Source organism: Streptomyces sp. NPDC014727, from assembly GCF_043083485.1.
Classification (GTDB): domain Bacteria; phylum Actinomycetota; class Actinomycetes; order Streptomycetales; family Streptomycetaceae; genus Streptomyces.
This window is the reverse complement of the sequence record NZ_JBIBYR010000044.1, coordinates 1-44,714: the sequence shown is the minus strand read 5'-3', so window position 1 is coordinate 44,714 and position 44,714 is coordinate 1. Positions and strand designations below refer to the sequence as shown.

General features: G+C 69.9%; 41 protein-coding genes and 1 pseudogene. 25 read left to right on the top strand and 17 right to left on the bottom strand.

Features of this window, described 5'->3' with window-relative positions:
* Window positions 1–963: 963 nt before the first annotated feature.
* Together ACF1B9_RS35980 and ACF1B9_RS35975 are read right to left on the bottom strand one after the other, a co-directional pair.
* A complete protein-coding gene (locus ACF1B9_RS35980) occupies window positions 964–1,311 on the bottom strand; it encodes a hypothetical protein (RefSeq protein ID WP_391746677.1) in 348 nt (115 codons plus the stop codon).
* Between the two features lie 437 nt (window positions 1,312–1,748).
* Complete coding sequence (locus ACF1B9_RS35975; RefSeq protein WP_391746679.1) at window positions 1,749–2,471, bottom strand: dienelactone hydrolase family protein; 723 nt, start codon at window positions 2,469–2,471, stop codon at window positions 1,749–1,751.
* Between the two features lie 235 nt (window positions 2,472–2,706).
* Here ACF1B9_RS35975 and ACF1B9_RS35970 point away from each other — a divergent pair.
* The 6 genes and pseudogenes from ACF1B9_RS35970 to ACF1B9_RS35945 form a co-directional block, all read left to right on the top strand.
* Window positions 2,707–2,864: pseudogene (locus ACF1B9_RS35970) on the top strand (transposase); the annotation flags it as partial.
* 810 nt (window positions 2,865–3,674) lie between these two features.
* Entirely contained in the window at window positions 3,675–3,899 is a 225-nt protein-coding gene (locus tag ACF1B9_RS35965; protein ID WP_391746680.1) for a DUF6233 domain-containing protein, read from the top strand.
* Between the two features lie 215 nt (window positions 3,900–4,114).
* Complete coding sequence (locus tag ACF1B9_RS35960; RefSeq protein ID WP_391746681.1) at window positions 4,115–5,023, top strand: aminoglycoside phosphotransferase family protein; 909 nt, start codon at window positions 4,115–4,117, stop codon at window positions 5,021–5,023.
* A 721-nt stretch (window positions 5,024–5,744) separates the two neighbouring features.
* On the top strand, window positions 5,745–5,957 hold the full coding sequence (locus tag ACF1B9_RS35955) for a ferredoxin (RefSeq protein WP_391746682.1): 213 nt from the start codon (window positions 5,745–5,747) through the stop codon (window positions 5,955–5,957).
* Entirely contained in the window at window positions 5,944–7,314 is a 1,371-nt protein-coding gene (locus ACF1B9_RS35950; RefSeq protein WP_391746683.1) for an NAD(P)/FAD-dependent oxidoreductase, read from the top strand. The genes ACF1B9_RS35955 and ACF1B9_RS35950 overlap by 14 nt, the downstream gene beginning before the upstream one ends.
* 31 nt (window positions 7,315–7,345) lie before the next feature.
* Window positions 7,346–8,530 (top strand): cytochrome P450, encoded by a 1,185-nt coding sequence (locus ACF1B9_RS35945; protein ID WP_391746684.1) that lies wholly within the window; start codon window positions 7,346–7,348, stop codon window positions 8,528–8,530.
* Window positions 8,531–8,635: 105 nt separating this feature from the next.
* On the opposite strand, the gene ACF1B9_RS35940 is transcribed toward ACF1B9_RS35945, so the two are convergent.
* Both ACF1B9_RS35940 and ctaD read right to left on the bottom strand, forming a co-directional pair.
* The gene (locus ACF1B9_RS35940) at window positions 8,636–8,998 is read right to left on the bottom strand and encodes a hypothetical protein (RefSeq protein ID WP_391746685.1); all 363 of its coding nucleotides are present in this window, start codon (window positions 8,996–8,998) and stop codon (window positions 8,636–8,638) included.
* A 48-nt stretch (window positions 8,999–9,046) separates the two neighbouring features.
* Window positions 9,047–10,831 (bottom strand): cytochrome c oxidase subunit I, encoded by a 1,785-nt coding sequence (ctaD, locus tag ACF1B9_RS35935; protein ID WP_391746714.1) that lies wholly within the window; start codon window positions 10,829–10,831, stop codon window positions 9,047–9,049.
* 519 nt (window positions 10,832–11,350) lie between these two features.
* Here ctaD and ACF1B9_RS35930 point away from each other — a divergent pair.
* Complete coding sequence (locus tag ACF1B9_RS35930; RefSeq protein ID WP_391746715.1) at window positions 11,351–13,045, top strand: GAF domain-containing protein; 1,695 nt, start codon at window positions 11,351–11,353, stop codon at window positions 13,043–13,045.
* 35 nt (window positions 13,046–13,080) lie between these two features.
* Here ACF1B9_RS35930 and ACF1B9_RS35925 read toward each other — a convergent pair whose 3' ends face one another.
* Window positions 13,081–13,806: a response regulator gene (locus tag ACF1B9_RS35925; RefSeq protein ID WP_391746686.1), complete on the bottom strand. Its 726-nt coding sequence runs from the start codon at window positions 13,804–13,806 to the stop codon at window positions 13,081–13,083.
* Between the two features lie 241 nt (window positions 13,807–14,047).
* Between ACF1B9_RS35925 and ACF1B9_RS35920 the strand changes: the two genes are divergently transcribed.
* Entirely contained in the window at window positions 14,048–15,385 is a 1,338-nt protein-coding gene (locus tag ACF1B9_RS35920; protein ID WP_391746687.1) for a globin domain-containing protein, read from the top strand.
* On the opposite strand, the gene ACF1B9_RS35915 is transcribed toward ACF1B9_RS35920, so the two are convergent.
* Window positions 15,336–15,986 (bottom strand): vitamin K epoxide reductase family protein, encoded by a 651-nt coding sequence (locus ACF1B9_RS35915; protein WP_391746688.1) that lies wholly within the window; start codon window positions 15,984–15,986, stop codon window positions 15,336–15,338. The two genes, ACF1B9_RS35920 and ACF1B9_RS35915, sit on opposite strands and share 50 nt — an antisense overlap.
* A 26-nt stretch (window positions 15,987–16,012) precedes the next feature.
* Window positions 16,013–16,492: a hypothetical protein gene (locus tag ACF1B9_RS35910; protein ID WP_391746716.1), complete on the bottom strand. Its 480-nt coding sequence runs from the start codon at window positions 16,490–16,492 to the stop codon at window positions 16,013–16,015.
* Between the two features lie 301 nt (window positions 16,493–16,793).
* Between ACF1B9_RS35910 and ACF1B9_RS35905 the strand changes: the two genes are divergently transcribed.
* Window positions 16,794–17,252, top strand: a complete 459-nt coding sequence (locus tag ACF1B9_RS35905) for a pyridoxamine 5'-phosphate oxidase family protein (RefSeq protein WP_391746689.1) — start codon at window positions 16,794–16,796, stop codon at window positions 17,250–17,252.
* A gap of 214 nt (window positions 17,253–17,466) precedes the next feature.
* Here the strand turns inward: ACF1B9_RS35905 and ACF1B9_RS35900 are convergent, their stop codons facing one another.
* The gene (locus tag ACF1B9_RS35900) at window positions 17,467–18,660 is read right to left on the bottom strand and encodes an MFS transporter (RefSeq protein WP_391746690.1); all 1,194 of its coding nucleotides are present in this window, start codon (window positions 18,658–18,660) and stop codon (window positions 17,467–17,469) included.
* 252 nt (window positions 18,661–18,912) lie between these two features.
* On the opposite strand from ACF1B9_RS35900, the gene ACF1B9_RS35895 reads away from it, so the two are divergent.
* Window positions 18,913–19,341 (top strand): DUF2690 domain-containing protein, encoded by a 429-nt coding sequence (locus tag ACF1B9_RS35895; RefSeq protein WP_391746691.1) that lies wholly within the window; start codon window positions 18,913–18,915, stop codon window positions 19,339–19,341.
* Between the two features lie 157 nt (window positions 19,342–19,498).
* On the opposite strand, the gene ACF1B9_RS35890 is transcribed toward ACF1B9_RS35895, so the two are convergent.
* Window positions 19,499–20,119 carry a TetR/AcrR family transcriptional regulator gene (locus ACF1B9_RS35890; RefSeq protein ID WP_391746692.1) on the bottom strand — a complete coding sequence of 207 codons (621 nt, stop codon included), beginning with the start codon at window positions 20,117–20,119 and terminating at the stop codon, window positions 19,499–19,501.
* Window positions 20,120–20,287: 168 nt separating this feature from the next.
* Between ACF1B9_RS35890 and ACF1B9_RS35885 the strand changes: the two genes are divergently transcribed.
* On the top strand, window positions 20,288–21,130 hold the full coding sequence (locus ACF1B9_RS35885) for a class I SAM-dependent methyltransferase (protein ID WP_391746693.1): 843 nt from the start codon (window positions 20,288–20,290) through the stop codon (window positions 21,128–21,130).
* A 76-nt stretch (window positions 21,131–21,206) separates the two neighbouring features.
* On the opposite strand, the gene ACF1B9_RS35880 is transcribed toward ACF1B9_RS35885, so the two are convergent.
* A complete protein-coding gene (locus ACF1B9_RS35880; RefSeq protein WP_391746694.1) occupies window positions 21,207–21,878 on the bottom strand; it encodes a GntR family transcriptional regulator in 672 nt (223 codons plus the stop codon).
* A 225-nt stretch (window positions 21,879–22,103) separates the two neighbouring features.
* Here ACF1B9_RS35880 and ACF1B9_RS35875 point away from each other — a divergent pair, with 225 nt between their 5' ends.
* The 4 genes from ACF1B9_RS35875 to ACF1B9_RS35860 all read left to right on the top strand — a co-directional run bounded on the left by ACF1B9_RS35875 (window position 22,104) and on the right by ACF1B9_RS35860 (window position 27,121).
* Window positions 22,104–23,453, top strand: coding sequence for an MFS transporter (locus ACF1B9_RS35875; RefSeq protein ID WP_391746695.1), 1,350 nt, complete (start codon window positions 22,104–22,106; stop codon window positions 23,451–23,453).
* A complete protein-coding gene (locus tag ACF1B9_RS35870; RefSeq protein ID WP_391746696.1) occupies window positions 23,450–24,667 on the top strand; it encodes a GAF domain-containing protein in 1,218 nt (405 codons plus the stop codon). The genes ACF1B9_RS35875 and ACF1B9_RS35870 overlap by 4 nt, the downstream gene beginning before the upstream one ends.
* Window positions 24,668–24,684: 17 nt before the next feature.
* Complete coding sequence (locus ACF1B9_RS35865) at window positions 24,685–25,590, top strand: polysaccharide deacetylase (protein WP_391746697.1); 906 nt, start codon at window positions 24,685–24,687, stop codon at window positions 25,588–25,590.
* Between the two features lie 340 nt (window positions 25,591–25,930).
* Window positions 25,931–27,121, top strand: a complete 1,191-nt coding sequence (locus ACF1B9_RS35860; protein WP_391746698.1) for a PP2C family protein-serine/threonine phosphatase — start codon at window positions 25,931–25,933, stop codon at window positions 27,119–27,121.
* Window positions 27,122–27,427: 306 nt separating this feature from the next.
* Here the strand turns inward: ACF1B9_RS35860 and ACF1B9_RS35855 are convergent, their stop codons facing one another.
* Window positions 27,428–27,955, bottom strand: coding sequence for a DoxX family protein (locus ACF1B9_RS35855; RefSeq protein ID WP_361444445.1), 528 nt, complete (start codon window positions 27,953–27,955; stop codon window positions 27,428–27,430).
* Window positions 27,956–28,193: 238 nt separating this feature from the next.
* On the opposite strand from ACF1B9_RS35855, the gene ACF1B9_RS35850 reads away from it, so the two are divergent.
* Together ACF1B9_RS35850 and ACF1B9_RS35845 are read left to right on the top strand one after the other, a co-directional pair.
* Window positions 28,194–30,209: an FAD-dependent oxidoreductase gene (locus ACF1B9_RS35850; protein WP_391746699.1), complete on the top strand. Its 2,016-nt coding sequence runs from the start codon at window positions 28,194–28,196 to the stop codon at window positions 30,207–30,209.
* Between the two features lie 91 nt (window positions 30,210–30,300).
* On the top strand, window positions 30,301–30,894 hold the full coding sequence (locus ACF1B9_RS35845) for a PadR family transcriptional regulator (RefSeq protein WP_391746700.1): 594 nt from the start codon (window positions 30,301–30,303) through the stop codon (window positions 30,892–30,894).
* 113 nt (window positions 30,895–31,007) lie between these two features.
* On the opposite strand, the gene ACF1B9_RS35840 is transcribed toward ACF1B9_RS35845, so the two are convergent.
* Both ACF1B9_RS35840 and ACF1B9_RS35835 read right to left on the bottom strand, forming a co-directional pair.
* The gene (locus ACF1B9_RS35840; protein WP_391746701.1) at window positions 31,008–31,985 is read right to left on the bottom strand and encodes a DMT family transporter; all 978 of its coding nucleotides are present in this window, start codon (window positions 31,983–31,985) and stop codon (window positions 31,008–31,010) included.
* Window positions 31,982–32,878, bottom strand: a complete 897-nt coding sequence (locus tag ACF1B9_RS35835) for a phosphatase PAP2 family protein (RefSeq protein WP_391746702.1) — start codon at window positions 32,876–32,878, stop codon at window positions 31,982–31,984. Before ACF1B9_RS35835 ends, ACF1B9_RS35840 begins: the two co-directional genes overlap by 4 nt.
* Window positions 32,879–33,040: 162 nt before the next feature.
* Here ACF1B9_RS35835 and ACF1B9_RS35830 point away from each other — a divergent pair, with 162 nt between their 5' ends.
* The 4 genes from ACF1B9_RS35830 to ACF1B9_RS35815 all read left to right on the top strand — a co-directional run bounded on the left by ACF1B9_RS35830 (window position 33,041) and on the right by ACF1B9_RS35815 (window position 36,584).
* Entirely contained in the window at window positions 33,041–33,667 is a 627-nt protein-coding gene (locus ACF1B9_RS35830; protein WP_391746703.1) for a TetR/AcrR family transcriptional regulator, read from the top strand.
* A gap of 333 nt (window positions 33,668–34,000) precedes the next feature.
* Window positions 34,001–35,014, top strand: a complete 1,014-nt coding sequence (locus tag ACF1B9_RS35825; RefSeq protein ID WP_391746704.1) for an SPFH domain-containing protein — start codon at window positions 34,001–34,003, stop codon at window positions 35,012–35,014.
* Window positions 35,011–35,910 carry a hypothetical protein gene (locus ACF1B9_RS35820; protein WP_391746705.1) on the top strand — a complete coding sequence of 300 codons (900 nt, stop codon included), beginning with the start codon at window positions 35,011–35,013 and terminating at the stop codon, window positions 35,908–35,910. Before ACF1B9_RS35825 ends, ACF1B9_RS35820 begins: the two co-directional genes overlap by 4 nt.
* Window positions 35,911–36,083: 173 nt before the next feature.
* A complete protein-coding gene (locus tag ACF1B9_RS35815) occupies window positions 36,084–36,584 on the top strand; it encodes an NUDIX hydrolase (protein ID WP_391746706.1) in 501 nt (166 codons plus the stop codon).
* 4 nt (window positions 36,585–36,588) lie between these two features.
* On the opposite strand, the gene ACF1B9_RS35810 is transcribed toward ACF1B9_RS35815, so the two are convergent.
* On the bottom strand, window positions 36,589–37,695 hold the full coding sequence (locus ACF1B9_RS35810) for a PP2C family protein-serine/threonine phosphatase (protein ID WP_391746707.1): 1,107 nt from the start codon (window positions 37,693–37,695) through the stop codon (window positions 36,589–36,591).
* A 182-nt stretch (window positions 37,696–37,877) separates the two neighbouring features.
* On the opposite strand from ACF1B9_RS35810, the gene ACF1B9_RS35805 reads away from it, so the two are divergent.
* Window positions 37,878–38,639 (top strand): metallophosphoesterase family protein, encoded by a 762-nt coding sequence (locus ACF1B9_RS35805; protein ID WP_391746708.1) that lies wholly within the window; start codon window positions 37,878–37,880, stop codon window positions 38,637–38,639.
* A 211-nt stretch (window positions 38,640–38,850) separates the two neighbouring features.
* Window positions 38,851–39,543, top strand: a complete 693-nt coding sequence (locus ACF1B9_RS35800) for a formylglycine-generating enzyme family protein (RefSeq protein WP_391746709.1) — start codon at window positions 38,851–38,853, stop codon at window positions 39,541–39,543.
* 55 nt (window positions 39,544–39,598) lie between these two features.
* Here the strand turns inward: ACF1B9_RS35800 and ACF1B9_RS35795 are convergent, their stop codons facing one another.
* Window positions 39,599–40,825 (bottom strand): cytochrome P450, encoded by a 1,227-nt coding sequence (locus ACF1B9_RS35795; protein ID WP_391746710.1) that lies wholly within the window; start codon window positions 40,823–40,825, stop codon window positions 39,599–39,601.
* A 569-nt stretch (window positions 40,826–41,394) separates the two neighbouring features.
* Between ACF1B9_RS35795 and ACF1B9_RS35790 the strand changes: the two genes are divergently transcribed.
* Both ACF1B9_RS35790 and ACF1B9_RS35785 read left to right on the top strand, forming a co-directional pair.
* The gene (locus ACF1B9_RS35790) at window positions 41,395–41,832 is read left to right on the top strand and encodes a cupin domain-containing protein (RefSeq protein ID WP_391746711.1); all 438 of its coding nucleotides are present in this window, start codon (window positions 41,395–41,397) and stop codon (window positions 41,830–41,832) included.
* A 241-nt stretch (window positions 41,833–42,073) separates the two neighbouring features.
* Window positions 42,074–42,712 carry a nitroreductase gene (locus ACF1B9_RS35785; RefSeq protein ID WP_391746717.1) on the top strand — a complete coding sequence of 213 codons (639 nt, stop codon included), beginning with the start codon at window positions 42,074–42,076 and terminating at the stop codon, window positions 42,710–42,712.
* Window positions 42,713–42,883: 171 nt separating this feature from the next.
* Here ACF1B9_RS35785 and ACF1B9_RS35780 read toward each other — a convergent pair whose 3' ends face one another.
* Both ACF1B9_RS35780 and ACF1B9_RS35775 read right to left on the bottom strand, forming a co-directional pair.
* Window positions 42,884–43,021, bottom strand: a complete 138-nt coding sequence (locus tag ACF1B9_RS35780) for a hypothetical protein (protein ID WP_391746712.1) — start codon at window positions 43,019–43,021, stop codon at window positions 42,884–42,886.
* A 614-nt stretch (window positions 43,022–43,635) separates the two neighbouring features.
* Window positions 43,636–44,604 (bottom strand): NaeI family type II restriction endonuclease, encoded by a 969-nt coding sequence (locus ACF1B9_RS35775; RefSeq protein WP_391746713.1) that lies wholly within the window; start codon window positions 44,602–44,604, stop codon window positions 43,636–43,638.
* Window positions 44,605–44,714: the final 110 nt, after the last annotated feature.

Sequence of the window (44,714 nt, the reverse complement as noted above, 5' to 3'; positions counted from 1 at the left end):
CTCCTCTCACCGCCCCGTGACCCGGCCCGACACGCCGGATCACCTCTGCAGATCAACCCGTACGCACCTCTGCATCAGAGCCCGTACGCCGACATCTGGCTCACCTGTCCACAACCTCCCGGGGCAGAACAACTAGCGCGTGTATCGAAAGTAGATCTTGACCGCGCGATGATCTCGTCAAGTGCCGCCGATGTCCCTGAGCCGTCAGCCGCCGGGTCCTCCACTGCCAAAAGCCCCACCGCTGTCATCCTTGCGTGCGTCCCTTGGCGAAGAGGGCCGGTTGAGCTCATATGGGCTGAGACCTTCCCCGAAATCATCTGCATCCCTCAGAGTCCGCCGACTTCGGGAGGCACGCTCGGCCCTTGGCCCCTGCTGTCGTGCCCGAGACCGACGGCGCGTGTCCCACCAGACGAGGCCAATCAGAACAGCGACTACGACCACTACTATGCCGACGGGGAAAATCCAGCGCACAGCCGAGGCGGCCACTGTGATGTCACTGATGGGCACCTGGCTCACAGGGTGGCTCATCTGGCCCACGTCCTTCCGGAGGGGAATCCACCGCTCACGAAGCGAGGCAGAGGCTTCCGCTCATTGGAGAGAGCCCTCGATGGCCGGAACCGTGGGAAGCGCCAATCCCGCTGCCCTTGGCGGGATCAACCTCGCGGCGCCCGCCTGAACTGGACATCTGGCAAGGCTCAAGCTCCCTGACAAGTCTACGGCGGGGAGCGCACGGAGGCCGCTGCCCGCCCGGACGGAGCCTCACGGTGACACACGCCCCTCCCCAAAATGCTCTGACCGGCGGCACAGGACAACATCAGTCGATCCATCTCACCGTCTGACCTGCACAGATGCGACGTAAATCGAACACGTGATGCAGTACCTGTCATGCGACTGGCCTGCTTTCCCCGAGCACCCATCGCCACGCAGTGTGCCTGGGTCCATACCTATCGGACCCTCGCCGATTCAGCTCGACGCGGGCGGACGTCGGCGCTGCGCCGGCACCTGCTGGATCCGTCGGTGCAGGTGTGGTGGCACCCGTGCCTGCGCGAGGCTGGGTCCGGTCACCGAGTGGCTCTGCGCATGCGAGCGCACGAGCTGGAGTCCGGGGCCCGACATGATGACCTCGACCTGGGCGAGGGTGATCATGGTCGCGCTCCACCGGGAGCCGTCCTTGAGGTCCACGAAGACGTCGACGTTGTCCACGGACTCCAGGTCCTCGTCGGCGTTCGGCAGGAATGCAGCTTCGAAGTGCGCCGTGTGGACGCGGTACCAGGACCCGTCCCAGCTGCCCGGCGGTGTGCTGTGACTCATCGGGCGAGTGTGCCGAGCTGAACGGATCACCTCAACTGCGTTCTTCTGTGCCCTCCGCTCAGCCCTGCGTAGCAATCACTACGGCCTGTGACCAGCGTTCGGTGTGGAATTTGGCGTGGTGCTCCATGTTGCGCTTGGTTCGCAGACGGCCAGCTGCTGGCCGCCAACCCCGGCCCGGGCGCTGGTGGGCGAGTCGGTCGCCTGCCCGGCGATCCGCAAGGCACGGGCCGGGTGCCTCACGGCGTGGGCCCAGCCGATGGAGGCGCTGGTGGCCGAGCGCCGCCCCGACCGGACGGTACCGTCGATGGCCGGTACCGCCGCGATCGGGGCGGTTGCATCTGCCGGCCGCCGCCATCGAGGAGGGCCGGGGCCTGTCCTCGATGGCGGCGTCCTGGCCGACACCGCCTAGCGTCTGCTGTCGGCCTGGCGGCCCGGCCTCACTTCAGGTGCCGGGCGAAGAACCGGTTCCCGTCCTCCACCTCGAACCACGGGGTGCCGGTGTGTCCGCCCAGATTGGCGTGCAGCGTCTTCTCCTTGGTGCCGAAGGCGTCGAACAGGTCCAGGGCCCGCTGTCGGGGGTTCCCTTCGTCGTCCCACTGCAGCAGGAGCAGCAGCGGAATGGTGACCTGCCGGGCCTCCTCGCGCTGGGCGCGGGGCACGTAACCCCCGGCGAAGAAACCGGCGGCCGCGATACGCGGCTCGACCACCGCCAGCCGAATGCCGACTGCGGTCCACCCCGAGTACCCGACCGGGCCGCCGATCTCAGGCAGCGAAAGAACGGCGTCCAGGGTGGTCCGCCATTCCGGGACCGCCTTTTCGACCAGCGGGCCGATGAAGGACTCAAAGATCTCATCGACCGGCTCGCCGGCCTGCATCGCCCGGCGGATGTCGGCGCGGGCCTGCTCGTCGGCGGCGGAACGGGGCCGGTCACCGCACCCGGGGGCGTCGATGGCGGCCACCGCGTAGCCGTACGCCCCGGATTGCCGAGCCCGGGCCACCAGCCGGGATTCCCCCTTGGGCAGGCCGTTGTTGTGGGCCATCAGGATCAGCGGCGCCGGTGTGGCGGATTCAGGCGTCCACAGGGTGCCGGGGATCTCACCGAGGGTGAATTCGCGTTCGAGGACGCCGTCGTCGAGGCGCTGTTCGGAAGTGAATTGCATGGTCGTGCCTTTCGGGAGTGCTCGTGAACGGCGCTCCCGGACGACCTATCGTCCGACCGTGACCCCGGAGGTGAGCACCCATGTCGATACTGCGTTCACGGGTACCACCTCCTCGTTCTCTCGCACGGCCTCCGGAAAAGTAGCAGTGGTCGCCGTGGTCCGCCAACTGGTTTTTGCGGAGGCTCCGTGGCCGGATGCCACGGAGCCTCTCGCCTCAAGGCCAAGGCCAATCCGCCTGGGCAAAACCCGTTGGGTGGTAGAGCGGAGTTTCGCCTGGCTCCCCGGTTCAAACGTTTGCGCGTCCGCTACGAGATACGCGCCGAACTCCACCAGAGCCTCCTCGAACTCGCCTGCTCCATCATCAGCTTGAGGCGACTACACACCGCATTCTGAAACGATCAGTGGGTCGCCGCAGCACGACCCGCCATCAGGTCAGGGCCGAAACCCTCCGGGCCCTGCGCGAGTCACGGCGCGCCACATACGCCGGCTACGCAAAGACGATCGACCGCTAACTGGACAAGCTCTCCACCACGTTGCCCCCTCTGTGTCGGGTTGAACGCTTCCCGGACCAGCGCGAGGTGTGGATCGAGAACGCCCACAAGCGGTGGAACGAGGCGCTCGCGTACCGGCAGAACGAGGTCGACACTCAGCGGGTCCTTCTCCGGCTGGACGCCGCCCGCCCGGGGGCCGAGGTCGCGCACGCCGCAGGTGGCCAAGTGGTGCGTCCTCTTCAGCCAGGCAACCGCCCCCGCGATCGCGGCTCTGACAGGGCAGTACCTGGACACCGGCCCCTTCTCGCCGCCATCGACCGGATACGTCCAGACTCTGACGACGGAAGGGTTCGCCCCGCAGGGGCCCGACCTCGATCTCCTGCAGTCACCGGCGCGCGAGGCGTACGACGCCTTCCTGAGCGTGGCGACCGCCGACCTGAGAAGACGGGGTTCTGGCCTGACGTCCGAGTCCGACAGTCTCCCGGGAGACCGACAGGCGTCAGGACGTGCGCGGATACCGCAGGCAACTGACCTGTTATCCGTAGAACCGGCTCTCCGCGTTCCGTGTATCGGCCGCCAAACGACGGGGTCTGCCACGTCGCGCGCGGGGGAGGTACCCGGTGTGTGAGGGGGAACCGGACCCGATCTGCTGGCCGGGCAGGCCAGGGGCGGACGACCGCCTACCCGCGCTGCCCTCAAGGTCGCCCGCGGCTTGCACCGGGCGGCGGTCCGCCGGACGGTCCAGGCGCGGGCCGAGCAGTCGTGGAAGATCCAGCCCCCAGACGGCGGGCCGGCCCGCGATGCTGCACGGCGGGGGCTGCGCCCTGTTCAAGAGCGATCTCGGCTCAACCGCGAAGAGGCGATCACCGCTTTGACGGAGCCGGACATCGAGCCGTGTCAGATCTGCGCCCCGCAGACGGGGCTGGAGCAGGCGTAGGCCGTACCGGACCGCCCGACGCGCTGTGGGGGGCTCGGGGCTTGCTGGGTCGGTCTGTGGAGTTCCTGATCAATGTGGTGCCGGCCCGCGCGGTCCCGACACTGCCCGACGGGCCTGTCTGGTGGTACGAACCCAGATTCGACGGTTTTCCAGACATTCAGATCTCGCGTCGTTAATCACTTGCCAGGTACGACCTCACCGGTGAGGATCAGCGGGTGCTTACAGCTGTGCCGGACGGGCGCGCGGGAATCAACGCCGCCCTGGTGAAGCGGTTGATCACCGACCAGTTCCCTCAGTGGAGCCGTCTGCCCGTGGTCCCGGTGGCGGTGGACGGCTGGGACAACCGCACCTACCGCCTCGGTGAAGACATGACGGTCCGCCTGCCCACCGCAGCCGGCTACGCCCCTGCGGTCGACAAGGAATGCGACTGGTTGCCTCGCCTGGCCCCCGCGCTGCCGGTGGCTGTCCCCACCGTCCTGGCCAAGGGAGCCCCCGGCGCGGGGTACCCCTACCCCTGGTCCGTGCGCGGCTGGCTGCCCGGCGAGACGGCTTCTCCTGAACGCATCGACGACATGACCCAGTTCGCCACCACTGTCGCCGGGTTCATCCTCGCCCTTCAGCGCTGTGACTCCGAGGGCGGTCCTCTCGCCGGGGCGCACAGCGGGCATCGCGGCGCGTCACCCGCCCACTACGACGACGAGACGCGTCGCTGCATCACTGCCCTGAGCAGCCGGATCGACACCGTGAGGGCCACCGAGACCTGGCAAGCGGCACTCGAGGCCCAATGGCGCGGCACGCCGGTGTGGTTCCACGGCGACATCTGTGGCAACAACCTGCTTGTCACCGACGGCAAGCTGTCGGCCGTCATCGACTTCGGCACCTCTGGCATCGGCGACCCCGCCTGCGATCTCGTGATCGCCTGGACCATGCTCCGCGGGGAGAGCCGCGAGGCATTCCGGCACGCGGTCGGCCAGGATGACGGCACCTGGGCCAGGGCCAGGGGCTGGGCGCTGTGGAAGTCCCTGCTGACGTTGGCCCAGTGCTCCGATCCCGGGGACGGGCGAGTCGCCATCCATCTCGATGTGATCGACGCGGTGCTGGCCGACCACGAACGCTTCGCGTAACCCGGACCGACGTCGGCGCACTCCCCCACCGCCCAACGCCACCAGTCAGGTCACTTCGGTCTCATGAGACTCGTCGAAGTCTGGAGAACGACAGTCACAGGACTGTGCGGCGCCGTACGCGACACCGTGTACTTGCACGCCCGGTCCGGTCGGATCCTCACCCAGTGCTGGATGCACCCAACTATGGACGGAATGGAGCTCCGGCCCGGCACCGTGCTGGACGAGGAGGCCGTCCGCTCGGCGCGACTGCGGCTCACCCCGCCTGGATGCCGGGCAATATCGCGCACAAGACCCCGACGCCCGTCCTGGTGGGTTCGTTCACGTTCGACGGCAGCGATTGTCGATGAGGTGAGGAAGCGGTCGCTGAACAACAGGCATTGATGATGTTCACGAAGAATGACGTCGCCATCTGCTCCTTCCGGTTGCGTCCAGGCCCTCACCCGCAGCCGACGCCAGGACGATGCCTGCCCGGCCTTCGAGAAGATGCTCACCTGCGTCGGCCATCTCGGCCTGTACGCCGAGGAGACCAGCCACATCGCAGGACAACTGGGCCTTTTCCCAGGGTCTTCACGCGCGTGAGTCCCACCGCCGGATGCAGCCTCGATCGCGCACGGGCCGGCTGCTGCCCCGGCAGCGCCCCGCGAGCGGTCGCCGTGCGAGCCTGCGGTGCTCGGCCCATGCTGGAGAAGAGGGGGGTGCGGCGACAGAGGAAGTGGTGGGGATGCGAACCGTTGTGGACCTCACGCGCTGCCAGGGCTATGCACAGTGCGTGTTCCTCGCACCCAGGATGTTCGAGCTGCACGGCGCGGAAGGACTGCTGTACGCCACGGCCGTCCCGGACGACCAGGCCGAGCGCGTGCGCCAGGCTGCGGCGGCTTGTCCAGTCCAGGCCATCCTCGTCGGTGAGGAAGTGAATCCCGATGGCCGCCGATGATCTCCGGGACGGCCGGATCGTGATCGTCGGTGCGTCGCTGGCCGGGCTGAGGGCTGCGGAGACACTGCGCGAGAAGGGCTTCACAGGCTCCCTCACGGTGGTCGGGGACGAGCCCCATCCGCCCTACGACCGGCCGCCGCTGTCCAAGCAGGTACTGCTCGGCCAGGCATCGGCGGACACCACCGAACTGCCGATGCGCCGGGACCCGGGCGCCGACTGGCGGCTGGGAGTGGCCGCCACCGGTCTGGACCCGCTGGAGAAGCGGCTGCTGCTGGCCGACGGGGAGTCGCTGCCGTATGACCGCCTGCTGATCGCCACCGGGACCCGGGCCCGGCCCTGGCCCAACCCGACGGAGGGTGCCCTGGACGGGGTGTTCACGCTGCGCACGCGTGAGGACGCTGCGGGGCTGGCCGAGCGACTGGACGCCGGGCCGAAGCGGGTGCTGGTGATCGGCGCCGGCTTCACCGGCTCGGAGATCGCCTCGGCCTGCCGCGAACGCGGCCTCGACGTCACGGTCGCCGAACGCGGCCCCGCACCCCTGGTGGGAGCGCTCGGCGGCACCCTGTCGAAACTCGCGGCCGTCATGCACCGCAACCACGGCGTGGACCTGCGCACCGGGGTCACCGTCACCGCCCTGCGCGGCAACGGCGGCTTCGCCGGCGCGGACCTGTCCGACGGCACACGTGTCGAAGCGGACGTGTGCGTCGTGGCGCTGGGGGCGGTCCGCAACGTCGAGTGGCTGGCCGACTCCGGACTGGCGGCGGGCCCGCGCGGGATCGCCTGCGACGCCGGCTGCCGCGCCTTCAACATGTATGGCATCGTCACCGACGACGTCTTCGTGGCCGGCGACGTCTCCCGGTTCCCCCACCCTCTCTTCGGCTATCAGATGCTCTCCCTGGAGCACTGGGGCAACGCGGTCGAACAGGCCGAGGTGGCAGCCCACAACATGATCAGCCCGGGACCCATGAAGCGCCCGCACCTGGCCATCCCGACGTTCTGGTCGACCCAGTTCGGGCTCAACATCAAGTCCGTTGGCGTACCTACCTACTCCGACCACGTGGTCATCGCCCAGGGCTCCCTGGAGGCCCGCCGTCTGGCAATGGTCTACGGCTACCAGGGGCGGATCACCGCCGCAGTCACCGTCGACATGGCCAAGTCGCTCGACTACTACCGGCACCTGATCGAGACCGCGGCCCCCTTCCCGCCCCCGCCCGGCGCGCAGGACCGTGCGCTCGCGGCCGACGTCCCGGTGCCGTCCGACGTGCCGGATCCGAAGGGGCTGTCCCACGGCCCCACCGTGGCGCTCACCGGATACCTGCCCGACCGTCGACTGAGCGTGGTGCAGCCCACGCACTGACCCACGCCCCGTCCCACGACGAGGAGCCACCATGGACTCCGAGACCCTGCTGGCCCGGATCACCGACTACGCCAGTCGCCCCAACCCCTACCCGCTGTACGCGGAACTCCGCGCGGCCGGTCCCGTGGTCCGGCAGGCGGACGGCAGCTACCTGATCGGCACGTACCACGAGATCGCCGCACTGCTTCACGACCCACGGATGAGTGTCGACCCGCGTACCCGTGGCGAAGTGACCCGCAAGCCGCCTTTCCTGCGGCTCGACGACCCGGAGCACGACAGGCTGCGCACGCTGGCCATGCGGCCGTTCGGGCCACCGCACAGCCCGGGGCGGGTCGATGCCATGCGCGGCGAGATCGACCGGATCGCCAAGGAACTGCTGACCTCCTTCGAGGCAGGCCGGCAGATCGACATCGTCGACGACTTCGCCTACCCGCTGCCCGTCACGGTGATCTGCCGCCTGCTCGGCGTCCCCCACGAGGACGAGCCGATGTTCCGGGCCTGGTCCGACGCTCTGGTCACGGCCGCCGACGTCCGGCCCGGCAAGGCCACCACCGGGACGGACCAGGCCGGCGACCGGGCACGGATCGAGATGGGCGGATACCTGGTCGGCCTCGCCGAACAGCGCCGTGGCCATCCGAACGACGACATGCTCTCCGCCTTCGTCAACGAGCCGGACCCGGCCCTGCGGCTCACTCAGGAAGAACTCGCGGAAACCGCCGTACTGCTGCTCATCGCAGGACACGAGACCACCGTCAACCTGATCACCAACGGGGTGCTCACCCTGCTGCGCCAGCCCGAGCACCTGGACCACCTGCGCCGTGACCCCGACCTGCTGCCGCGAGCGGTGGAGGAACTGCTGCGCTACGAACCCCCCGTCCACCTGCGTGAACGCATCCCCCACGCGGACATCGACGTCTCCGGCACCACGATCCCCGCAGGCGCATCCGTGAACCTTGCGCTGGCCTCGGGCAGCCGCGACCCCATGAGGTTCCACGAGCCCGACCGGTTCGACCCCACCCGCCCGGACAACCAGCACCTCGGCTTCGGCAGCGGTATTCACCTGTGCTATGGCGGTCCCCTGGCCCGTGTGGAGGCCCAGGCCGCGCTCGGCGCGCTGATCCCCTGGCTGAGCACGGCGCGCCTGGTCCAGGACCCGCCTCCCTACCGGCAGAGCGCCATGCTGCGCGGCCCCCGCCACCTGCCCGTTCAGCTCTGAGGTGATCCTGAGAACCCTCGGGCGGCCTCGGCCACGGCAATGCCTCACCTCGGATGCCGCCCAACTCGCCGAAGCCGGTGGGGCGTTCCGTGCACGAGGAGCGGATCACCGCTCGTCCTCGGCGGTTCCCACCGGGCCGGCGGTCCGTACCGGAAAGAGCGCGGACCAGCGAGCTTCCTCCTCACGCTGCTCCCGGCCCCGTCGCCGCCACGCCTGGACGGTCAGGGACACCACGGCGGTGGTGCCCGCGACCGCAAGCAGCGCGACCACGCCCGGATCGACCGGCATGAGCAGCAGAAACATCGCGAGGCCCGCCGATCCCCAGCCGGTCAGCACAGCGGCAGCGGCCAGCCGCCGGGAGCGCGGCCGGTCCTGGCCCGCCCGCAGATCGATATAGGCAGGCAGGTACCAGACGTTGCCGGATGCGAGGAGCATGACGACACCGACCGCCAGAACACCGTGGGACATCGGGCTGCACTCTCCTGAGGGCGGGGCTTACGGAGGGAGACGGAAGGGTCAGTTCGATACAGCGGGTTCGAGTTCAAGCGCGGCGATCTCCGGATGGTGCAGATCGAACGCCGGGGACTCGCTGCGGATGCGGGGCAGGGCGGTGAAGTTGTGCCGGGGCGGAGGACAGGACGTGGCCCATTCCAGGGAGCGGCCATAGCCCCAGGGGTCGTCGACGGTGACCTTCCGGCCGTACTGGCTGGTCTTCCAGACGTTGTAGAAGAAGGGCAGGAACGACAGCCCGAGGAGGAACGAGCCGATGGTGGAAAGGGTGTTGAGAGCGGTGAATCCGTCGGCGGCGAGATAGTCCGCGTACCGGCGCGGCATTCCCTCGGCTCCGAGCCAGTGCTGCACGAGGAACGTGAGGTGGAAGCCGGCCGTCAGTACCCAGAACGTGATCTTGCCCAGGCGTTCGTCGAGCATCTTGCCGGTGAACTTCGGCCACCAGAAGTGGAATCCGGCGAACATCGCGTACACGACCGTGCCGAAGAGCGTGTAGTGGAAGTGGGCGACAACGAAGTACGAGTCGGAGACATGGAAGTCCAGTGGCGGTGCGGCCAGGATGACTCCGGTCAGTCCGCCGAAGACGAAGGTGATCAGAAATCCGGTGGTCCACAGCATCGGTGTCTCGAAGGACAGCGATCCCTTCCACATCGTTCCGATCCAGTTGAAGAACTTCACTCCGGTCGGTACGGCGATCAGGAAGGTCATGAAGGCGAAGAAGGGCAGCAGTACGCCACCGGTCACATACATGTGGTGGGCCCAGACGGTGACGGACAGTCCGGCGATGGCGATCGTCGCGGCGACGAGACCGATGTAGCCGAACATCGGCTTCCGGGAGAAGACCGGAATGATCTCGGACACGATGCCGAAGAACGGCAGAGCCAGTACATAGACCTCCGGGTGGCCGAAGAACCAGAAGAGGTGCTGCCACAGAAGCGCGCCTCCGTTGGCGGGATCGAAGATGTGTGAACCGAATTTCCGGTCCATCTCCAGCGCGAAGAGGGCCGCGGCCAGGACCGGGAAGACCAGGAGGATGAGTACGGCGGTCAGCAGTACGTTCCAGGTGAAGATGGACATCCGGAACATGGTCATTCCCGGGGCACGCATGCAGATGATGGTGGTGATGAAGTTCACCGCTCCGAGAATGGAACCGAAGCCGGAGAGCGCCACGCCCATGATCCACATGTCGGCACCGATGCCCGGTGAATGCGTGGCGTCGGACAACGGGGCATAGGCGAACCAACCGAAGTCGGCGGCGCCCTGGGGAGTGAGGAACCCCGCGGCGGCGATCAGTGAACCGAAGAGGAACAACCAGTACGCCAGCATGTTCAACCGCGGAAACGCTACATCGGGTGCGCCTATCTGAAGCGGCATGAGCCAATTGGCGAATCCCGTGAACAGCGGCATCGCGAACAGCAGCAGCATCACCGACCCATGCATGGTGAATGCCTGATTGAACTGCTCGTTGGAGATGATCTGCGTCCCGGGACGGGCGAGTTCGGCGCGCATCACGAGTGCCATCACGCCGCCGATCAGAAAGAAGACGAACGCGGTGACGAGATAGAGCGTGCCGATCTGCTTGTGGTCGGTCGTCGTGAGCCACGAGACGACGATCCGTCCGCGGGACGAACGGCCCGGCAGACCGGTGCCGGAGTGCACCGCCGGCTCGTTCGTGTCGGACCGGGTGGCCCCGCGGCCGTTCCTGGTGGAGTGCGCGTCGGCAATGGCGGCACCGGGGTCGGGGGGCATGGGCCCCTGTGCGGGGGCGGTCTGACTGCCCTGCGATTCCATTGCGTCCACCGGACCGTGTCCTCCAGCTGTTGCGGTTCTTCGAGCGCTCCCCCGGCCGGACGGGGCGGAGGGGAGCGGTCGGAAAGGTCCGGCGGATCACGAGGGGACGGACCGGACCTTCCCGGCCGCACCATCCTGGCCGTGCCCCTCGAAGCCCTCCAGGGACCGACAGGTACCTTGCACGGGGCCGACCGGCCCTACTGCGGATCCGTCAGGCAGCCGACCGGCCTCACCCGTGCCGGTCCCGAGGGCAGTGCACCGCCGGGCCTCCGGCCCCGTGGCTGTCGTAGGCTGACCGTCCGTGGACCGGTCCCAGCCCTGCGGTGATCCGGTGAGCGATTTCCCGGCATTCGGCACACGGAACCAGAGAGCGGCGCCCCGATGACAGAGACAGCACCTACCGCGCCCGACTCCCCCTCCGGAGTCCCTTCTCCCGGCTCCGACTCCCCCGCGCTCGACGCGACGGGAGCCTCCTGTCCCGGCCCGGCGACCTGGCCCAAGCCCAGTCGGCCGGACAGGATGCGCAGTCTGCTGGATGCCGTGATGAGTCTGGGGCGGGGCCTGGAACTGCCCGAGGTGCTCCGCGGGATCGTGGAAGCCGCCGTGACCCTGACCGACGCGCAGTACGGAGCGCTCGGCATCGTCGGGGACGGGCAGAAGCTGCTGGAGTTCCTTCCGGTCGGCATATCGGAGCAGCTCGCCGCCGTGATCGGCCAGACACCGTGCGGGCGCGGAATCCTCGGTGAACTGATCCATCACCCAGAGCCGCTGCGGCTCACCGATCTGAGCAGCCATCCGCGCAGCTTCGGATTTCCGCCCCATCATCCCCCGATGCGCACCTTCCTCGGAGTGCCGGTGCGCGTTCGCGACGAGGTGTTCGGCAACCTGTACCTCACCGAGAAGCAGGGCGGGGTGAGCTTCGACGCCGACGACGAGGCGGTGCTGACCACCTTGTCGATCGCGGCCGGGGTCGCCATCGACAACGCCCGCATGTACGAGGAGAGCCGTCGCCGCGAACGGCGTCTGGAGGCGCTGGGCGAGATCACCCGCACCCTGCTCTCGGGGACGGACGCCGACGAGGTGCTGCATCTGATCGCCGAGCGGGCGATGGAGGTGGCGGGGGCCGACCGGGCCGCGATTCTGCTGCCGACGCCCCCCGCGCCCCTCTCCGCGGCTTCGGAGGCCTCCGGGGCCGAGGCACGTCTCACCGTCGCCGTCGCCCACGGCATGGACTCCGAACGCGTGACGGGACTGTCCGTACCCGCGTGGGGATCACTGGCCGGACTCGCAGCCCGTACCGGGACACCGGTGCACTGTGCCGATGTCCGGACCGATCCCAGGGCACACCCCTTCGGCGACGGTGCCGAGGAGGGTCTGGGTCCGGTGGTGACGGTGCCTTTGCGGGTCGACACGGGGGCAAGGGGCGCGCTGCGCCTGGGGCGGCCCGTGGACCGTCCGCCGTTCGACGACACCGAGGTCGCGCTCGTCTCGGGCTTTGCCGACCAGGCGGCCATCGCTCTTGAACTGGCCCGTCGGCGGGCCGAGTCCGAGGAACTCGCCGTCATGCACGACCGGGACCGGATCGCCCGCGATCTGCACGATCTGGCGATCCAGCGTCTCTTCGCGACCGGGATGACTCTCCAGAGCACCACGCGTGCCATCGCGGACCGGCCGGACGCGGCCGAGCGGGTCAGCCGGGCGGTGGATGATCTGGACACCACGATCCGGATCATCCGGTCCACCATCTTCGATCTGCGGACGGCGGACGGTTCGGGCCGTGGCGGGCTGCGGCACCGGATGACGGAGACCGCTCGTACGGCGGCGCACGCCCTTGGCTTCCGGCCCTCGGTGCGGATCGACGGGCCGGTGGACACCACAGTGCCGGACGAACTGGCCGAACACGTGGTGGCGGTCGCCGCCGAGGCGGTGTCCAATGCCTCTCGCCATGCCCGCGCCACTCGTATCGGCATCGTGCTGTCCGCCGACGACGCGGTGACCCTGACCGTCACCGACAACGGCATCGGAATCCCGGACGGTGTCAGGACCGCGCCCGGGACAGGAGCAGCGGTCGGTGCCGGCGAACCGGCGACCGGGCGCCTCGGAGGGCTGGCCAACATGCGTACGCGGGCGCAGTTGTGCGGCGGCGCACTGACCATCGAACGGCCGGCGGACGGCGGCACCCGGATCATCTGGCGCGTGCCGCTCCACGACTGACGCCCGAGTGCCTGTCAGCTCCCCGGGGCCGGGGTTCAGCCCTGGCGGTCCTTGATCCGGCCGACGAGCATCGCGGCCTGGATCCGGCGGCCCACGCCCAGTTTGGCGAGGATCGAGGAGATGCGGTTCTTGACGGTCTTCTCGGCCAGGAAGAGACGTTCCGCGATCTCCCGGTTGGTGAGGCCCTCGCCGATGAGATCCAGGATCTGCCTTTCCCTGGGCGTGAGTCCGTCCAGCTCCGATGCCTGCGACGCCTCGGCAGGGGCTTGCTCGGTGCCCCGCAGCCGTGCCATCACGCGGGCGGTCGTCCGCGGATCGAGCATCGAGGTGCCCGACGCGACCGTGCGTACGGCGGCGATCAGATCGGCTCCGTTGATCTGCTTCAGCACGTACCCCGCGGCGCCCGCCATGATGGCGTCGAAGAGCGCCTCGTCATCGTCGAACGACGTCAGCATCAGGCAGGCGAGTTCGGGCATCAGGGCACGCAGTTCCCGGCACACCTCGATACCGGCGTGGTCACCGCCCTGGTCGTCGCCGAGGCGTACGTCCAGTACGGCGACCTGCGGTCTGCTGGCCGGTACGCGGGCCAGCGCCTCCCGGGCGTCGGACGCCTCGCCGACGACCTCGATGCCGTCCTCGGCTTCCAGCAGATCGCGTACACCGCGCCGTACGACCTCGTGGTCGTCGAGGATGAAGACGCGTACGGGGGCCGCGGACTGCGACGGGGTCGTGCTCAGGGGGGACTTCGCGGACTCGTTCACATCATGCTCGATCGGTTCGGGGAGAGGGCCGGAACCAGTATGTGCCCGTCCGGCGGCCTGCTCCCGCCGGGGTGCCACAGCATGGCAATCAGTGTCTGAACAGGGCCGAAAGGCCCTGTGGCCAGGGCCGGTCAGCGGGCTGGACGCGGTGCCATACTGACGCCGCCAAGATCGTCCGGGCACCACGGACATCTCCCGTTCCCGGCCACCCCACTGCGCTGCACCGAGGAGTCACCGGCCCATGAACACTTCGAGCGAGGACTATCACGCACTGCTCGCACGGCACGACGCGATGCGGCTGCGACGACGCATCCTGGCCCCGTCCGACACCCGCCCCGAACCGTGGAGGGCCAAGGCCCCGCAGGCGTACGACGGAACGGCCGACCAGCTGCTGATCAGTGACTCCCTGTCGCTGGTGAGCCCCTTGGAGGAGCTGGTCGCCGAACTGTACCGGCTGCTGTTCGAGCGGCATCCGTATCTACGGTCGTTGTTCCCCGAGTCGATGGCGTTCCAGCAGGTTCATCTCGTGGGGGTCTTCCGCTATCTGATCGGCAATCTGCACCGCGCGGACGAGGTGATCGGCGTCTTCGAGCAGTTGGGGCGCGACCATCGCAAGCTCGGCGTGCGCCCCGCCCATTTCGAGGCCTTCGAGGCGGCGCTGATCGAGGCACTGCGCGTGCGCGCGGGCGCCCGGTGGACCAGCGCGCTGGAGCATGCCTGGCTGCGGATGCTGCGGCTCGCCCTCACGGCGATGGTCAGGGGCGCGGACGAGGCGATCGCCGAACCGCCCAGCTGGGAGGCGACAGTGACCTCGCACGAACTCCGCACGCCCGGTCTCGCGGTGCTGCGGGTACGGCCCCATCAGCCCTACGCCTTCGAGGCCGGGCAGTACGCGTCCTTGGAGTCGCCGCTGCTCGAACAGGCCTGGCGTCCCTACTATCTGGCCCGCGCGCCGCATCCGGACGGTGAGCTGGAGTTCCATGTACGGGCCCGGGGCGCCGGCGGGGTGAGCGATGCGCTGGTGCACGGCACGCGGGAGGGCGGCGTCGTCCGTCTCAGCGCCCCGCGCGGCGCGCTGGCGCTGCCCGACCACACTCCGTCCGCGGACCTGCTGCTGATCGCTTCCGGAACGGGCTGGGCTCCGATGAAGGCGCTGCTCCAGCGGATCGACGCCGACCGGTCCCGTGCGCACCGGGTACGGCTGCTGCTGGGTCTCGCCGCGCCGGAGGAGGGAGTGTCGGCCGAAGGGATGTACGACGCGGCGTATCTGGAGGCGTTCCGGCGCGGACGCCCCTGGCTGACCGTCATCGCGGCCGATGCGACGGATGCCCGCTTCGCGGGTGCCGGGCTGCGGGCCCTGAACGGAATACTGACCCCGCGTCCCGGGGCCGCCGCCCGGCAGCACGCCTTTCTGGCCCTGGCCCCCGAGGCCTCCACGACGGAGCCGGCGCGGGCCGTCGCCGAGCGGCTCGTCGCCGCCGGAGTACCGGCCGCGCACATCCATCACGAGACCACCGGCATCGTCGCGGTCACAGAAACGTCTGCCAGTACGGCCAGAACCGGGTTGCTATCAGCATGACGATGGCCAGGCACCAGGTCACCGGCACGACGAGCGGGAACTCCAGCACCGCCGCGACCAGGGCGCGTGGGGCGGGCAGGACGCCATGGCGCAGATTGTGCACCGTGGTGTGCCAGAACATGAAGATGGTGGCCACCCACACGAGCACGCACCACAGGCAGAGGGCGCCGATGTCGTACAACGCCTGCGTCATCAGCCACATGCAGAAGCCGACGCCGAACAGCATGCCGAGATTCAGCCCCAACCAGTACCAGCGCCTGTAGCGTGCGCCCGCGAGCAGGCCCGCACCGGCCCCCATCACCACGCCGAAGGCGACCAGCCCGATGAGCGGGTTGGGAAAACCGAACACCGACGCCTGCTCGCTGCGCATCACATTCGTGCAGGACACCACGGGGCTCAGCGAGCAGGCGGGCACGAAGCCGGGGTCGGCGAGCAGTTCGAACTTGTCGATCGTGATGACGAACGAGCCGAGCAGCCCGAGCGCGGCGGTGATCACCAACAGCCACCCGAACCCCCGCCTCGCCCCGGCGCACTCCTGGTCGTCGCCCGTCCCGGACGCACCGGCGCACTCCCGGTCGTCTGTGTCGGGCCCTTCCGCCATCCTCCCGGTCCCACGTTCCGACAATTTCATGTCCGCCCCCGTACAGAACCGTCCGGCCAGACGACCTCCACCCGGATTCCTCGCGCACGCGCGAAGGCGACCAGATGGGCGGTGGCGTCCCGGCCGTCCGACGGCGATCCGTCCCACACGGCGAGCACGGTCCGGCATGTCTCCACCAGACGTTCATCGGCGCTGACACACGCGTTGCGGTCGGCCGGATCGAAAGCCAGCAGCCGTACGTGTTCGGCCAGGACCAGCAGTTCGCCTGCGGCCGACCGGTCCCGTTCGGGCAGCACGGCGGGAACAGCACCCTGGGCCGGCAGCAGCACCGTCAGCTTCCGCCCGGCCTCCCGGGCGGCCCGCCCGAACACCAGCGGCAGCCCCGCCCCGACCCGTACCAGGGCGGCCGCACCTTCTGCCAAACGGTCCAGCCGCGCTCTCAGTTCAGCTTCCACCAGTTCCAGGGTTCTGGTGCTGAGGTCTCTGTGCCCGACAACTGCGATCACCACGTTTCCTTCCTGCGCGCACAGCGCCGTCCGAACGATCCCGCACGCCGCGCCACGGCCCGGCCCAGCCCGGTCCGGCCCAGGAGCCGATGCCGGACCGGCCCGCGCAGCAAGCGATGCACCGCAGTGAACCCATCGGAAGTCCGACGCCGCTAGGGCCGTTCGGCCCTGGGGCCATTCGGCCCTGGCGTGGGGCGACGCCGCACGATGTACTCGTGCGGCAGGTGAGCAGACCAGGAGACGAGGCAGCCACGTGAGCCACTCATGCCATCAGGCGCCCCAGCCGTCCGCGCGCACGGCTGTGACCACACCATCGGAGACGGGGCCGTTCCCGGGTTCGGCGGCCACCGGGCCACGCCGCACGGTCGAGTTGACAGGTGCCCAGGCACTGGGCCTGCTCGGCAGGGCGTCGCTCGGGCGAATCGTCTTCACCCAGCGTGCGCTGCCCGCCATCCGGCCGGTGAACCATCTGCTGGACCACGGTCGGATCGTCATCCTGACCCATGAGGACTCGGATCTGTACGCCCAGGCCCGCGACCATGGCGATCGGGGAGTCGTGGTCGCCTACCAGGCCGACGACATCGATCCGCTGACCCATCTGGGCTGGAGTGTCGTCGTCACGGGGTACTGCCGCCCGGTCACGGAGCCGGACGCGCTGACGCGTTACCAGCGGCTGCTCCGCCCCTGGTCGGGCCCGGTGATGAACTGTGCGGTACGCATCCGTCCGCATCTGATCACCGGAATCCGGCTGACCGTCTGACACCGCACACAGAGTTTCTGACCAACCGTCAACTGAGCCGCCGACCCGGGGTATTGCTCCGGCACTGTACGACCGACGACCTCGTATCGGGATCCGAGTCGGCGGCCACGCAGGCCCTGACGCAGCATCCGTACAAGGCGGCCCGTGCGGCGGCGGCTTCGCCACCCGCTACGGCAAGGTCATCGCATACGAAGAAGCCACCCTCACACTCGCATCACCCCTCATGCGGGCACGACTGTTGGACGACACCTCCTGGCAGCACCCGCTCGCCCAGCAGCACCACGCAGGCCACGACGGTCAGCAGCCCGCCCGCAAGGAAGGCGCCGCGCACGTCGGCACGCGGCAGGACCAGTCCCCCGACGGCGGCGCCCGCCGCGATACCGGCGTTGTAGGCACCGGAGTTGGCCGCGAGTGCGATATCCGTGCGACCCGGTGCGCAGCGCAGCATGTCGTTCTGGGTGGCCATGAACACCGGCCCGAGCGCACCGCCCATCAGCACCAGGAACACCACCGCCGCCGGCGGATCGGTGCCGGTCGCGTACAGGCCGAGCATGCCCACCGCCTGCGCGGCGACGGCGGTGGTCAGCGTGGATTGCGGGAAGCGGTCCAGCAGCGCCCCGGTAAGGCTCACCCCGGCCAGACACGCGACGCCGAAAGCCACGAACAGGGCGCTGACCGCGTTCGGGGAGAACCCGCTCACGTCGCCCAGGAACTTCACGATGTAGGTGTACCCCGCGAACGCCCCGGCGGCGGACAAGGCCCCTGCCGCCAGCACCGTCCCGAACCGGCGGGCGTCGGGACGCGTTCCGTAGGCGGCGTGCCCTTCTTCCGGACGGGAGGTCGGCAGCAGGGTGGCAATCGTCACGAGGGAGACCAGCCCGAGACCGGCCGGCACCGCGAGTGGCACCGGCCAGTCGCTCTGCCGGCCCAGCCAGGTCCCGGCGGGAATGCCGAGTACGAGGGCGAGCGAACCGGCGACGGACAGCGCTCCGACGACACGTCCGCGGACCTCGGGCGGGAACAGACCCACCGCGACCGGCCCCATCACGGCCCAGAACAACGCCTGGGCGAGCGCGGTCAGCAGCCGTGCCGCGAGCAGCAGCCAGTAGGAGGTGGCCAGCGCCGCGACCAGACTGGACGTGATGAGCGCTGCCAGCAGTCCCGTGAGGACATGACGTCGGGGCATGGTCCGCGTGACGTGGGCCAGCGGCAGGGACGCCACGGCAACCGTCACACCGTAACCGGTGACCAGGTAACCGACCGCCGACAGGGACACCCTCAGGTCGTCGGAGATGAGTTCCAGGAGGCCGATCGGCAGGCTCTCCGCGGTGTTGAAGGTGAAGGCGGCCAGCATCAAGGCCACGAGCACCGCCGACCGGCGCCATGGAGCCGGTTGTGCCGTGACCATACGGCCTCTTCCTGTCCTCGCCCGTCACCCCGTGCCGTCCCCCGCCACCCAGCCGCGTTCAACCTACACACGATCGTGCCGGTACGGCCCGTCGGGCCGGTCGTCGGCAACCTCGGCACCGGCGCTGCCCGGACCGGCGCCGCTCCGGCCACTCTTTCCGGTGATCAACCCGGGGAACTGCCTTCCGGGGCCGACCGCCACGCTATCCAGAAAGCGACGGATCAACGGTCGAACCCTCCGGAAGGAAACTGTATGAAGCTCCGCTGTTCGCTGTCCTCCGCTGCTGCGGCCCTTGCTGCCGCCACGCTGTGCGTTGCGGCAGCCCACGCACCCGCGGACGCCGCGTCCCACTGCAAGGGAAATGCCTGCACCGGGAAGAACCCGCAGACGCAGGGGTGTGGTGCGGACGCGCACGACGTGCCCAAGAGCACCGTCAGGGCACCGGGCGGCGGCCCCTCCGTCCGGCTGCGGGTCTCGAACCGGTGCAGCGCGGCGTGGGCCAGGGCGGACAAGGCCGACCACGGCTGGCTCTTCAAGATCGAGATCAAGGGAGGGAAGTCGTACCACGGCAACCCCTCCCCGAGGGCGGAGACCTACACCGCGATGGTCGGGACGAGCCATGCCTACCGGGCCTGCATCCAGGACGTCGACAAGCAGTGGGAATGCAGCCGGTGGTTCTAGTGCTGGGACCGGCGGCGCCCCGCGGAACGCAGACGCGAGCTCCGCGGGGCGGCCGGTCCAGTCGGCACACCCACGACGACCGTCGCCGCAAACGTTCCGTCGAGCGCAGTCGCCGCGGCACACCGGGGCCCACTGCGGGAGGTCGTTCAAAAACAGGTCACGCCTGCCCGTCGAGGACCACGCCACCACCGGGGGCTTCACCGACGAGCAGGGCGACGAGTCGCTCCGCCTGTTCGCGGCGGTCCGGTGTGCCGTCCCAGCTCGTCATCAGGAGATGGTGGATGGTGCCGACCAGGGCGAGCGCGATCGAGGCGGCATCGGTGGAGGCCCCGAGTCTGCCGAGCCGGATCTCGGTGTCCAGGTAGTCGGTGATCGAATCCTGGATCGCCGCGAAGCCCGGTGCGCCCGCCGCCAGCGCCTCACGGATGCGCAGGGAGGTGGCGGGGCGCGTCATGGCCAGGCCGGCGACCGTGGGGTCCAGGGAATCGAGCAGTGCGAGTGCGACCGCGCCCAGGTTCTCGGCGATGGTGGCCAGGCCGACCCGTTCGTGGAGTTCGGCGGCCTGTCGTGCGCTGCGTGCGAACCGGTCCAGGACCAGCTCGGCGACAAATTCGTCCAGGCCGTCGAAGTGCTTGTGCAGCATGCCCTTGGCGCAGCCCGCCTCAGTGGTGATCGCTCTGCTGGTCAATGCGGCCGGGCCCTCACGGGCCAGAATCCGCACCGCGGCGTCGAAGAGCCGCTCGCGAACATCGGGAATCGCTACTCCGCGCGGTGACATGGGTCCTCTCCTGGTACGAGTCCACGGCGCACCCCGCAGCCGACAAGGGGATTGCCAGTATGGGCATCCGCCCATACTGTTTGGGCGAGCGCCCATTCTAGTTCGCCGGGCGGCGTGCCCAGCAGGGGCCGTACCCGACAGGAGCCATGTCCAACAGGGGGTAGTCACATGCGTGTCGTCAACACCGCACAGGCGCAGGCCTGGAACGGTCACGAAGGGGACCACTGGGCCCGGAACCAGGAGCGTTGGGATGCCGTGAACGGGGGCTTCGACCAACCGTTGATCGCCGCCGCCTCGATCGCGGAGCGGGACCGGGTCCTCGACATCGGCTGCGGCGCCGGCTCCACGACGCGGCTGGCCGGCCGCCACGCACGTCGCGGCAGGGCCTCGGGGTTCGACCTGTCGGCGCCGATGCTGGCGCGGGCCCGCGAGAGTGCCCGGCGCGAGGGTTCGGCCAACGTGAGCTTCGAGCAGGCCGACGTCCAGGTCCACGACTTCGCGTCGCACGCGTACGACGTCGTGATCAGCCGGTTCGGAGTGATGTTCTTCGCCGATCCCGTCGGCGCCTTCGCCAACATCGCTCGTGCACTGCGTCCCGGCGGCCGCCTGGCGTTCGTCTGTACCGCCGAGGCCGAGGCCAACGAATGGCTGCGGGCCCTCGCGGAGTTGCACGACATCCTGCCCATCGGGGGCTTCGGCTCACCCGGCAGCCCCGGCATGTTCTCCCTCGCCGCCCCGGCGAGCACCCGCGAGGTACTGGCGTCCGCCGGATTCGAGCACATCGACACGGAACGCGTGGAGGCGTACGGGACGTGGGGCCGCGACGGGGAGGACGCGGCCGACTTCCTGCTGGGCTCGGGCCCCGGACGTCATCTGACGAGCCAGGTCGACGAGGACGCCCGGATCCGCGCCCGCCGGAAGCTCACCGGCATCCTGCGCACGCATGAGAGGGACGGAGCGGTGCGCATGCGCAGCACCGCCTGGCTCGTCACCGCCGACCGCCCGAACTGACCGGCCTCGCGCGGCGGTCTCGATCGCGGCGGCCCCGGACACCTTCGGCAAAGGGCGGGCCGGGGGGATGCACCCCTCACGGGCCGGGCTCGTCGAAGAGCAGACCGAGTGCCACGGCGCGATAGTGGCGCACGTGCGCCAGCGCGAGCCGGGCCGCCGCCTCCGGGTCGGAGGCGGCGATGGCCTCGCACAGGGCGCGGTGCTCCTCCCACACCGAATGCGGGTCGTCGATCTGCTGGAAGAGCCAGCGCATCCGGCCCTCCAGGGGTTCGAGCGCGGAGGCGAGCAGGTCGTTGCCGGCGATCTCGATGATGTGATGGTGAAAGGCCGTGTTGGAGCGGGAGATCCGGTCGGCCCGGCCCGACCTGGTGGCTTTGCGGGCGCTCTCCAACAGCCGCTCCAGGCGCTGCACCTGCGCGGGCAGCGCGCGCTCGGCCGCCCGGCGGGCCGCCAGCACCTCAAGGGCCTCGCGCAGGTCGAAGAGGTCGAGCACGTCCTGATGCGACAGTTCGCGCACGACGATGCGGCGCGGTGAGAGCGCCTGCAGGAAACCCTCACTGAGCAGGACCCGGATCGCCTCGCGTACGGGAATGCGCGAGACGCCGAACTCCTCCGCGACCTCGCGCTCCACCAGCCTGTCGCCGGGTTTGAGCTGCCCCGCGATGATCCTGTCGCGGATTCCCTCGCACACCTGGTCACGCAGCCATGCGCCGCCACCGTTCGCCGGTGCCGCCTCGCGCTCTGTCACGTGTCGCCCCCGTGTCCCGCCTGCAAAGAAGTCCTCACGGTATACCAAACCCTTGACGCGAGGCCGCCCCGTACTCATTCTTTGGTATGCCATAACGAGTAAGGGGCACGTCAGGAGCTCGCACATCTGTCGACACCTGCGTTCACGCGCCCCTGCCAACGCACGGTCCTCAGCTCGACGTCAGCCCCTGCATCCGTCATCGCCAGCCGAATCGAGGGTCCCGCCATGTCGTCGTCCCCGCCTCCGCCCGAAACCGCCCGCTCGACGAGAACCGGTCCGCCGCCCAGCAGGACGGGCCCCGGTCCACGTCCCACACGTACACGTTGGAAGGTCTTCGTCCTTCTTCTCGGCATCGTCGCGCTGAACTACATCGACCGCGGTTCCGTCTCCGTGGCGCTGCCGCTGATCACCAAGGACCTGCACCTGTCCAAGGAGGTCACCGGGTTCGTGCTCAGCGCGTTCTTCTGGACCTATGCGTTGATGCAGATACCGGCGGGCAAGCTCATCGACCGGTTCGGGCCGCGCCGGATGGCGGGGGGTGCCTGCGTCGGCTGGGGGCTCGCCACCTCCCTCACCGCCGCCTCCACCGGGGTCGGCTCACTGCTCGGCTACCGGCTGCTGCTCGGTGTGGTCGAAGCACCGGTGATGCCGGCCGGCGGCAAGCTCAACGCGCAGTGGCTGCCCGCACGGGAACGCGGACGCGGCGCCGTTCTGATGGACGGCGGGGCGCCGCTGGGCTCGGCACTCGGCGGCATCGCGATCTCGGGACTGATCACCTGGACGGGCAGTTGGCGGGCCAGCTTCGTCGTCGCGGGAGCGGTGACGGTCGGCATCGGCCTGTTCGCCCTCCGGTACCTGCGCGACACCCCCCGCGCGCACCGCTCCGTCAATGCCGCCGAACTCGCCCACATCGAGCGCGCACACGCCGAGGAGGATGCGGCGAGCCCGGTCGCCGACGAGCCGGCCCGGCTCGTCGGCTACCTCAAGTACCGGTCGTTCTGGGGAATGTGCCTGGGCTGGATGGGGTTCAACGGCGTCTTCTACGGCGTGCTGACCTGGGGACCGCTGTATCTCTCCGAGACCAAGGGCTTCGACATCAAGACCATCGGCTGGTCGACGCTGGTCATCTTCGGTGCCGGTTTCGTCGGTGAGCTGTTCGGCGGCTGGCTCGCCGACCGCTGGCGGGCACGGGGCGTCCACGCCAACACGGTCATGCGCACCATGATGGGGATCGCCGGCGCGGCCGTCGTCGCGGGCCTGCTCGGGGTCGTCCTCGTACCCGATGCCCTGACGGCCGTACTCCTGCTGTCGGTCGTGCTGTTCTTCCTGCGCTGGGCCGGCCTGTACTGGATGCTCCCCTCCGTTCTGGGCGGGCGCTGCAACGCCGGCGTGGTGGGCGCCGCCATGAACCTCTCCGGCAACATCGCCGGCATCGTCACACCGATCGCGGTCGGCTTCATCGTCGGCGGCACCGGCTCCTACACCTGGGCGCTGCTGTACTTCGTCGGCGCCGGGGCCCTGTTCACGGCTTCGTCCCTTGTCATCGACTACTCCCGGAGGCTTGCCGTCCGATGATCGACCAGTCCCTGACCGAGCGCACACGTCCGATACGGCTCGGCATGCTCACCCCGTCGTCCAACACCTGTCTGGAACCGGTGACCTACGGCCTGCTCGGCACCGACGCCACCCGCTTCACAGCTCACTTCGCCCGTGTCCCCGTCACCCGGATCGCGCTCGACGCCGGAAGCGACGCGCAGTTCGACACCGGTCCGATGCTGGCGGCGGCCCGTCAGCTCGCCGACTCCAAGGTCGATGTCATCGCCTGGAACGGCACATCCGGCTCCTGGCTCGGGCCGGCCCGGGACCGCGCGCTGGCCGATGCGATCACCGCCGGGACCGGCGTTCCCGCCACCACTTCGACGCTTGCCCTGCTGGACGCCTGCGCCGCGTACGGGGTGACACGCCTCGGGCTCGCGCTGCCCTACACGCGGGACGTGTGCGAGCGGATCGTGGAGACGTATGCCAAGGAGGCCGGTCTGCAGTGCTTCCTCGCCGAGCCGTTCGGCGAGGACGACAACGAGGCCTTCGCGCGGATCCCGGCCGCCGATGTCGCCCGTCAGATCGAGGAAGCGGCGGTGACGGCGGAGGACGGCGCCGTGCACGCCGTCGCCGTCGTCTGCACCAATGTGCACGGCGCGTTCGAGGTCCCCCGTCTCGAACGGAGCCTGGGCATCCCGGTGTTCGACTCGGTGGTGGCCACCCTGTGGAAGGCCCTGGATCTCGCGGGCGCCACCACACTGCCAGGCCGTGGCACGCTGCTGCACACGGGAAGCCCGCGCGCCCGGATCCAGGAGACACTGGAGGCGTTGCTGACGGCGACCGGTGCGGACCGCACCACCTTCCGCGTCGACCTGCCCGCGCTCGGCCTGCACGTGGATCTCACCGCGGGCGAGGCCTGCGGCCCCGGCGTCCGCTCCATCCGCCGCGACGCCTCCCTCGACCAGAGGCGTCTCGACACCGTCCGGTGGCTGGCGGAGCACCGCCGCCCTCTCGTCCAGCCGCGGTTCACCACCGAGCCGCGTCCGCCGCGTGCGCTGATCGAGGTGTACGGCGTACAGGCCCAGGTGCTCGTTCCCGTACCGGCGCCGGGTGACGACGCCCTCACCGGCTGGATCTCCCTGCACAGCCTGAGCGAGCGCTCCTGGAGCGACGCGGACGTCGCGCTCGCCACCGCGGCGGCGAGCCGGCTCTCCGCCGTCGTCGGCCGGTTCACCGAAACATCCCGCTGAAGAGGAGAAACGCCACCATGCCCAAGGACATCCGGATAGCCCTCGGTGTCGATGTCGACGCGGTCGCCGGCTGGCTCGGCAGTTACGGCGGTGAGGACTCCCCCAACGACATTCAACGCGGTGTCTTCGCCGGTGAGATCGGCACACCACGTCTGCTCAAGCTCTTCGAGCGCCGCGGGATCCGCACAAGCTGGTTCGTCCCCGGCCACTCCATCGAGACGTTCCCCGAGCAGACCCGGATGATCGTCGAGGCGGGGCACGAGATCGGTGCGCACGGGTACTCGCACGAGAATCCCATCGCGATGTCCCCGCAGCAGGAGGAGGACGTCCTCGCCAAGTCGGTCGAGTTGATCGAGCAGTTCACCGGGCGCAGGCCCAAGGGGTACGTCGCACCGTGGTGGGAGATGTCGGAGTCGACGGCTGCACTGTTGCACAAGTACGGCTTCAGCTACGACCATTCGCAGAACTACCGCGACTTCACCCCCTTCTACGCCCGGGTCGGCGACTCCTGGACGAAGATCGACTACTCCGGCGAGGCGAAGGACTGGATGAAGCCCCTCATCCACGGTCGCGAGGTCGACCTGGTCGAGTTCTGCGGCAACTGGTACGTCGACGACCTGCCCCCGATGATGTTCAACAAGCACGCCCACAACAGCCACGGCTATGTCTCGCCGCGCGCCCTGGAGCAGGACTGGAAGGACCAGTTCGACTGGGTGCACCGGGAGCTGGACTACGCGGTGATCCCTGTGACGCTGCACCCGGACGTCTCCGGGCGCCCGCAGGTCCTGCTGATGCTGGAGCGGTTCATCGACTACGTCCGCGGACACGAGGGCGTGTCGTTCGTGACGCTGGAGGACGCGGCGGACGACTTCCGCCGCCGCTTCCCGTTCGAGGGAGAGGAGCGGCCGACCGACATGCGCTGAGCCACGGCGGCATCCGGCGCCCCTTCTCCGTCCGCCTCGAAGAGGGGGCCACGGCTGCTGTCGGCGCGCCCCGTCGCCCGGATGCCGACACCGCTGTGACGTTCGATGCCGCGCCCGTCACACACCGCGATGGACCCCGTCGGCGCGGCAGCGGGGCGGTGCCGATTACCGTGTCCGCACACTGCCGAAAGGGCCGGTGACGCGGTTCGACGCCGAAGTCCGGCGCCGTCGTGCCGGTCGCCGAACCACGGCCCCGGCGGCGCGGCCGGTCCCGGCGGGTGCCCGGCGGGGTCCTCCGGCCGAGTCGTGCGTGGTCCGGGGGCGGTGCACTGTGGAAGACGTGAGCCTCAGTGAACGGTTTACGGATCTGCGAGAACCATGGCGGCCGAGCCACGTGCTGCTGGCGATTCCCGTCGCGCTCATCGTCGTGATCGCCACTGTGGACATCCTCGCGCCGCAGGACATCCGTCTGGGACCGCTGCTGGTCATCGCGCCGGCGCTCACCGCTTCGTTCGCCGGCGCGCTCCCGACCGGGGGCATCGGCCTCCTGGCCGTGGCGGCCCAGGCGTACATCGGCCGGCACATCGGCGTGCTGTCCTCCCGGAGCATGGTGGTGCAGATCGTCGCTCTCGCTCTGCTCTCGGCGTTGACGGTGTTCTTCGCTCTGATACGCGAGCGGCGCGGACGGGAGCTGGCGCGCGTGCGGTCGGTGGCCGAAGCCGCACAGCGCGTCCTGCTGTGGCCGCTCCCGGACCGGATCGGCCCACTGAGGGTCGCCTCCCTGTACCTGGCCGCGGAGGACGAGGCCCTGATCGGCGGAGACCTGTACGCGGCCACCCGGACCGGGGGTGGAACGCGGGTGATGATCGGGGACGTGAGGGGCAAGGGCCTGGCTGCCGTCGGAGAGGCCGCCCTCCTGCTCGGCGCCTTCCGTGAGGCCGCCCACCAGCACACCGGCCTGCCCGAACTCGCCGCCGCCCTCGAACGGAGCGTCGCGCGCTACGAGGACGACTTCGAGTCCCGGGAAGCGACCGGGGAGTGCTTCGTCACCACGCTGCTCCTGGAGATCCCCGACAAGGACCACGTCGTCCGCATGACCAGCTGCGGGCACCCCGCACCCCTGCTCCTGGGCCCGGGGCGTTCCGTCAGAATGCCGAGTCTGCGCCCGGCACCCCCGCTGGGGGTCGGCCGCACGGGGCCGACCGGCTACGCCTTGGACGCGTTCCCCTTCGAGGACGGTGACACCCTCCTCCTCTACACCGACGGCATCACCGAGGCGCGTGACCGGGACGGGGACTTCTACCCGTTCACTGAACGGGCCGCCCGATGGACGGAGAGCTCCCCGGAGACGCTCCTGCACCATCTGCGACGCGACCTCCTCGCCCACGTCGGCGGGCGTCTGGGCGACGACGCCGCGCTCGTCGCCATCCACCGCGACGCCACCCCGCCCCGTCACGCACACCGTCCCGCAAGGGCCAACCGCCCCGACGGCTTCCGTCACAGCTGCGGAACGACCGGCCCACGGCGGTGACCGGCGCGGTCCGGCACGCGCGGTGACCCGGCGACACGATCGGCCACCCCGGGGCCGGGAACACCCCTGCCGTCCCGGGGAACACGTCCGCCACGCAGTCCCCCGGACGTCGGGCCTGGCGCACGCCCCCGAGGCGTGGTTCCCCGACTCGGGCGGCGGCTGGCAGGCGGTACGTGGCGCGGGTCGTCGCCGTCGACGCGTACGGCAACGCCTCCCCGGCCGCTTCGCTGTTCCGCAAGTAACGCGGCCGGGACCGGGCGGCTCCCTCCCTGGGGTGCCGTCCGGTCCCTGTCCTTGCCGGGTGGGTCAGGTCGCGTCGGGATCGACCGCGGCCCGGCCCCTGGCTCGCCTGCCGACGACCGCTGCCGCCGCGACCGCGCTGCCCGCGAAGGCGAGGGCGACCATCCAGGGCTGATTGAAGGTGTGCCGGGTGGCATGGTCTACGGAGTACCGGCCGGGTCCGGTCAGGCCGATCGCCGCCGCGGTGAAGCCGAGGAAGGCCGGGTACTCGTAGCCGCCGCCCTGTGCGAAGAATCCGGCGGGTGCGTGGACGGCCACGGCGCCCGCCATCGCCCCCGCCGCTGCCGCGCCCGCCGCCGGGGTGGCGAGGCCGAGGGCCAGCAGCGCGCCGCCGCCCGCCTCGCCGAGCCCGGCGGCGACCGCGCTGTACTTCGGCGGATGGAAGCCCATGGCCTCCATCGCGGCGGTGGTTCCTTCGATGCCTCCTCCGCCGAACCAGCCGGCCAGCTTCTGGGTGCCGTGCGCGGCCAGTACCGCGCCGGTACCGACGCGCAGGACGAGCAGGCCGAGATCACGCCGGTCGAGGCAGGCCATGGGAGCCTCCGCAAGAGGTCAGGGGGAGCGGGTCGGACGGACGCCCCGCCCCACGCCGTGGCGGCGGGTGCCGCGTTTCCACTCTCGGTGGCGCCGAGCGCCGATGTGCCCTGGTGTTACGCCGTCCGGGGGACGGCCTCATGCGTGGCTCTGTCACGTAGGTAATTGTGCAACTTGTTGCACAATGAGGTTCGGGTGGTCTACAACTGGCGCAACGACACTGCGCGAGGAGCCCCGCATGAGCCCGTACCCCAACCTGCTGAGCCCGCTCGACCTCGGGTTCACCACCCTCCCCAACCGGGTGCTGATGGGGTCGATGCACATCGGTCTGGAGGAGGTGGAGCGGGGCTTCGAGCGGATGGCCGCCTTCTACGCGGAACGTGCCCGGGGCGGCGTGGGTCTGATGGTCACCGGTGGTATCGCCCCGAACGCGCGGGCCTGTTCCTTCCCCGGCGGTGCCAAGATGACCGACGAGGCGGAGGCCGAGCAGCATGCGCCGGTCACGGCCGCCGTCCATGAGGCCGGCGGCCGGATCGCCATGCAGATCCTGCATTTCGGCCGGTACGCGCACCATCCCGAGCTGGTGGCGCCGAGCGCGATCCAGGCTCCGATCAGCGCCTTCACCCCGCACGCCCTCGACGACGACGAGGTCGAGGAGACGATCGAGGACTTCGCCAGGGCCGCGGAGCTCGCGCGGCACGCCGGTTACGACGGTGTCGAGATCATGGGTTCCGAGGGCTATCTGATCAATGAGTTCATCGCCACCGCGACCAATCGGCGCACCGACCGCTGGGGCGGCCCGTACGAGAACCGCATCCGGTTCCCCGTCGAGATCGTGCGCCGGGTGCGTGAGCGGGTCGGCAGCGACTTCATCCTCATCTACCGGCTCTCCATGCTGGATCTGGTCCCCGGCGGTTCCTCCCTGGAGGAGGTCGTGCGGCTCGCCCGCGAGATCGAGGCGGCCGGAGCGGACATCATCAATACGGGGATCGGCTGGCACGAGGCCCGGATCCCCACCATCGCCACTTCCGTGCCCCGCGGCGCCTACACCTGGGTCACCGAGCGCATGCGCGACGCCGTCTCCGTACCGCTGGTGACGAGCAACCGCATCAACACGCCCGAGGTCGCCGAGGAGATCCTCGCCTCGGGACGGGCGGACATGGTGTCGATGGCCCGGCCGTTCCTCGCCGACCCCGATTTCGTCGTCAAGGCGGCCGAGGGCCGCGCCGACGCGATCAACACCTGCATCGGCTGCAACCAGGCCTGCCTGGACCACGTCTTCAGCGGCCAGGTCACCTCCTGCCTGGTCAATCCGCGCGCCTGCCACGAGACCGAGCTCATCCTGTCGCCGACGCGCACCGTCAAGCGGGTGGCGGTCGTCGGTGCCGGGCCGGCCGGTCTCGCGTGCGCCGTCTCGGCCGCCGGGCGCGGGCACCGGGTGACGCTCTTCGACGCCGCGGAGGAGATCGGCGGCCAGCTCGATGTGGCGCGCAGGGTTCCCGGCAAGGAGGAGTTCAACGAGACGCTGCGCTACTTCCGTACCCGGCTCGCGGAGGAGAAGGTCGAGCTGCGGCTCGGTACGCAGGTCACGGCCGATGCGCTCGACGGCTACGACGAGGTCGTCCTCGCCACCGGTGTCACGCCCCGCTCCCCCGCCGTTCCGGGCCTGGACCACCCCAGCGTGGTCGGCTACCTCGACGTCCTGCGTGGCGGGGCACAGGTGGGTGAGCGGGTCGCGATCATCGGGGCGGGCGGCATCGGCTTCGACGTCGCCGAGTTCCTGACCGACTCGGGGGAGGCCGCGAGCCTCGACCCCGAGGTGTTCTTCCGGAAGTGGGGCGTCGACACCGACTACCGCGGCCGGGGCGGTCTGCGCGCCCCGGAACGCCCGAGGACGCCACGCACCGTGCACCTGATCCAGCGCAGGACCAGCAAGGTCGGTGCCGGGCTGGGCAGGACGACCGGGTGGATCCACCGCACCGAGCTGCGGCACCGCGGCGTCACGATGATCGCGGGCGCCGCCTACGACCGGATCGACGACGACGGACTGCACCTCACCGTCGACGGCGAACAGCATCTCCTGCCGGTCGACACGGTGGTGCTCTGCGCCGGCCAGGAACCGCGTCGCGAACTGTACGAGGAGCTCGTCGCCGCGGGCCGCTCGGCGCATCTGGTCGGCGGCGCCGACGTGGCCGCCGAGCTGGATGCCAAGCGCGCGATCCGCCAGGGCACGGAGCTAGCGGCCACGCTCTGACAGATCCAAAAAGCCCCTGGCCCGGGGAGCTTCCGTCGGCCCGGCCCCTCCGTCATGGGGCCGGCGCCCGGCCGTCCTTAGGATGCACCCCATGTCACTCCCGCACGCGATCCTCACCGCCCTGCTCGAAAAGCCGTCGTCGGGGCTGGAGCTGACCCGCAGGTTCGACCGGTCGATCGGCTACTTCTGGTCCGCCACGCACCAGCAGATCTACCGCGAGCTGGGGAAGCTGGAGCAGGCGGGGCAGATCCGGGCACTGCCGTCGAAGCAGCCCTCCCGTGGGCAGAAGAAGGAGTACGAGGTGCTGCCTGCGGGCCGGGAGGCGTTGTCCACGTGGGTGGCCCGTTCCGAGGACCCCAAGCAGATCCGCGATCCGCTGCTGCTGCGGATGCGGGCGGCCGCGGTCGTCGGAGCGCCCGGCCTCGATGCGGAGCTGCGCCGTCATCTGGGGCTGCACCGACGGCAGCTGGCGGAGTATCTGGAGATCGAGAAGCGGGACTTCCCGCCCGAGCGGAATTCCGACGAGGACCGGCTACGGCATCTGGTGCTGCGCGGCGGCATCGATCTGGAGAACTTCTGGATCGGCTGGCTGACCCGGGCGCTGACCCCGGGCGGGGACCGGATGCCGGATCCGCCGGGCCAGGGAGACCGGCACCGCCGGTCCGCCGGACGTCCCGACGAGTGAGCGGGGCTCGCGCGTGGCGGGTCGACGGGCGGATGAATTTCGTACATGACACCTCGGCCGGTGAATCTCACGTCGCCGCGAGACTTCCCCGGCGGCCGAGCCGCTTCGGCGCGTCACGGTCCGCCCACCGGGGTCCGGCCCAGTTCGGGGCGCAGCACCGGCTGCTCCCGCGGCGCCCGGCTCCCGATCACCACGCGCGACGGTGATCCTGCCACGGCCCTCGGATCGGGCGCGGCCGGGCCGATGACGGCCGACGGCTGAGCCTGCGCCCGGGCCTGCGCACGGCTGAGCAGAATCACGCCCCGTACCGCCGCGACCGTGCCGAGCAGCGCCGGAACCAGGCTGATCGTGCCGCCCTGGAGGCGTTCGCCGAGCAGGGCCAGGCCGATGACCGCCGCAGCCACCGGATTGGCGAGGGTGACGACGGCCAGCGGCGCACCCAGACCGCCCCGGTAGGCGGTCTGGGAGAGCAGCAGACCGCCCATCGCGAACGTGGAGACGAGCAGGGCGACGATCACCAGATGCAGGCTGAGCAGGGGGCCGGTGTGGTCGGTGACGGAGACGGTCAGGGTCTGGGTGAGCGCCGAGGCGACTCCCGAGGTGATGCCGGAGGCCGCCGCGTGCCGCAGCCCGGGGCGTGCTCCTGGGCGGCTCAGTCCGGCGACGACAGCCATGGTTCCGGCGCCGACGACCAGTGCTTCGGGAAGGCTGAGCGTCTCGTGCGGGGCGGTGCCGCCCGCGGTGATCAGCAGGGCACCGAGCCCGAGCAGGGTCAGGATCGTGCCGCGCCATTCGATCCGGGTGACCCGGCGTCCGGCGGTCCTGGCACCCAGCGGGACGGCCGCGACCAGAGTGAGGGCGCCGAGCGGCTGGACGAGGGTGAGCGGCCCGTACTTGAGTGCCGCGACGTGCAGCAGCGCGCCGCCCGCGTTCAGTCCGACCGCCGACCACCAGGCGCCCCGTCCGAGCAGCCTCAGGACACCGGCGTCCGGCTCGGTGCGCCCGGCGAGCCGGGCCTGCGCCACCGCGGCCGAGGCATACGCGGCGGCGGAGACCAGGGACAGTGCGACGGCGATCAGGGTGGCGTTCATCGCCGTGCTCCGGACGACGCGTACGAGGACGCGGAGTGGGCCCGCGGCGGGGTGTACGCGGTCGGCGGGGCGGGATCGGCGGGGTGGGGCAGGACCGTCGACGCGGGCGCACTCGCGGTGGAAGGCCACGCGGTGGAAGGCCCGGGGACGTGCACCCGTACCGGTTCCGCGCGCCGCAGGGGCAACGCGGCGAAAGCCACCGCGAGAAGCGCGGAGACCACGATCGAGTCGAGCCAGTAGTGGTTGGCCGTGCCGACTATCACCAGCAGGGTGACGAGCGGATGCAGCAGCCACAGCCAGCGCCACCGGCTGCGGGTGGCGACGATCAGCCCCACGGCGACCATCACCGCCCAGCCGAAGTGCAGTGAGGGCATCGCGGCGAACTGGTTGGCCATCGAGTCGGTCGCCGGCGTCGCTCCGTACACCGTCGGCCCGTACACCTGGCCGGTGTCGACGAGACCTGCGGCAGCCAGCAGCCGCGGCGGGGCGAGCGGGAACAGCAGGTGGAGAGCGAGCGCGGCGCCGGTGAGGGCGGCGAGGATGCGGCGCGACCAGACGTAGTGGCGTGGGCGACGCCAGTACAGCCACACGAGGAAGAGCAGCGTGGCCGGAAAGTGCACGGTCGCGTAATAGGTGTTCGCGAGGTGGATCAGCGTCTCGTCGTGGAGCAGCAGACTCTGCACCGCGCCTTCACCCGGCAGGTGCAGGGACCGTTCGAAGTCCCAGACGTTTCCCGCGTTGCGGTACGCCTCCTCGACATGGCCGTTCGCGGCCTGTCGGCCGAGCTTGTAGATAACGAAGAGACCCACGACGAGAAGAAGCTCGCGGAGGAGGGGCGGTCGGGCAGTACTGTCCGGCTCCCGATCTGCGGGCTCGCTACCGGCGTACCTCATCCGGTGCCCCTTTGCTGACGAAGCGGTGTTGCGGAGGCAGGGCTCAGCCCACGCCATATCGATACGCCAGTGTACCGATACGCGAACGTATCGGTACACGTGCGTTTCGGTACACTGGCGTATCGATGGACCTCGTCGCAGAATCGCTGAGAGGGAAAACACATGCCGTCGCAGGAAGCCGCGCAGGAACCGGCGCACACGCCCCGCCGCTCGAAGATCACGCCGGAGCGGGCGCAGGAGTTCTACGCGGCCGTGCTCGACATGCTGAGAGAGTCCGGCTACGAGGCCCTCACGATGGAAGGGGTCGCCTCGCGGACGCGCTGCGGCAAGTCCACGCTCTACCGGCAGTGGGGTTCCAAGCCCGAACTGGTCGTGGCGGCACTCCACGGCACCCGGCGGGTCCTGCTGCCCGACATCGACACCGGCACACTGGCGGGGGATCTGCGCGAGGCGGCACGGGCCATCGGCGCGGGATCGGGCCGCGACACCCCACTGATGCACGCGCTCAGCCATGCCGCACTGCAGAGCCCCGAGCTGCTGTGCGCGCTGCGTGAGGCACTGATCGTGCCGGAGATCGCGGCGATCGAAGCGATGGTCCGGCGCGGTACGGAGCGCGGCGAGATCCCGGCGGACACCCCGGCGGCGGAGTTCGTCTCCGCGCAGTTGCTGGGTGTGATGCGCGCCCGTCCGCTGCTGGAGGGGAAGTACGCGGACGAGGCCTATCTGACCCGCTTCGTGGAGAACGCCGTCCTCCCCGCACTTGGACTGGACGCGCCCGCGCCCCAGTGACCCGAGAGACGTGGGTCGCCGTCCGAGCGGATGACGACGACCCGCTCGCGCCGCACCGTGGGGACGGGGGCGGCGCACCATCCGGGCGGCCGGTGGCTCCTTCGGGGGCCGCCGGTCGCCCGTTCTCCACACCCTCTCGCGCACCCCGGCCGATACCCGCCCACAGACCTCCGATTCCCCTTTCCGCCCCCGCCCCCGCCCCAGCCCCCGGCAGGACCGACGCGACCGACGCGACCGACGCGACCGACGCGACCGACGATCATTCTCGTCCTCTTGACGATATCAACCACACCCTCTTATCGTCTACGTGACGAGAACAGAGGGGATTCCGACATGGCCGACATCACCCGGCGCTTCGGCTGGCGCCATCTGCGCTCCGCACCCACTGCGCACATCCGCCACCACAAGCGCGGCCGGCTCGCCCACGACGGACCGGGACTGAGTTTCTGGTACCGCTCACTGACCGCAGCGCTCTCCGAAGTCCCTGTCAACGACCGCGAGTTGGCGATGGCCTTCCACGCACGCACGTCCGACTTCCAGGACGTCACCGTGCAGGCCACCGTGACATACCGGATCAGCGACCCGGCCGAGGCCGCCGCCCGCCTGGATTTCTCCGTCGACCCGGACACCGGGGTGTGGCGCGGCGCACCCCTGGAACAGATCGCCACCCTGCTCACCGAGACCGCTCAACAGCACACGCTGGACGTGCTGGCCAGGACCGCATTGGCCGAGGCACTGGTCGACGGCGTCGCATCCGTGCGCGACCGGGTCGCGGCCGGGCTCGCCGCGGAACCCCGGCTGCCCGCCACCGGTATCGATGTGGTCGCGGTGCGGGTGGTCGCCATCCGTCCCGAGGCCGAGGTGGAGCGAGCCCTGCGCACCCCCGCCCGCGAGCAGATCCAGCAGGAGGCCGACCGGGCCACCTATGAACGCCGCGCCGTTGCCGTGGAACGGGAACGGGCCATCGCCGAGAACGAGCTGGCCAGCCAGATCGAACTCGCCCGCCGCGAGGAGCAGTTGGTCGAGCAGCGCGGCACCAACTCCCGGCGCGAGGCCGAGGAGAACGCGGCGGCCGACGCGGTGCGTGCCGAGGCCGAGGCGGCACGCAAGGTACGCCTGGCCCGAGCCGAGGCCGAGGCCGCACGCGAGGTCGGCGCCGCACGCGCGGAGTCCCAGGCGGCCTGGCTGCGGGTGCACGGCGAGGTGGACGCCGCGACCCTGCACGCCCTGGCGACGACGAGACTGGCGGAGAACCTGCCCCGCATCGACAACCTCACCCTCTCCCCCGATGTCCTCACCGGCCTGCTCAGCAAGCTCGGCAGGACCGATCCCGAGCCCCGGCCATGAGCCTCGCCCCCCGCGCGGTCCTGGTCCACCGCACCACGGAGTACGAGGAGTTGCTGGCCCGGCACGGCACCCACGGCCAAGCCGCGTTCTTCCTCTCCAGCCGCGGCCGGTCCATCGACGAGGTGGCCCGGCGGCACCGACACACCCAGCAGGCGCTCGCCGATGTGGCGGCAGCCGTACCGCTCCAGTGGCGGCAGTCGCGGGTGGAGCGCGTCGATCTCGACCACTTCCTGTTCGCGCCCGAGGACGTGGTGGTCGTCGTCGGGCAGGACGGGCTGGTCGCCAACGTCGCCAAGTACCTGTCCGGGCAGCCCGTCGTGGGCATCGACACCGACCCCGGACGCAATCCGGGGGTGCTCGTACGCCACCGTCCCTGCGACGCGGCCGGCCTGCTGCGGGCGGCCGCGTCCCCCGCAGGCGCGGCGGACGAACTCACCATGGTCGAGGCGGTCGCCGACGACACCCAGCGCCTGCTCGCCCTGAACGAGATCTATCTCGGTCCGCCCGGCCACCAGACCGCCCGCTACCGGATCGGCCCCGACGCGCCCGGCGCCGCCACCGAACCGCAGGCCTCGTCCGGTGTCCTGGTCGGCACGGGCACCGGCGCCACGGGCTGGCTCCGCTCACTGTGGCAGGAACGCCGCAGCGCCCTGCCGCTCCCGGCACCCACCGATCCCCGGCTGCTGTGGTTCGTCCGCGAGGCCTGGCCGTCGCCCGCGACCGGTACTTCGCTGATCGCGGGCGAACTGGGGCGCGGACAGGGGCTGAGGCTCACCGTCGAGTCCGACCGGGTGGTGGTCTTCGGCGACGGAATGGAGACGGACGCGCTGGAGCTGACATGGGGGCAGTCGGTCCGGCTGGGCATCTCGGCGACGTCGCTGCGGCTGACGGTCTGACGACCCGAACCACACCCCTGACGAGTACGGTCGCCGGGTCGGCGCTCTCTGCGCCCACCCCGCGGAGCCGTTGCCCGACCGTCGTGGACAAACGGCGGTCCGTAGGCTTCCACGTACACCGGATTGCCGAGGCCCCCGCCCGCAACACCCCACGCCGACCCGCGAGGAGCACCATGGACACCGCCCCCGACGAAGCCCTCCCCCGAAACTCCCGTCCGCCGCTGGCGCAGGCTGCGCTCGGTGTGGGCGTCGTCGTGCAGGACGCCCACGGGCGCGTGCTGCTCGGCAGACACCACAGCGGCACCTGGGAGCTCCCCGGCGGCAAGGTGGACCCGACCCATGAGTCCATCGCCGCCGCCGCCGTCCGTGAGCTCCGCGAGGAGACGGGCCTGGAGGTCGATGTGGCCGGCGTGAGGGTTTTCGCCATGCTCCATGACGTGGTGGCGGGGATCAACCGCGTGTCGATGGCGGCCGTGGTGACCCTGGAGTCGGGACGCCCTCGGGTGACCGAGCCCCATCTGATCAGCACCTGGCAGTGGACCGCTCTCGACGCACTGCCGAGGCCGTTGTTCGGTCCCTCGGCGCAGGTGCTCGCGGCCTGGCGCCCGGATCTCTCGATCGAACACCCGCCGGCGCACCGGCTGACCGTCTCCGCAGCCGAAGACGCCTCGTGAGTCCTCAGCCGAGCCGGTGACCGCCGCGCCGGGCGACGGCCAGGATGGCCATGTCGTCCTGGTGGCCGTCGGATGTCCAGCGTGCGACATCCGCGGTCACCGCGTGGACCAGGTCGTCGGGGTCCCTGAAGCAGGTACCGGTGAGGGTGGCGGACACACACGGATCGTAGAAGGCACCCGTGCGATTGCGTGCCTCGGTGACACCGTCGGTGATCAGGAGCAGCAGCGCGCCGGACGGCAGCGGAAAGACATCGGTGAAGGTGTCGCCGTCCGGCGCGGCCACCGCGCCCAGCCCCATGCCCAGGGGCAGCTGCGGGCGAGTGGCGTCGAGCCGTGCGACCGCACCGTCGTGGATCAGGTACGGGCCCGGATGGCCACGGTTGACCAGGCGCAGCAGCGCGCCGTCACCGGGCACTTCGGCCAGCACGGCCGTGGTGAAGTCCTCGCCGGACGTCTTGCTGCCGCTGCGGCTCGACTCCCTGCTCAGCGCGTCGTCCAGGCGCCGGGCCAGTTCGGCCAGTGTGGGGGCGTGTTCGGCCTCCTGGCGGAACGCCCCGATCGCCACCGAGACGGCTGCGACCGCCTGGACCCCCTTGCCCTTCACATCCCCGATGATCATGCGCACGCCGTAGGGGGTCTCCTGCACCGCGAAGAGGTCGCCGCCGATCCTTGCCTCGGCCTGTGCGGCGGTGTATCCCGCGGCAACGGCCAGAGGCCCCGCCCGCGACGGTGGGTCCGGCAGCACCGCCAGCTGTACCGCCTCCGCGATGACCCGGGCCCGCGCGAGATCCCGCCCCTGACGCTGCAACAACAGATTGACCGCGAGGGCCAGAATCCCGATGAGGCCGATCACGGCCAGATCGACGAAGCTCGCCGTGGCGGAACGCCCCCGGACGAAATCCAGCACCAGCGACACTCCGCAGGCGAGGCTCGCGACGAGAACTCCCGCCCGGAACGACAGCATCGCTCCGGCGATCAGCGGCGCCGCGGCCAGCAGCGGAAGCCCCATGTACGGCTGGGGCGCGAAGACATTCAGCAGCACACCCGACACCAGGGCCGGCACGACGAGCAGCCAGCCCGCCCACGCCCCTGTGCGCCGACTCTCCTGCACCTGTGCTCCCTGTCGCCCCTCCAGGATCCCAGAACCGAACGTACCACCCATGATGCCCGCACATGCCCACCGATGGACCGGGTCCCGCTCGCCCCGTGATCGGGCCCCGGCCGCCTCGGCCCTGGCCCTATGTCAGGCGAACGTTCCCGCACCCCGACCGTTCACCCCGCACACTGGTGACCATGCTGAATCGAGTCGCTGTACTGTCCGACATCCACGGAGTCCTGCCGGCTTTGGAGGCCGTGCTCGCCGATCCGGACGTGCAAGCCGCGGATCGTATCGTGCTCACCGGCGACATCACCGCCGGCCCGCAACCGAACCAGGTCCTCGACCGGCTCATCGGCCTCGGCGACCGCGTCGTATGGATCAGCGGCAACGCCGACCGCGAACTCCTCGAATACCGCCGCGGACAGCGGGAATCGATCCCCGATCCGATCGCCCCCTGGGCCGCCGAGCAGCTGCGCGAGGATCATCTCGACCTGCTCGGCTCGTTGCCCCGGTCGCTCTCCCTGTCGGTGCGCGGCCTCGGGAAGGTGCTGTTCTGCCACGCGACTCCCCGTGACGACGAAGAAGTCGTCCTCGTCGACTCCCGCCTCGACCGTTGGAATGAGGTCTTCGGCGGACTCGACGACGACGTACGCACCGTGGTCTGCGGCCACACCCACATGCCGTTCGTCCGCCTCGCCCACGGTCGGCTCGTGGTCAACCCCGGCAGTGTCGGCATGCCCTACGGAAGAGCGGGAGCCCATTGGGCCGTTCTCGGGCCGGGCGTCGAGCTGCGCACCACGGACTTCGACGTCGAGACCGCGTCGGCGCAGATCGGGCACGACTCCGGCTACCCCGGAATCTCCGAGTGGACCGACTACTTCCTGCACGCCCGCGCGACGGACGAGGACGCTCTTCAAGCCTTCGCCCCACGGGACGGCCGCGACCACGCGCCCTGACTTCCCCCTCGGCGGCCCGGTGAGCACCGTGGGCGGCCCGGGAACGGGCACGACGGCCCGTACCTCTGTCCGCCCCGGCACCGTTTCCCGGTGATCGGTACCGTCACTTGTCCGAATGTCCGAATGTCCGGAAGCCCGGACCGGCTTCCCGTACTGCTGCCGGGTCAGAAGTACGTCGGTCCGACGCACCGGAAGCGTATGAGGAGCAGCGATGAGCTCTGAAGCCATACTCCGACAAGCGGTGGCCGAGAACATGAGAGCCATCCCCGCCGGTGAGATCGTCCTGCGGGACGAAGGCACCAGGACCGACTGGGAGGTCGCGGTCGGGGCCTTCCTGCTGGCGCCGTACCCCGTGACCACCGAGTTGTACCGGGCGGTCGGGGGCGAGGGGCCCGCGGGCCCGGCGGGCCCGCTGACACCGGTGACGGAGGTTTCCTGGAAGGAGGCCGTCGGTTTCTGCAATCTGCTCTCGCGAGCGACGGGACTCGAACCCTGCTACCTGATCGGTGACGATCCCGACGGGCAGGACGTGGTCTGTGACTGGGAGGCCGACGGCTACCGCCTCCCGTTGGAGGCGGAGTGGGAGTACGCGTGCAGGGCCGGGACGTCCGACGCCCGCTACGGAGAGCTGGACGAGATCGCCTGGCACCGCGGCAACTCCGGCGGCACGGTGCACGATGTCGCGACGAGGACACCGAACGCGTGGGGGCTCCACGACATGATCGGCAACGTGTGGGAGTGGTGCTGGGACGTCTACGATCCGAACGTCTACGGCCCGTACCGCGTCTTCCGTGGTGGCGGCGCGTACGACCACCCCCGAGGATGCCGGGCGTCGTGCCGCCGCAAGAGTCACCCGACCTTCCGCATCGACGACCTGGGATTCCGGCTCGCACGATCGAACTGAGCGGGAGATGAACGGCGCGCCGGTGGCTGTCCTGCGCTCCGGGCAGCCGCCCCGCTCAGGCCGTGGCACCTGCGGTGAACGTGACCGGCAGGTGCTCCGGGCCGCGCAGGCCACCCGGCCGCCACCGCAGTTCTCCGGGCGGCACCGCCAGGGCGAGGCGCGGGAGGCGGCGCAGGACGGTGCCGACGGCGATCTGGCCTTCGAGCCGGGCCAATGGGGCGCCCAGACAGTAGTGGATGCCGTGCCCGAACGCGAGGTGCGCGTTGTCCCTGCGGGCGATGTCGAGGCGGTCGGGGTCGGGGAACTGCTCCGGGTCGCGGTCGGCGATGGCGGAGGCGATCAGCACGGTCGCACCGCGCGGGATGTCCACCCCGGCGAGGGTGACGTCCTCGCGCGCGAACCGGGCGATGCCGGGGTTGACCGGTCCGTCGTAGCGCAGGAACTCCTCGATCGCGCCCGGCAGCAGCGCCGGATCGTCCCGCAGCATCTTCAACTGGTGGGGATGGGCGAGCAGCGCGGCGATGCCGCTGCCGATCAGGTTGACCGTGGTGATGTAGCCGGCCACCAGCAGCAGGAAGGCCATGGCGATCAGCTCGTCCTCGTCCAGCCCCTGCTGCTCGTCCCGGGCGACGACCAGTGCGCTGAGCAGATCGTCCCCGGCCCGGGCGCGTTTGGCCTCCAGAAGCCCGGTCAGGTACGAGCGCATCCGGCGCCATGCCCCGTCCATCCGGGCCGGGTCGGGTGGTTCGTTCCCCCTCAGGACCATGTCGTCGGTCCACTGCTGGAAGTCGTGCCGGTCGGTCACGGGCACCCCGAGCAGCTCACTGATCACGGTGACCGGGAGCGGCAGGGCGTAGCTCTCGATGAGATCGGCGCGGCCGGCCGGCACGATCTCGTCGAGCAGTCGGTCGGCGATCTCCTGGATGCGAGGCCGCAGCTCCGCCACCCGGTGTGCGGTGAACGCCCGGGAGACCAGTCGGCGCAGACGGGTGTGGTCGGGCGGATCGGAGCGGAGCATGTTGCGCAGTACGGACTCGCGGTCGGTGGTGGGCAGCCGTTCGGCGAACCGGGGATCCGACGCATCACGGACGTCACTGCTCAGTTGTGGGTGGGACAGGGCTGCGAGCCCGTCCTCGTACCGCGTGACCAGCCAGGCCTCCAGGCCCCCGGCGACGACGGCGCGCCGCACCGGGCCCTCCTGGCTCAGTTGCCGGTAGAACGGAAAGGGGTCCGCCACGAAGGCCGGATCGGCATAGGGCAGGAGGACCGGCTGCTGGCTCATCATGCCTCCCTCGGGGCATCGCGCCCGTTGTCTCGTATTCGTATGGATTTGGTCTGATTCATTCCAGCCTAAGGGCTGTCCCGTAATCCGTGGTGGATCAGCGCGCGGCGTCAGATGCGGTGCAACGCAAGGCGAAGGGACGTCCGCGTACTGGATGTACGCGGACGTTCCGGCAACGCGGCGAGGTGCCGTAGCTGTCGTCGCGCGCCCGCCAGGGATTACGGGACAGCCCTTAATGCTGCAACCGCATCTGGGGGTGCGGCGTCGGCGTTGAGAGTGGCAGCGGTGGGCTCGGGCCTGGCTGGTGCCTCGGTAGCGTGACTGGTGCAGGCGGTGCTCGTTGCTGGGGCAGTGGGGTGTGGCGATGACGTGCCCGATCAACCGGCGGATCTCCGGAACGCTGCGAGGTATGAGGTCGTGTTCCCCGCATCCGCTGCCCCTGTTTCGGCTTCATAGGCACGGACGGCGGTCAGATGGGCGGAATGCCGGCACATCCGCCGGAGGTGACCGATCCGCGCTGTCCGGTCCGGGGGCTCCGTAGACAGCTACGCACCCATGGAGGCTTCACCATGTCGAGCAATGAGCCGACGCGCGCAGAGCGGGGACCACGGTCCGAAGCGTGGAAGACGGCACTGACCCTGCTGCAGACGGCACAGCCGCCGTCCATCCCGGAGGGCGCCGAGGCGATGACCGTCCTCATCGAATTTCCCCCGGGCGACCCGGGCACGCCTCCGCACCGGCACTCCGGCCCCGCATTCGGATACATGCTCGAGGGGGAGATGCTCTTCGAGCTCGAAGGTGAGCCGGAGCGCGTGATCAAGGCCGGAGAGACGTTCTGGGAGCCGGGCGGCGACGTCATCCATTATCAGGACGGGAACAACCGAACGGATTCCTGGAGCCGTTTCCTCGTGACGATGATGTGCGCGCCGGGTCAGCCCATGCTGACCCTGGTCGAGGACGAGGAGCTGGCCCAGCGCAAGGACCGGCGGGCGCCTCGCCCTGCCTGACCGCGGCCGGGATTGACGACGAGGTCCCCTTCGCGACCAAGAATGAGCACTTCGAGTGGACGCTGCAACGCGCCATCGACGCGGGGGCCCCGTTCACATAGGTGACCGCTGACGAGGCACACGGGCACCCGTGAGGGCTGAGGCTGTCAAGGTGCGCCCTGTCCCAGCCCAGCGTCGCCGGGACAAACGGGCCACAGCTCTCGAGGTAGGACGGGGCCCATGGACTCCCGAGGGTCGACCGCTGGCGCACGGCGCTGGCGCCGGTGGGCCGACAGGGCTTTACGGACGCGGTGCCCACCTCGCGGTCACCTGCGCGGGGCGCCCGTCCGGGTCGAATCTCCAGCCGTGGCGCGCCTATGTGCTGACCGGCGCGCCGCTGGCCGAGCTCAAGAGGCGCGCCGACGAGCGTGTGGCCTCAGGTGACCCGTGGGACGAGCGGGAGTACGAGATGTACCCGCCGGCGCTGAAGTCCCCCTACCACGAGCGCCGGTCCGCCTTCGGCCATGAACGCTACAGCGCACTCGGTATTGGGCGTGCGGACTGGGAGGCGCGCCAGAGGGCCGCTTCTGCGAACTGGGAGGGTTTCGGCGCGCCCGCCGCCCTGTTCTGCTACATCGACGGCGACATGGGCCGACCTCAATGGTCCGACGTAGGCATGTATCTGCAGACCGTCATGCTGCTGCTCCGCGCCGAAGGGTTGCACAGTTGCCCGCAGATGGCATGGTCGGTGTATCGCAAGACTGTCGCGGAGGTCCTGTCACCCCCGGACGACCTCATGCTCTTCTGTGGCATGTCGATCGGGTTCGAGGACGTCACGGTGGGTTACGCCCGTACGGGCCGGGCGCCGCTCGACGAGACCGTCACGTTCGTCGAGGGCTGATTCCAGTAGCTGCAACTTGCGTGACAGTCACGGTTGTTGCGCGTTGGTGTGTCTGTGGGCTGATGAGCTGACGGTCGAACGAGTCGAGTCGTGGTTTGAGGGGATAGCCGGGCTCCATGCCCGGTTCGGCCATCGTTTCGGCGGGTCAGAGCCCCGTGACCGGGCGCTGGACTACCTGACCGGACTCACGATGGACAGGCGCTCGGGCTGCGGCCCGATTCCCAGATGCCAGCGCAGCTCTGCGAGTTCCTGCTCGGTGATCTCGTCCCGCAGATCGACCGTGACCACCAACTCATACACGTCGCTCACCCGGCGCACTCTACCGAGACGCCGTGTCACGATCCGGAGTTGGGGAAGACGGGAACACCATCACGGGCGGTCCCCGAACGGCCCGCTGCTTGCCACGCGCACTTCGACCAGGCCGGGACGCGCTGCCACCCTGTCAAGAACTGATCCCCGGTCGGACCCTACAAACGATCAAGAGGCCGTTTCGGATCACTCCGCAAACGACCTCTGACCTGCGACTCATACGAGTCGGGACGACAGGATTTGAACCTGCGACCCCTTGACCCCCAGGAGTGAGGGCCATGGGAACTACCTGCACATATCAGGCAGAAAGAGGGTGCAGAAGGTGCCTCCCCGCGCGTGCTGTTCAGGGTCGCGAGCACCGTGTGGTCCCCAAATGGTCCCCACGGCAGTGGTAACAGCGTGGGTATCTGCCTGCCGGAAACCAATAGGTTCCGGACGGGCCAAGCCATGCTCGATCCGTGTCTCGGTCCCGGCACGCACCCGTCGTTCCTGCTCGCCGGCGGCGCTCACGGCCAGCGTCCTCCTCGGCAGCAGCGTGGACTTCACGACGACTGCACTGCGCCCCCCGGGACGGGCACCGTCGGCTGCACGGCGGTGGGGCGACGAGGCCCACATCACCTCCAGCGGGGCCCGTCCGCATGATCACTGCTTGCTGCCGAATGTGAAGGAAGCGCCGGCGCGCGGTGCACAGGGTCTTCCGGAGAGGCCAGAGACCACAGTCGGCCGTCCATCTCCGCGAGAGGCTTACCGATCCTAGGCAGAGCCGGTATGACCCGCGCGCTGACGAACTCTCCTTCCCGGGGTACGGGAAGGCCGAGCTGACGGGCGATGTGCCGGTGTGCATCGTAGTCGCCCATGATGATGATTCCCTCGTCCCGAAGTGCTGAGCGGGATCCGCCGTTCCCGCGGATGCGCTTCATATAGTCCTTCTGCTGAACCACGGTGCGGACCGCGTTGCGTCCGATTCGGCGCCCCTGGGCGCGACGGAATAGTTCGTTGAGTCGACCCTGACCGGACCTATTCCCGAAGACCGCTTCGCGGTCGGTGTCGGGCATGTGCAGCAAGATGTTCTCCGAGAGCATGGCGTCGCGCCAGAGCCAGAGGATCTTGTCGCGGTGCCCGGCTTTGAGCATGGCTCTCAGGTCCCGGTTGCGCCCGGTGTTGAGCCACTCCTGTTTGACGCGCAGCAGGCCGACACTCCACCGGCTCAGGTAGTCGTCAGCCCAGACTAGAAGGCAGATGTGACCCAGCGTCCCGTGAGGGAGCATCCAGCCGCCGAATGTGAGGCTGAAACGGCAGTCAACATCGACGCCGGCGATGCTGAAGTCCATCGCATGACCGTCCTCGAAGACAAACTCACGCTGGATCGCAATGTTTACCAGGCTCCCGAGGTGCGCCCGCTCCGCCTTGGTCAGGTGCTTCAAGTCGTATCGACCCGTAACCTCGCCATTCAACACCTCGTCGATGGCATCCCGCAGGACCCGCCCCACACGTGTACCGTCCAGGTCCAAATCCCGCACTGCACGGTAGGCCGCGATGAGCTCCTCATCGTCTGCACCCGCACTCGTGAGCCTTTCCAGCACCTCGGCCGCGTTGGCGGGTCTGTCAAACGAGCGGTGTAACTCGGGTTGTTGAGGGTTACTGACGGGCGGCGGAGAGGCGGCCGTCGAAGGTGATGTCGAAGGCGTTCAGT

Excerpts from the sequence above, each read along its gene's own strand:
- ACF1B9_RS35980 (WP_391746677.1), bottom strand. The coding sequence starts at position 1,311 with ATGAGTCACAGCACACCGCCGGGCAGCTGGGACGGGTCCTGGTACCGC.
- ACF1B9_RS35975 (WP_391746679.1), bottom strand. The coding sequence starts at position 2,471 with ATGCAATTCACTTCCGAACAGCGCCTCGACGACGGCGTCCTCGAACGC.
- ACF1B9_RS35955 (WP_391746682.1), top strand. The coding sequence starts at position 5,745 with ATGCGAACCGTTGTGGACCTCACGCGCTGCCAGGGCTATGCACAGTGC.
- ACF1B9_RS35950 (WP_391746683.1), top strand. The coding sequence starts at position 5,944 with ATGGCCGCCGATGATCTCCGGGACGGCCGGATCGTGATCGTCGGTGCG.
- ACF1B9_RS35945 (WP_391746684.1), top strand. The coding sequence starts at position 7,346 with ATGGACTCCGAGACCCTGCTGGCCCGGATCACCGACTACGCCAGTCGC.
- ACF1B9_RS35940 (WP_391746685.1), bottom strand. The coding sequence starts at position 8,998 with ATGTCCCACGGTGTTCTGGCGGTCGGTGTCGTCATGCTCCTCGCATCC.
- ctaD (WP_391746714.1), bottom strand. The coding sequence starts at position 10,831 with ATGGAATCGCAGGGCAGTCAGACCGCCCCCGCACAGGGGCCCATGCCC.
- ACF1B9_RS35930 (WP_391746715.1), top strand. The coding sequence starts at position 11,351 with ATGCGCAGTCTGCTGGATGCCGTGATGAGTCTGGGGCGGGGCCTGGAA.
- ACF1B9_RS35920 (WP_391746687.1), top strand. The coding sequence starts at position 14,048 with ATGAACACTTCGAGCGAGGACTATCACGCACTGCTCGCACGGCACGAC.
- ACF1B9_RS35915 (WP_391746688.1), bottom strand. The coding sequence starts at position 15,986 with ATGGCGGAAGGGCCCGACACAGACGACCGGGAGTGCGCCGGTGCGTCC.
- ACF1B9_RS35900 (WP_391746690.1), bottom strand. The coding sequence starts at position 18,660 with ATGGTCACGGCACAACCGGCTCCATGGCGCCGGTCGGCGGTGCTCGTG.
- ACF1B9_RS35895 (WP_391746691.1), top strand. The coding sequence starts at position 18,913 with ATGAAGCTCCGCTGTTCGCTGTCCTCCGCTGCTGCGGCCCTTGCTGCC.
- ACF1B9_RS35890 (WP_391746692.1), bottom strand. The coding sequence starts at position 20,119 with ATGTCACCGCGCGGAGTAGCGATTCCCGATGTTCGCGAGCGGCTCTTC.
- ACF1B9_RS35885 (WP_391746693.1), top strand. The coding sequence starts at position 20,288 with ATGCGTGTCGTCAACACCGCACAGGCGCAGGCCTGGAACGGTCACGAA.
- ACF1B9_RS35875 (WP_391746695.1), top strand. The coding sequence starts at position 22,104 with ATGTCGTCGTCCCCGCCTCCGCCCGAAACCGCCCGCTCGACGAGAACC.
- ACF1B9_RS35870 (WP_391746696.1), top strand. The coding sequence starts at position 23,450 with ATGATCGACCAGTCCCTGACCGAGCGCACACGTCCGATACGGCTCGGC.
- ACF1B9_RS35865 (WP_391746697.1), top strand. The coding sequence starts at position 24,685 with ATGCCCAAGGACATCCGGATAGCCCTCGGTGTCGATGTCGACGCGGTC.
- ACF1B9_RS35855 (WP_361444445.1), bottom strand. The coding sequence starts at position 27,955 with ATGGCCTGCCTCGACCGGCGTGATCTCGGCCTGCTCGTCCTGCGCGTC.
- ACF1B9_RS35850 (WP_391746699.1), top strand. The coding sequence starts at position 28,194 with ATGAGCCCGTACCCCAACCTGCTGAGCCCGCTCGACCTCGGGTTCACC.
- ACF1B9_RS35845 (WP_391746700.1), top strand. The coding sequence starts at position 30,301 with ATGTCACTCCCGCACGCGATCCTCACCGCCCTGCTCGAAAAGCCGTCG.
- ACF1B9_RS35840 (WP_391746701.1), bottom strand. The coding sequence starts at position 31,985 with ATGAACGCCACCCTGATCGCCGTCGCACTGTCCCTGGTCTCCGCCGCC.
- ACF1B9_RS35835 (WP_391746702.1), bottom strand. The coding sequence starts at position 32,878 with ATGAGGTACGCCGGTAGCGAGCCCGCAGATCGGGAGCCGGACAGTACT.
- ACF1B9_RS35830 (WP_391746703.1), top strand. The coding sequence starts at position 33,041 with ATGCCGTCGCAGGAAGCCGCGCAGGAACCGGCGCACACGCCCCGCCGC.
- ACF1B9_RS35825 (WP_391746704.1), top strand. The coding sequence starts at position 34,001 with ATGGCCGACATCACCCGGCGCTTCGGCTGGCGCCATCTGCGCTCCGCA.
- ACF1B9_RS35820 (WP_391746705.1), top strand. The coding sequence starts at position 35,011 with ATGAGCCTCGCCCCCCGCGCGGTCCTGGTCCACCGCACCACGGAGTAC.
- ACF1B9_RS35815 (WP_391746706.1), top strand. The coding sequence starts at position 36,084 with ATGGACACCGCCCCCGACGAAGCCCTCCCCCGAAACTCCCGTCCGCCG.
- ACF1B9_RS35805 (WP_391746708.1), top strand. The coding sequence starts at position 37,878 with ATGCTGAATCGAGTCGCTGTACTGTCCGACATCCACGGAGTCCTGCCG.
- ACF1B9_RS35800 (WP_391746709.1), top strand. The coding sequence starts at position 38,851 with ATGAGCTCTGAAGCCATACTCCGACAAGCGGTGGCCGAGAACATGAGA.
- ACF1B9_RS35795 (WP_391746710.1), bottom strand. The coding sequence starts at position 40,825 with ATGAGCCAGCAGCCGGTCCTCCTGCCCTATGCCGATCCGGCCTTCGTG.
- ACF1B9_RS35790 (WP_391746711.1), top strand. The coding sequence starts at position 41,395 with ATGTCGAGCAATGAGCCGACGCGCGCAGAGCGGGGACCACGGTCCGAA.